This window comes from Cereibacter changlensis JA139 (assembly GCF_003034985.1).
In the GTDB taxonomy this organism is placed as follows: domain Bacteria; phylum Pseudomonadota; class Alphaproteobacteria; order Rhodobacterales; family Rhodobacteraceae; genus Cereibacter; species Cereibacter changlensis.
Map to the genome: position 1 here is coordinate 1 of NZ_PZKG01000004.1, position 57,671 is coordinate 57,671.

The 57,671-nt window shown below is 68.0% G+C and carries 39 protein-coding genes, 2 pseudogenes and 1 other annotated feature (1 of these 42 running past the window's edge); of the genes and pseudogenes, 17 read left to right on the plus strand and 24 right to left on the minus strand.

Going from position 1 to position 57,671, the window contains the following annotated elements; translation table 11 throughout:
- The 9 genes and pseudogenes from C5F48_RS01680 to C5F48_RS01720 form a co-directional block, all read right to left on the minus strand.
- Window positions 1-219, minus strand: a pseudogene (locus tag C5F48_RS01680) (acetylornithine deacetylase); the annotation flags it as partial.
- Window positions 220-306: 87 nt separating this feature from the next.
- Window positions 307-1,410 carry a BamA/TamA family outer membrane protein gene (locus C5F48_RS01685; protein WP_107662175.1) on the minus strand — a complete coding sequence of 368 codons (1,104 nt, stop codon included), beginning with the start codon at window positions 1,408-1,410 and terminating at the stop codon, window positions 307-309.
- A gap of 1 nt (window position 1,411) precedes the next feature.
- A complete protein-coding gene (locus tag C5F48_RS01690; RefSeq protein ID WP_107662176.1) occupies window positions 1,412-2,272 on the minus strand; it encodes an efflux RND transporter periplasmic adaptor subunit in 861 nt (286 codons plus the stop codon).
- Window positions 2,259-3,722 (minus strand): TolC family protein, encoded by a 1,464-nt coding sequence (locus C5F48_RS01695; protein WP_170139652.1) that lies wholly within the window; start codon window positions 3,720-3,722, stop codon window positions 2,259-2,261. Before C5F48_RS01695 ends, C5F48_RS01690 begins: the two co-directional genes overlap by 14 nt.
- A 50-nt stretch (window positions 3,723-3,772) precedes the next feature.
- Entirely contained in the window at window positions 3,773-5,770 is a 1,998-nt protein-coding gene (locus C5F48_RS01700; protein WP_107662178.1) for a M50 family metallopeptidase, read from the minus strand.
- The gene (locus C5F48_RS01705; RefSeq protein ID WP_107662179.1) at window positions 5,743-7,242 is read right to left on the minus strand and encodes an efflux RND transporter periplasmic adaptor subunit; all 1,500 of its coding nucleotides are present in this window, start codon (window positions 7,240-7,242) and stop codon (window positions 5,743-5,745) included. The genes C5F48_RS01700 and C5F48_RS01705 overlap by 28 nt, the downstream gene beginning before the upstream one ends.
- A 112-nt stretch (window positions 7,243-7,354) precedes the next feature.
- Window positions 7,355-7,663 (minus strand): DUF3467 domain-containing protein, encoded by a 309-nt coding sequence (locus C5F48_RS01710; protein ID WP_211246086.1) that lies wholly within the window; start codon window positions 7,661-7,663, stop codon window positions 7,355-7,357.
- A gap of 21 nt (window positions 7,664-7,684) precedes the next feature.
- On the minus strand, window positions 7,685-19,732 hold the full coding sequence (locus C5F48_RS01715) for a calcium-binding protein (protein WP_107662180.1): 12,048 nt from the start codon (window positions 19,730-19,732) through the stop codon (window positions 7,685-7,687).
- Window positions 19,733-20,016: 284 nt separating this feature from the next.
- Entirely contained in the window at window positions 20,017-22,053 is a 2,037-nt protein-coding gene (locus tag C5F48_RS01720; protein ID WP_107662181.1) for a sensor histidine kinase, read from the minus strand.
- Between the two features lie 142 nt (window positions 22,054-22,195).
- On the opposite strand from C5F48_RS01720, the gene C5F48_RS01725 reads away from it, so the two are divergent.
- The 7 genes from C5F48_RS01725 (at window position 22,196) to C5F48_RS01755 (ending at window position 29,660) form a co-directional block, all read left to right on the plus strand.
- On the plus strand, window positions 22,196-23,044 hold the full coding sequence (locus C5F48_RS01725) for a response regulator transcription factor (RefSeq protein WP_107662182.1): 849 nt from the start codon (window positions 22,196-22,198) through the stop codon (window positions 23,042-23,044).
- A gap of 585 nt (window positions 23,045-23,629) precedes the next feature.
- Window positions 23,630-23,685: a sequence feature (sul1 is cis-regulatory element that is thought to sense ions involved in sulfur or methionine metabolism; They are found in Alphaproteobacteria), on the plus strand.
- Window positions 23,686-23,981: 296 nt separating this feature from the next.
- Entirely contained in the window at window positions 23,982-24,557 is a 576-nt protein-coding gene (locus C5F48_RS01730; RefSeq protein ID WP_107662183.1) for a serine O-acetyltransferase, read from the plus strand.
- A gap of 26 nt (window positions 24,558-24,583) precedes the next feature.
- Window positions 24,584-24,895: a hypothetical protein gene (locus C5F48_RS01735; RefSeq protein ID WP_107662184.1), complete on the plus strand. Its 312-nt coding sequence runs from the start codon at window positions 24,584-24,586 to the stop codon at window positions 24,893-24,895.
- Window positions 24,892-25,584: an SDR family NAD(P)-dependent oxidoreductase gene (locus tag C5F48_RS01740; protein ID WP_107662185.1), complete on the plus strand. Its 693-nt coding sequence runs from the start codon at window positions 24,892-24,894 to the stop codon at window positions 25,582-25,584. The genes C5F48_RS01735 and C5F48_RS01740 overlap by 4 nt, the downstream gene beginning before the upstream one ends.
- A 1-nt stretch (window position 25,585) precedes the next feature.
- On the plus strand, window positions 25,586-26,926 hold the full coding sequence (locus tag C5F48_RS01745) for an ANL family adenylate-forming protein (RefSeq protein ID WP_107662186.1): 1,341 nt from the start codon (window positions 25,586-25,588) through the stop codon (window positions 26,924-26,926).
- A gap of 90 nt (window positions 26,927-27,016) precedes the next feature.
- A complete protein-coding gene (locus C5F48_RS01750; RefSeq protein ID WP_107662187.1) occupies window positions 27,017-28,108 on the plus strand; it encodes a transglutaminase-like domain-containing protein in 1,092 nt (363 codons plus the stop codon).
- 259 nt (window positions 28,109-28,367) lie between these two features.
- On the plus strand, window positions 28,368-29,660 hold the full coding sequence (locus tag C5F48_RS01755) for a GGDEF domain-containing protein (protein WP_107662188.1): 1,293 nt from the start codon (window positions 28,368-28,370) through the stop codon (window positions 29,658-29,660).
- Between the two features lie 7 nt (window positions 29,661-29,667).
- Here C5F48_RS01755 and C5F48_RS01760 read toward each other — a convergent pair whose 3' ends face one another.
- Both C5F48_RS01760 and C5F48_RS01765 read right to left on the minus strand, forming a co-directional pair.
- Window positions 29,668-29,958, minus strand: coding sequence for a hypothetical protein (locus tag C5F48_RS01760; protein ID WP_107662189.1), 291 nt, complete (start codon window positions 29,956-29,958; stop codon window positions 29,668-29,670).
- A 28-nt stretch (window positions 29,959-29,986) separates the two neighbouring features.
- Window positions 29,987-30,967: a DUF808 domain-containing protein gene (locus C5F48_RS01765; RefSeq protein ID WP_107662190.1), complete on the minus strand. Its 981-nt coding sequence runs from the start codon at window positions 30,965-30,967 to the stop codon at window positions 29,987-29,989.
- A gap of 203 nt (window positions 30,968-31,170) precedes the next feature.
- Between C5F48_RS01765 and C5F48_RS25000 the strand changes: the two genes are divergently transcribed.
- The 3 genes from C5F48_RS25000 (at window position 31,171) to C5F48_RS25005 (ending at window position 32,761) form a co-directional block, all read left to right on the plus strand.
- The gene (locus tag C5F48_RS25000) at window positions 31,171-31,314 is read left to right on the plus strand and encodes a hypothetical protein (protein ID WP_169310835.1); all 144 of its coding nucleotides are present in this window, start codon (window positions 31,171-31,173) and stop codon (window positions 31,312-31,314) included.
- A gap of 107 nt (window positions 31,315-31,421) precedes the next feature.
- The gene (gap, locus tag C5F48_RS01775; protein WP_107662192.1) at window positions 31,422-32,423 is read left to right on the plus strand and encodes a type I glyceraldehyde-3-phosphate dehydrogenase; all 1,002 of its coding nucleotides are present in this window, start codon (window positions 31,422-31,424) and stop codon (window positions 32,421-32,423) included.
- Between the two features lie 182 nt (window positions 32,424-32,605).
- A complete protein-coding gene (locus C5F48_RS25005) occupies window positions 32,606-32,761 on the plus strand; it encodes a hypothetical protein (RefSeq protein ID WP_169310836.1) in 156 nt (51 codons plus the stop codon).
- A gap of 3 nt (window positions 32,762-32,764) precedes the next feature.
- On the opposite strand, the gene coaD is transcribed toward C5F48_RS25005, so the two are convergent.
- The 3 genes from coaD to C5F48_RS01790 form a co-directional block, all read right to left on the minus strand.
- The gene (gene coaD, locus C5F48_RS01780) at window positions 32,765-33,262 is read right to left on the minus strand and encodes a pantetheine-phosphate adenylyltransferase (protein ID WP_107662193.1); all 498 of its coding nucleotides are present in this window, start codon (window positions 33,260-33,262) and stop codon (window positions 32,765-32,767) included.
- 70 nt (window positions 33,263-33,332) lie between these two features.
- Entirely contained in the window at window positions 33,333-33,767 is a 435-nt protein-coding gene (locus C5F48_RS01785) for a CBS domain-containing protein (protein ID WP_107662222.1), read from the minus strand.
- 52 nt (window positions 33,768-33,819) lie between these two features.
- Window positions 33,820-34,707, minus strand: a complete 888-nt coding sequence (locus C5F48_RS01790) for a LysR family transcriptional regulator (RefSeq protein ID WP_107662194.1) — start codon at window positions 34,705-34,707, stop codon at window positions 33,820-33,822.
- A gap of 99 nt (window positions 34,708-34,806) precedes the next feature.
- Here C5F48_RS01790 and C5F48_RS01795 point away from each other — a divergent pair, with 99 nt between their 5' ends.
- The 3 genes from C5F48_RS01795 (at window position 34,807) to C5F48_RS01805 (ending at window position 37,361) form a co-directional block, all read left to right on the plus strand.
- Window positions 34,807-36,306 (plus strand): CoA-acylating methylmalonate-semialdehyde dehydrogenase, encoded by a 1,500-nt coding sequence (locus C5F48_RS01795; protein ID WP_107662195.1) that lies wholly within the window; start codon window positions 34,807-34,809, stop codon window positions 36,304-36,306.
- A gap of 102 nt (window positions 36,307-36,408) precedes the next feature.
- Window positions 36,409-37,062, plus strand: coding sequence for a Crp/Fnr family transcriptional regulator (locus C5F48_RS01800; RefSeq protein ID WP_107662196.1), 654 nt, complete (start codon window positions 36,409-36,411; stop codon window positions 37,060-37,062).
- 95 nt (window positions 37,063-37,157) lie between these two features.
- Window positions 37,158-37,361: a YgaP family membrane protein gene (locus C5F48_RS01805; RefSeq protein ID WP_107662197.1), complete on the plus strand. Its 204-nt coding sequence runs from the start codon at window positions 37,158-37,160 to the stop codon at window positions 37,359-37,361.
- A gap of 341 nt (window positions 37,362-37,702) precedes the next feature.
- On the opposite strand, the gene uvrA is transcribed toward C5F48_RS01805, so the two are convergent.
- The 7 genes from uvrA to C5F48_RS01840 form a co-directional block, all read right to left on the minus strand.
- Window positions 37,703-40,567: an excinuclease ABC subunit UvrA gene (gene uvrA, locus C5F48_RS01810; protein ID WP_107662198.1), complete on the minus strand. Its 2,865-nt coding sequence runs from the start codon at window positions 40,565-40,567 to the stop codon at window positions 37,703-37,705.
- Between the two features lie 107 nt (window positions 40,568-40,674).
- Window positions 40,675-41,850 (minus strand): MFS transporter, encoded by a 1,176-nt coding sequence (locus C5F48_RS01815; protein ID WP_107662199.1) that lies wholly within the window; start codon window positions 41,848-41,850, stop codon window positions 40,675-40,677.
- A 39-nt stretch (window positions 41,851-41,889) separates the two neighbouring features.
- Window positions 41,890-43,284 carry a dihydrolipoyl dehydrogenase gene (gene lpdA / locus C5F48_RS01820; RefSeq protein ID WP_107662200.1) on the minus strand — a complete coding sequence of 465 codons (1,395 nt, stop codon included), beginning with the start codon at window positions 43,282-43,284 and terminating at the stop codon, window positions 41,890-41,892.
- A gap of 94 nt (window positions 43,285-43,378) precedes the next feature.
- Window positions 43,379-43,954, minus strand: coding sequence for a DUF924 family protein (locus C5F48_RS01825; RefSeq protein ID WP_107662201.1), 576 nt, complete (start codon window positions 43,952-43,954; stop codon window positions 43,379-43,381).
- A gap of 58 nt (window positions 43,955-44,012) precedes the next feature.
- Window positions 44,013-45,263 carry an MFS transporter gene (locus C5F48_RS01830; RefSeq protein ID WP_107662202.1) on the minus strand — a complete coding sequence of 417 codons (1,251 nt, stop codon included), beginning with the start codon at window positions 45,261-45,263 and terminating at the stop codon, window positions 44,013-44,015.
- An 87-nt stretch (window positions 45,264-45,350) separates the two neighbouring features.
- Entirely contained in the window at window positions 45,351-46,382 is a 1,032-nt protein-coding gene (queA, locus tag C5F48_RS01835; RefSeq protein WP_107662203.1) for a tRNA preQ1(34) S-adenosylmethionine ribosyltransferase-isomerase QueA, read from the minus strand.
- The gene (locus C5F48_RS01840) at window positions 46,379-49,624 is read right to left on the minus strand and encodes a YhdP family protein (RefSeq protein ID WP_107662204.1); all 3,246 of its coding nucleotides are present in this window, start codon (window positions 49,622-49,624) and stop codon (window positions 46,379-46,381) included. The genes queA and C5F48_RS01840 overlap by 4 nt, the downstream gene beginning before the upstream one ends.
- Before the next feature lie 182 nt (window positions 49,625-49,806).
- Here C5F48_RS01840 and C5F48_RS01845 point away from each other — a divergent pair, with 182 nt between their 5' ends.
- The 4 genes from C5F48_RS01845 (at window position 49,807) to C5F48_RS01860 (ending at window position 53,112) form a co-directional block, all read left to right on the plus strand.
- On the plus strand, window positions 49,807-50,268 hold the full coding sequence (locus C5F48_RS01845) for a peroxiredoxin (protein ID WP_107662205.1): 462 nt from the start codon (window positions 49,807-49,809) through the stop codon (window positions 50,266-50,268).
- A gap of 14 nt (window positions 50,269-50,282) precedes the next feature.
- Window positions 50,283-51,092, plus strand: coding sequence for a ferritin-like domain-containing protein (locus tag C5F48_RS01850; RefSeq protein ID WP_107662223.1), 810 nt, complete (start codon window positions 50,283-50,285; stop codon window positions 51,090-51,092).
- A gap of 168 nt (window positions 51,093-51,260) precedes the next feature.
- A complete protein-coding gene (locus C5F48_RS01855) occupies window positions 51,261-52,601 on the plus strand; it encodes a M23 family metallopeptidase (protein ID WP_107662206.1) in 1,341 nt (446 codons plus the stop codon).
- Window positions 52,591-53,112, plus strand: coding sequence for a bactofilin family protein (locus C5F48_RS01860; RefSeq protein WP_107662207.1), 522 nt, complete (start codon window positions 52,591-52,593; stop codon window positions 53,110-53,112). The genes C5F48_RS01855 and C5F48_RS01860 overlap by 11 nt, the downstream gene beginning before the upstream one ends.
- Window positions 53,113-53,173: 61 nt before the next feature.
- Here the strand turns inward: C5F48_RS01860 and C5F48_RS01865 are convergent, their stop codons facing one another.
- The 3 genes and pseudogenes from C5F48_RS01865 to C5F48_RS01875 form a co-directional block, all read right to left on the minus strand.
- Window positions 53,174-53,950 carry a DUF2189 domain-containing protein gene (locus C5F48_RS01865; protein ID WP_107662208.1) on the minus strand — a complete coding sequence of 259 codons (777 nt, stop codon included), beginning with the start codon at window positions 53,948-53,950 and terminating at the stop codon, window positions 53,174-53,176.
- Between the two features lie 77 nt (window positions 53,951-54,027).
- Complete coding sequence (gene prfB / locus C5F48_RS01870) at window positions 54,028-55,155, minus strand: peptide chain release factor 2 (protein WP_107662209.1); 1,128 nt, start codon at window positions 55,153-55,155, stop codon at window positions 54,028-54,030.
- 97 nt (window positions 55,156-55,252) lie between these two features.
- A pseudogene (locus C5F48_RS01875) lies at window positions 55,253-57,671 on the minus strand (penicillin-binding protein 1A); it runs 132 nt beyond the window's last position.

The following is a 57,671-nucleotide window of genomic DNA, read 5'->3' on the forward strand; positions in this document are numbered from 1 at the left end:
GTGGCCCGACAGGATCACCCCGCCCGCGACCTCGGGCCCGACATGGGCGTAGAGCGCGGCCTTGGTCCGCTCGGCGTTCCAGACCCTATGGGCGGTGATGCCGAAACCCTCGAGATATTCCTCCACCCAGTCGACCAGCGCGAGGTTGCTGTCGCGGCTGACGGTCGGGAAGGCCACCAGACGGTCGAGGATCTGCCGGGGCGTGAGGACGGTGGGCATGTGCGGTCTCCTGATGCAGCCCGCAGCGTGGCCGGGGCGTCCGGGAAGGTCAAGGGCCGGGGGTCGCCTTCCCCCGGCCTCGCCCGGTCAGAAGCTGGACAGCAGGTTCAGCGAGATGCGGCTGAGGTCGTCATGCTCGCGGTGGTCGATCGGCGCCGCCACGTTCAGGTTCAGCGTGCCGAGCGGGCTGGTCCAGTAGAGCGCGAGCCCCGCGGCGCTGCGCAGGTCGTAGCTGTCGTCGATCACCCCGCTGCCGCCGACCGGCGGGCCGTCGAGCTTCCAGACCGAGCCCGCGTCGACGAAGGCCCCGACCGAGAATTGCGGCGCGATGTCCCGGCGCAGCTCGACGCTGCCGAGGGCATAGCGCTGGCCGCCGAGCGCGGTGTCGTAGCTGTCCTCGACATAGTCGCGCGGCCCGACGCCGCCGATGCCGTAGCCGCGCGGGGCGCGGCCGCCGAGGAAAGCGCGGTCGTGGATCGACAGCGGCCCGTCGCCCTTGGCCTCGATGGCCCCTGCCCCGAAGCCGGCGCTGATCACCCAGCCCGCCGCCGGGCTGCGCGCCCAGAGACCGCTGACCTCGAGTCCCTGGAAGCGCCGGTCGCCGCCGAGGCTGGCGGTATAGGTCAGGTCCAGCACCTCGCCATGCGTCGGCAGCTGGCGGCGGTCGATCTGGCCGAAACGGGCCGAAAGCTCGATCCCCGCCGCGTCGCTGCTGCCCTGCTCGTCGAGGATCAGCGGCGAGGTTTCCTCGCGGATGTCGTCGATCTCGTCATGCTGCCAGAACAGCCCGCCCTGCAGCGAGAGCCGCGGCGCGACATCGGCAGCCAGCGCCGCCGAGAGCCGGCTGCGCGAGGAGGAGAAGCTGTCGTCGTCCCAGTCGCTTTCGCTGTGGCTCGCCGAGAAGATCAGCCGGGTGTCCGAGCCGAGCCGGGTGTCGCCGAGCTCGTGGGTGTAGCGCAGCCGCAGCCGGGCGTCCTTGCCCTCGTCGCCCTGGCGGAACTCCAGGCCGAGGTCGACGCCGCTGTTCAGGATGTTGGTCCCCTCCAGCCCGATGCTGCCGATGGCGCCGCGGGTCGAGGAATAGGCGGCCCCGGCGGTGAGCTCGGTCTGGCCGCCCTGCTGCGCCTCGGCGGCGCCGGCGAGGGACAGCATCGCGGCGGCGAGAACCAGCGGATGGGAAACGGCGGTCATGTCATTCTCCTGTAACGCGCGAGGGCGCGACGATCACGCAGTCGAGGCCGGGCAGCAGGCCGGGCGCTTGAAGCGTGAAGAAAACCGAGATCGTGCTGGACGAGACATCGGCCAGCGGGGCGGCATAGTCGAAATCGAGCCCATGCTCGGCGCCGCCGATCCGGGCGCGGAAATCGCTGGCCGCGATGAAGGCCGGCACCTCGGCGGCGGGCACATAGGCCTCGACCCGCAAGGGATCGGTGACGGTGATGGTGGCGATCGGCTGCTGGGCGTCGGGCGCCTCGCCCGGGTCGATCAGCGCCTCGGCCACGGTGCCGGCCACCGGGCTGCGCACGACCGAGCGCTCCACCCCCAGCCGCACCCGATCGGCCTCCAGCGCCGCCAGATGCAGTTCCGCCTCGGCCCGGGCCAGATCGCCGCGCGCGCTGTCCAGATCGAGCCGCGCGGTCTCCACCTCGGATTCCGAGATGGCCCGGCTCTTCAGCGCCCGCTCCAGCCGCGCCAGCCGCACCTGCAGCGCGGCGACGCGGGTCGCGGCCGAGTCGCGCGCCGAGGCATCGGCGGCGCGGGCCTCGGCCAACGCCAGCTCGGCCCGGCCGAGCGCCGCGTCGAAACGCACCAGAACGTCGCCCGCCGCCACCTGCTGGCCCGGCCGCACCTCCACCGTCTCGATCACGCCGCTGACCGGCGGCGCGACCTTCACCTCGCGCGAGGCGCGCACGGCGCAGGAGACCGGCATCTCGGCCCCTGCCCAAGGCTGCTGGGCATAGGGGGACGGCGCATAAGGCGTCGGGGCCTGCTGCGCCAGGGCGCAGGCAGGCCAGAGCAGCACCAGCGGCAGGGCGCAGTCAGCCCAGGACATTCTTGCTCATCGCCCCGGTCAGGAATTGCAGCCGGACCCAGGCGCGCAGGTATTCGATGCGCTGGACCTCCAGCTCCATCTTGAACTCGCCCGCCTGCCGCTCGCGCGCGGCGAGGATCAGGTTGTTCGACTCGCCGGTTTCCAGCCGGTCACGCTCGGTTCTGACGTTGGCATTGGCCGAGTTGTAGGCCTGCGACAGCCGCCCGATGGCGCTGGAGAGCTGTTTCATCCGCTCCAGCGTCATCAGCGTCTCGGTGTCGACCTGGCGGCGGGTGGCGTGGAAATCGACGATCGAGGCGCGCAGGTCGACGTTGGCGTCCAGCGTCCGAAGACCGTCGCCGCGGGCGTTGAAGATCGGCAGCGTCAGCCGCACGCCGGTCGTCGTCTCCTCGGTCTCGGAGCCGCCGCCGAAGCGGCTGCCCTCGCGGGTCTCGGTCTCCATCCGCATGAAGAGGTCGACCACCGGGGCGAAGTCGGCGGCGATGGCCTGCTTGCGGGTCAGGTCGGCCTGAACCACCGACATGGCGATGGTGAGGAGTTCGGCGTTGTTGCGCCGCGCCGCCTCCTTGGCGGCCTCCGGGCTCAGCCGCTGCTCGGTGCCGAGCACGCCGTTCGGCACGGCGACCGGCTGCACGTCGGAGATGGCGGTGCCGGTCAGATAGGCGAGCCGGCTCAGCGCCTCGACATAGCGGGTGGTCTCGATCGCCCGGTCGCTCTCGGCCTGGGCCTGTTCCGACAGGATGGAGCGGCGCGAGGTCTCGTTGGCGAGACCCGACTCCGAGAGCGAGGCCTCGGCGCCGGCCTGGGCGCGCAGGCTGGCGCTGCGACGGCCGAGCTCGTCCATCTTCATCTTGCTCTGGCTGGCCAGCAGATAGGCGTCGAAGGTCTCGTAGAGCGCCTTCTGCACCGAGGCGATGTAGCGCGCCTCCGAGGCGGTCCGCGCCGTCCGGCCGAGCTGGATGCCGTAGACCCGGCTCATGTCGATCAGCGGCTGCTTCAGCTCCAGCGTCAGGGTCGTCACCGGATAGGTGGCGGTACCTTTCTCGAAGACGCCGTTGTCGGAGGCGACCACCGTGGTCTCTACGGTGCTGGAGACATAGTTGGCGCTGATCTGCGGCAGGTAGCCGAAGATCGCCCGCATCCGCTGGGCGTCAGCGCGGTTGATGTCCTGCGCGGCGCGGCCGATGTCGGGGTTGTGCTCCAGCGCGGCGCGCAGCAGTTCGCCCAGCGGCCGCGGCGCGGCGTTGCCGACGGCGTCGCCGCCGAGCGCCTCGTTCAGCCCGGCGATCGAATTGGCGCGCGACATGGTCTTGTCGAAACGCTCGTCGGCCTTGGCGCGGGTGTCTTCCGGCAGGCCGTTGTCGACCAGCTTGCCCAGCCGCTCCGGCGTCGCCTTGTTCGACATGCCGTCGCAGCCGGCAAGACCAAGGCAGGCGCCGACCGCGAGCAAGGATATCGTCCTTCTGTACATCTTCCGTCCCTCTCCGTGGGGCTTTTGCCCTAGGTGTTTTCCAGCCGTTGCTGCCGTTCGGCGATCTCGGCGTCTCTGAATTGCGCGATCTTGGCGGCGACCCAGCCGGCGGCATGCCGCCAGACCGGGATCGGCGCGAAGGCGATGCGGGCCTGCGCCCCGCCCGGCCCGAAGCCGGCGGGCGAGGCGTCGAAGGCGAGCCGCAGGGTGAAGCTGCGCTGCGCCGTCGCCGCCTCGGCGTCGGTGCGGACCTCCTCGGCCAGCCGCGCGCGGTCGGTAGCTACCGGCAGGTAGCGCCCGCCGACCCGCAGGGTGATGTCGCTCAGACCGCGGTCGAAATGCTGCACCCGGCTTTCGGGGAAGGCCCCGACCAGCACCGTCTGCTCCGCCTCGGGCAGGAACTGGCCGATCACCGCCCCGGCGGCGAGGTACTCGCCCGGATGCAGCACCCGGGTCAGGGTGAAGCGGCCAGCGGCGGACGCCGCGATCTGCAGCGCCGCGGCGTCGGCCCGGGCCAGCGCCAGCTGCGCCTCGGCGGTGGCGACCTGCTCGGCCCCGCGCTGCGCGCCGGCGGCGCCGACGGCGGTGTCGATCCGGCGGGCGAGATCGGCCTCGGCCCGGCGCAGCTCGGCCAGGGCGAGGCGCGAGGCGATATCGGCGTTCTCCAGCGCCAGCAGCGGCTGCCCGGCCTCGACCCGCGCATCGGGCGCGGCGGCGCGCAGCACGGCGCCCGGCCGGTCGACGGTGACGGAATAGGTGGCCAGCGTGTCGGGGGCCATGTCGATCACCGTCACCGGCGACAGCGGCACGAAGGCCAGCCCGACCAGCGCCAGCCCGGCCAGCGCGGCAAAGGCCCGGCGGCGCGGCTTGCCCTCGACCGGCGCGGCCTCGGGCCCCGGCGGCGGCACGGCGCGGACCTTCTGCAACAGCGGCCCGACGAACATCAGCCAGCCGCCCCAGGCACCGACGATCAGCCCGACGCCGAGATAACGCGGCAGGAGGTTCCAGACCAGCGTCGCCAGGATGAACCAGCGGTAGATCATCGAGGCGAGGCCGTAGAGCGCCAGCACCATCTCGGTGCGGAGCCGGAAGCGCGGCGGCTGCGCGGTCAGCCCCAGCCCCGAGCGCCAGAGCCGGCGCAGCGAAGCGGTGGCGTCGGTGCCGAGGTTGCGGTGGCCCAGCACGTCGGCGAGGATGAAATAGCCGTCCATCCGCATCAGCGGGTTGGCGTTGAACACGATAGAGCTGAACACCGAGAAGACGAAGGCCCGGCCCAGCACCTGGCGCAGTTCGGCCCCGTCGGTCAGGTGCCAGCAGATGAACAGCGTGAGCCCGACGGCGATGTCGGTGAGGATGCCCGCCGCCGAGATCAGGATGCGCTGGCCGCGCGTCGCCACCAGATCGGCCTCGGAACAGTCGACATAGGGGATCGGGTAGAGCCCGATCAGGTTCAGCCCGGCCTTGCGCAGCCGCACGCCGCAGCGGGTCGCGGCCAGCAGGTGCCCGGTCTCGTGGATCAGCTTCAGGAAAGGCGAGACGAGGCCGAAGGTCAGCAGCGCCTCGACCGAGAAGACATCGCGGAACTCGACCATGATGGCCCAGTCGTTGCGGATGCCGAGCACCAGCACCACCAGCGCCAGCAGCACCAGCGTCGCCGCCCCGGGCCAGCCGAAGCAGCGCCGGGCGAGGCCTTCGAGCGGCGGCTGCAGCCGGCTGGCGTCGAGCAGCGGGATCTGCATCTGCAGCGGGTTGAAGCGCTTTTTCGTGAAGCGCGCCCCGTCGCGCATCTGCCGCAGCCAGGCCAGGGCGGTGAAGCCGCGCTTGGCGTCCTCCTGGCTCAGCCGGTCGCGCGCCGCGGCGTCGCCCAGCGCCGCGCCGGCGAAACCGCGATAGGCCAGCGCCGCCTGCCGGCTGAGCCGCAGGATCTGGCCGCTGACGCGGTCGCAAAGCAGATAGCTGAACCCTCGACCCTCGACCGAAAGGTGCAGCTCGATCTGCTTCACCAGCGCAGGCCGAGGTAGGTCCATGCCGTGATCCTTGCGTATTCGATGAGGTAGTGGGTCAGGCCCAGTATCCGGGGCGTCGTCTCTCCTTGCATGCGGGCGTAGCCGGTGAGTCCGGCCATCAGCCGGTCGTCGGCGTCGAGGATGCGGGCGGTGGCCTCCAGCCGTTCGTCGCCACTCTGCGGGTCGCGGACGAGGACCGGCGGGGTGAGGATCTCCACCGGGTAGTCGGCGTCAGTCAGGCCGCGAAACAGCGCCTCGCCCTTCGCGCCCTCGACGAGGCGGCGGGCGTCGACGCGGGACAGGGTCAGCACCATGAGGAAGTCATGGTCGGTCTGCACCGTCACCACGTCGCGCCCGGCGGTGAAGCCGGCGCCGATGGTGTTCTGCGCGATGGCCGAGATGACGCGGCCGGTCGCCGGGGCGGCGAGGAACAGCTTTTCCAGCCGGCGGCGCAGCTCGGCGGCGCGGGCCTCGGCGATCTGGCGGCGGCTCTGGTGCAGCTGCACCGCGCCATAGTCGTTCTCCGCCATCGCCGCCTGTGCGTTCAGCTCTTCCACCACCACGGTCAGCTGTTCCTGCGCCAGCTGCTCGGATAGGGATTGCGAGCGGAAGCGGGCGACCGGCTGGCCCTCTGTGACCTGATCGCCGACCCGGACCAGCATCGCCTCCAGCGTCGCATCGGTGCCGAGCGCCGCCACCACGGAATGCGCCGGGACCGCGACGCCCGAGAGGGTGATGCGCTGCGGCACCGGCCAGAGCAGGAAGATCGCCAGCGCCAGCCCCGCCACCGCGGCGGCGGGCCGCCACCAGCGGGCCACCGGAGCCTCGCCCGCCTGACGCAGCGGGCGCATGAGCTGCATCAGAGCCGGCAGGTCGGCGGCGAGACCCTCCGGTGGCTCCGGCGCGTCGAACAGGATCGCGCCATAGGCGCCGGGCGTGGCGGGCCATTGCAGCGTCAGCGACGCGGCGCCGAACCGCTCGAGGATCAGGCTGGCCTCGAGCTGCGCCGGATCGGCCTCCGCCGCGGCGGGGTCACGCTCGAAGCGCTTTGGCATGCCGCTGGCGGCAGCGAGCCGCAGGAAGCCGCGCAAGAGGTCGGCGTGCCGGCGCAGCCGCGCATCAGAGCTCCAGAGCTTGCCGGGCTTCGCGCCCTTCAGGGTGAAGACCGCCAGCCCGCTGGCCTGCCCGGTCTCGACCAGCTGCTCGCCCAGGAACTGCACCAGCGGCTCGGGCCGCTTCAGCGGGGCCTTCAGCCGCGCGGCCAGCCCGGCCAGCCGCGCCGCCGCATCGGGCGCCGTCTTGCGGCTGCCGCCGGCCGCGGCCAGCCCGGCGGAGAGCGCCTGCGCCCGCCCGAGCAGCGGCGCGAGGTCGGTCAGCGAGGGCACCGCCGGCAGCAGCCACAGGCACCAGCGGCCCGGCGGCAGCGGCACCGACAGCACCATGCCGCCGCCGAAACGCCGGGCGGCAGGCCTGTCCTGCAAGAGATCGGCCATGGCTGCGCGATCGGCGGGCGACGGGGGGTCGCCCAACACGCGCAGGACTGTCTGTCCCGCATCTGTCACGAAGACGGATGTGGCCTGATCGAGCAAGGACGGCGCTTCCGGCTCAGATTTCGATCTTGCCGAACTGGTCTTCGTAGGCCTTCAGCGAGCTGGCGAGGATCGCCGCGAAACGCTTGGCTGCGAAGGGGTTCAGCACGAGGCGGGTCGACAGGTTCACGTCGACCTCCTTGTTCTCGGCCGCCGAGCCGCGCCAGTTCTGGTGCGTGCCGAACAGCAGGTAGAACTCTTCGCGGTTGGCCGTGGCGGTGCCGATGTTGGCGTAGACGCTCTCCATCTTGTCGTCATGCCAGTTGATGGTCATGCCGTTCATGGTGCTGGTCTGCTTAGACTTGGCGGCGGGGGTATCGGACATGGGTCAGCCTTCCTTCAAGTTTCATTCTGCCGCGAGGGGCCGTTCGCCCATCGCCGCGTCGTTCTGGGCGCGCTGGTGCAGCACCTTCGCCAGCCGCTCGATCAGCAGCTCCAGCATCACCGGATCGGTGTCGCCCGACAGCAGCCCGGCCTCGATCAGCGAGGACAGCATGCTGTCGGCCAGCAGTTCGGAATCCGCGCCCATGGCGATCATCTGCGCCATGGCGCGCAGCATGCGCGGCTCGTCCAGCATGTCGATGGTGCGCCGCCAGAGATCGGGGTCCAGCGCGTTGCGACCGGGGAAGGTCAGCACCTTGCCGAGCGAGCCGTCCTCCACCGCGTCCAGCGGGTTGCCGATGGCGGCGTTCTGCTGGGCGTTCGACACCACGTCGACCGCGCCGGCCCCGGCGAAGTTCGATGTGTAGAGATAGCGCTGGTCGTTCTCGGCCCGGCCCTCGAAGCCCTGCGGCAGCCAGGCGCGGAACAGGCCCGCGTAGCCGTCGGAGAAGATCGCATCCTCGGCGGTGTCGCCGTAGAACATGTCGGGGCCGAGGTTGCCGACCATTACGTCATGGTCGCCCTCGCCGTGGATGTGGTCGTAGCCGCCCTGGATGAAGGCGAAGTTGGTGTCGATGGTCAGCCATTCGGTCAGGCCGCCCTTGGCCTCGTCGACCCAGCGGCGGGTGATGATGGCGGTGTCGCCGATCAGGATGTCCTGGCCGTCGCCGCCATACATCAGGTCGGCGCCGAAGCCCGCCACCGCGATGTCATTGCCGATCCCGCCATAGATCAGGTCGTCGCCGCCGATGTCGATCCGGGTGGCTTCGAGTCGCAGCATCCGGTCCGCCGCCGACTGGCCGGGAAGCCGGTCATGCGGGTGCAGGAAGGTGAAGAGCGCGATGTCGCCGAGGATCACGTCATCGCCGCCGCCGGCGCGGATCGTGTCATTACCCGCCTGGCCCATCAGGATGTCGTCGCCGAGATCCTCCGCATCGGCGTAGATCAGGTCGTCGCCGCCGCGTTCGATGTCGGTCATTTCCAGCGTGACGATGTCGGTAGCGTTGACGAAGGTGACCTCGCCGGAGTCGCCGAAGACCACGTCCTCGCCGCTGCACGCGTCCACCGTGTCGTCGCCCTGGCCGGCCAGCACGATGTCGTTGCCCGAACCGGCCTCGATCCAGTCGTCGCCGGCAAGCTCGCCAACCAGCGAGGTGACGCGGCCCACCGCGCCGTCCAGCGGGGCCACGTAGCGCCCGTTATCGCCGAGGATCACGTCGTCGCCGGCGGTGGCCAGCAACGTGTCGGTGCCCGTGCCGCCGAAGATCACGTCATCGCCGGAGCCGGTGGTGATGTGGTCCTCGCCGCCCTCCTCCGGGGTCAGGGTCTCGATGACCTCGCCCTCGAAGGCGGTGAGCCCGGTCCAGGAGATGAAGCCGGCGTCGCCGGTCACCCGGTTGCCGCCGCCGCCCAGCACCGCGACATCGTCGCCGCCGCTGAGGATCACCCGGTTGCGGCCGTTCCCGCCGGTGACGCTGTCATTGCCGTCGGTCGCCCGCCAGACGCCGGTGGCCTCGTTCGCCCCGATCTCGCCGAGATCGGCGAGGATGACGTTCTCGCCGTCGCCGACGGTCACCGCATCGTCGCCCAGACCGGCGAGCACGCGGTTGTCGCCATCGCCGAGCAGGATCACGTCATCGCCGCCAGTCGTACCCTCGTCCAGCGCGGTGGCGACCTGCGAGCCGTCGGCCTTGCGGGTCAGATCGATGACGCCATTGTCGCCCAGAAGCGTGTTCCGACCGTCGCCCGAGGTGATGCGGTCATTGCCCAGACCGGCAAGGATCAGGTTGTCACCGTTGAGCGTGGTGATCACGTCATCCCCACCCGTGTCGGCGTTGCCGAGGAGGGTAGCATCGACAGAGCCATCCGCGTTGCGGATCACCTGCATCTCGCCCGCGTCGCCCAACACCGCATTGTCGCCCTCGCCCGAGGTGACCGTGTCGTCGCCGAGGCCGGCGAGGATCAGGTTGTCGCCGTTCCGGGTGGTGATCTCGTCATTGCCGCCGAGCCCGGAGTCATCGCGCAGATCGAACTCCGCAGACCCATCCGCCTCGCGGATCACCTGCATCCTGCCCGCGTCGCCCAGCACCGTGTTATCACCCTCGCCCGAGGTGACCGTGTCGTTGCCGAGGCCGGCGAGGATGAGGTTGTGACCATCGCCCGTGACGATCACATCCTTGCCGCCGCTGACGCCATCGTCGCTCAGTTCGGCGGTCACCGTTCCGTCGTTCTGGAACGTCAGTTCGATGACGCCGTCGTCGCCGAGGATGACGTTGTCGCCCTCGCCGCCCTCGATGCGGTCATCGCCCTGCCCGCCCGCGATCACGTCGCGGACAGCGCCACCGAGCACGGTGTCGTTTCCGGCATTGGCTTCCTTGACGGCCGTGACCCGCATGCCGCCCGACAGGATCTCGATCACCCCGTCATCGCCGAGCACGTAGTTCTCATGCCCGCCGAGCGTGACGTGGTCGTCGCCGCCGCCCATCACGGCGCGCAGCACGCCCGGGCCGGCCACGGCGGTGTCATTGCCGTCGGTCTGCGCATTCACCGCCTCGACCCGCTTGGCGATGCCGTCGATCCTGGCGCGGGTGGCCGCATCCTCTGCCAGTTGCTCCGGCGTCGCGTCCTGCCCCGGCGCGCGGTAGCCGCGCAGCTCCTGCAGCGCCTTGCTGTCCAGCGTCATCGCGCCGTTGTCGCCCAGAAGGATCAGCCCGCCATCGCCGACCGCCGAGATCCGGTCGTTGCCGGAGCCGGCGATCACCAGGGTGGTGACATCGACGCCGTCGCCATTGCCCGTGGTGATGCTGTCGTCGCCCCCGAGCGTGCTTGCCGTGCCGGTGACCGTGGCGTTCACCAAGTCGATGGTCCCGAGGTCGCCCAGCACGATGTCGCCGCCGGTTCCCGAGGTGATGGTGTCCGCCCCCTCGCCCGCCAGGATCAGGTCGTTGCCCGCGCCGGTGGAGATCAGGTCGGCGCCGCCCGCGGCGTTGCTGAAGGTCTCGAGCCTGGTCACCGCCTCGTTCAGCCGCGCGCCGCGCACGCCGCCGAAGTCGCCGATGACGACGTTGCTGCCCTCGAGGTCGGTGATCGTGTCGACCTTGCCGTTGTTGCCGCCGCCGACCATCACGTCGTCGCCCGCCCCGCCGAACAGCGTGTCGCCGCCGGCGTGCGCCGAGCCGTCGAACTCGGTCTCGATATCCTCGGCCACCAGGTTGGCGGAGAGCCGGATGCGGGCGAAATCACCCAAGAGCACGTCGTTGCCGCGGTCGCCGTACAGGGTGTCGTCGCCGCCGCCGCCGATCAGGATGTCGTCGGCATCGCCGCCGCGGATGACGTCGTTGCCGTCGGCCGCGTCGCGCAGGCTGACGTTCACCGCCTGGCCGAAGCCGGTGTTCTTGTCGTAGCTCTCGATCGAGATCGTCTCGCCGGTCTTCACCGAGGTGAAGTCGAAGGTGCCGCCGCCGACGATGTCGATGCCGAGCCCGCCGTAGAGCATGTCATTGCCGGCGCCGCCCTCGATCACGTCATTGCCGAGCTGGCCGAAGATCCGGTCGTCGCCGGCCCCGCCGATGATGATGTCGGCCCCGTCGCGCTGCGCCAGCTGGTTCAGCTTGGCCGCCTGCGGGCTGGATGTGGGGTCGAGCAGACCGCTCTCGCCCGTGGCCTTGCCCCAGCCCCAGACTTCCGAGGACATGGCGCCGGTGCGCAGGATGTCGGCGCCCGCGCCGCCCTCGATGAAGGCCTGCGCCCCGGCCACGGTGACGTCGTCGTCGCCCGCCCCGGCATAGACCTTGACCACGCCGGTGGACCCCGCGCCGGCCTTGATCCTGTCATTGCCCGAGCCGGTCATGATCAGCCCGTTGCCGGCGCCGGTCGTGATGCTGTCGGCGGTGGAGCTCGCCTTGGCCTGGGTCGAACGGGTGTAGTCGTCGAGGAAGCCCGCGAGGGTGACCTTCTGTGCGTTGCCGTCGATGTCGGTGATGGCGTAGCTGGCCTTGGCAGCGCCGCTCGTTTCGACCTGGCCTTCGGTCGTGATGCCGAGCAGCGAACAGATCTCGCTCTTGCTCAGGTCCTTGTCGGCGAAGGTCGCGACGAAGAGGTCGCGCATGCCGTAATCGCCGTCGCCGAAGAAGACGACATTGCCGCCGGGGATGTCCACCGTGTCGGCGCCGGAACCGCCGAAGATCACATAGGTGCCCTTGGCCCCGGGATTGGCGGTGACGGTGTTCACGCCGTCGCCGAGGAACAGCACCACCAACCCGTCGTCGGGCAGCTTGATCGTGTCGTTGCCGTCCTCGGTATAGACCACGATCGGGATGTCGGTGGTGAGTTCGGACATGTCGACGGTGTTGTTGCCCTTGCCCGCCGGGATGATGATCCCGCCGACATTCTGGTTCATGTCGCCGGCCAGCTTGCCCTGCTCGTTCGAGAGGTTGATCTGGATCGGCGAGTTCGGGCCGTCCAGGGTGATGACGTCGTTGCCGTCCTTGTCCATGGTGGACATGGAGTTGCCGATGTTCGAGCCGACGGCCAGCACCGCGGTTTCGCCGTTGTCCACCTCGGGTGACAGCCGCGGCGGCAGGGGAAGACCGCCGAAGGGGATCTTCACGTCAAGATCGACGATGTCGATGTCGAAGGTCAGGTTGATGAAGCCGAGCTTGATGCCGGCCCAGACCGACAGGTAGAAGTTGATCCCGAATTCGCCCTCGAAGAGGTAGCCGAGCAGCTTGCTCGGATCCTCGGCCCCCGCGTCGAGGATCGCCAGCAGTTCCGGGAAGCGCAGCTTGCCGTCGTCGTTCGGGTCGTTGAAGCCCATCCAGACATTGGCCCCGCCGCCGATGTTCAGACCGGCGATGCCGAGGTTCAGCGCGGCGTCGACCTGGAAGCCGACGTCGATGAAGGGCTTGGTGTCGAGGAAGACGCCGTCCAGCAGCCGCTCGGGGTCCAGCGTGTTGACGAAGTTCACGATGCCCGACAGGTCATAGCCCGCCGATAGCCCGGCATAGGCATGGGCGCCCAGCTCGAACTTCAGCGCGCGCGAGATGGCGCCGCTGACCCAGCCCGGCGCACCGATCTCGTCCATGATCAGGTCGACGAAATCGGTCTTGGGCAGGTTCAGGTTGAACAGGGTGAAGTGGACCTTCACCAGATCGACCTGATCGTATTTGCCCAAGAGGATGTTCATCGCCGAGAAGGGATCGGTCAAGAGCGGCAGTTCCAGCGCGAAGCCGTTCGCCAGGCTGCCGAAGACCCCGAAGGTCGAGCCGGTGGAGCTGGAGGCGAGCACCGCGCTGGAGGAGTTGCTGGAATCCATCACGACGCTGGAGCTGTCGAGCTTGCCGGTCGCCTCGTCGCCCGCGAAGGAGTTGGAGAAGTCGAAGGTGCCGAAGACGAACTGGCCGCCGGTGGCGTTCAGCTTGGAGACGAAGTTGGCGATGTCGGTCACCGTCTTCAGCACCGAACTGACCACGCCGAAGATCGGGAAGGCCTTGGATAGCGCGTCGACGACGAAGCTGAACGGCACCTCGTTCATCCAGGCGAAGATGTCGACCAGCGGCTCGATGAAGGACATGATCGGGTCGAGCACCGGGGCGATGATCGCGTCGTAGATCACGCTGGCGTCGATCCGGACATCCTCGAAGGCCACCTTGGTGAAGGTGAAACCCGCGTCATCCGCCGAGGTGTAGCCGCCGAGGATGATCAGCTCGGTCTTCACCGAAGGGATGATCTGCTTGCCGCCGATCAGCAGCGGGGTGTTGCCGTCCTTGGTCGGGTCGATGATGTTGGCGGTCAGGCCGAGCTGGATGTCGACGCTGGCGTTGAAGGTGAAGGCCACGAGGCCGGTGGCCGACATCCGGGTCAGGTAGACCAGCTTCTCGTAGGACAGCTCCAGCCCGGTCCCGGTCACCGGGGTGATGTCGCCCAGATCGATGGCGATCTCCTCGCCGTTCGCGGTGCCGTCGCGGTCGATGATGGCGAGGCCTTGGTCGCCGAAGAGATCGACGCCCAGCGAGGCGGTCACCACGGCCGTGCCCTCGCCCGTGCCGTCGCCGATGTAGCTGCCCTCGACCTTGGTGATCGCGTCGACGTCGATGCCCAGCACGCCCATCAGCTTGGCCGAGCCCTGGAAGGTGCCGGCGTCGGCGGTGATGCCGATGCGGATCTCCTCCACATCGGTGTCGTTCAAGAGGAAGAAGCCAGTCTTGTTCAGGCCGAAGCCGATGTTCACGCTGTAGTCGAGGGTGATGCGGATGCCGGAGCCTTCCTTCACCGCCAGGTCGAAGCCCGGCAGGCCGAGGTCGAAGGCGATGTCGAGGAACTCGTCGAAGATCACCGCGCTGAAGTTGATCGCGCCGTAGAGGTAGCTGTCGCTCAGCCCGCCCTCGGTGTCGAGCGCTGCCTGGATGAACTGGATCGGCTCATTGCCCGGGTTGAACACCTCGTTCAACTTGTCGTTGAACCAGCCGGTCAGCAGGTCGACCGTGGTCGGCAGGGTGCCGTCGGCCTTGGGGGTGTTGGCGATCTCGCGCGCGTCGGCCAGCACGCCGTAGCGGAAATCGGTGAAGAAGGTGACGGCCGAGCCGATGGCGTCGCCCACCACCGGCAGGTCGATGGTCTTGAGATACTCGTCGAACAGCTGCTGCATCCGGTCGAGGATCATGTCGAGCCCGTTGAGCACCGCCGCCGGATCGTTCAGGAAGGCCAGGATGTTGAAGTCCGACAGGAAGTCGGTGAGATCGGAGATCGAGGGCAGCTCCAGCGCGAATTCGCCCTTGAGGCCCGTGCCGTTCCAGAGGTTGATCAGGTCGCCCGAGAAGCTGTCGAGAACCTCGCCGCTCAGCTTGACCTCGCCGCCGGTGGTCAGCAGGTCGGATCTGAAGGTCAGTCCGTGCTCGTCGGGGTTCAGGAAGCCGAGGCTGTCCTGGAAGGCCAGATCGACGACGACGCCGATCGCCACGTCGAGGTTGAACAGGTCGAGCACCGAACGGCCGGTGTCGGTGACCAGCGAGACGAGGTCGGCGAAGTCGTACTGCCCCTCGTGCTCGTCGCCGTCGATGTCGTTGAAGCCGAGCGCCAGATGCGCCGGATCGGTGGAATCGGCGCCAGCGCTCAGCATTGCCGTGCCGTTCACCACGTTGATCGAGATCGGCCCGAAGCCGAGCTTCAGGTTCAGACCATCCGGCGCGCCGGCGGTGAACTCCAGCTTCAGCCCGGATTTCTCGGTGTCGAGATAGACCCGCGGCGCGCCGATCTCCTGCGACTCGCGCAGGATGGAGGAGCTGGCCGAGCCGTTCAGCACCGTTCCGAGCGTCTCGAAGCCAAGCAGGCGCGCGGCGTTGGAGCCGCCGAGCTCGAAGATCTCGAAGGTGACGGCATGGCCGCCGTCGGTGCCCGAGACGCCGAAGACCACCGGGTCGGCGCCGATGCTCTCGGCGAAGTTGCTGCCGACGAGACGGATCACGCCATCGACCAGCTCGGCCGTGATCAGCTGGCCGACGGCCATGGTCCAGCCGGTGACGGCGCGGCTGGAGATCTCGCTGCGGTCGATGTCGGCGGCCTTGAGGGCGGCGTTCAGCGCCTCGACGAAACCTTCGGCGGTGCGGCCTTCCTCGGCGGGGATGGTGATGTCGACGCCGGCGCCGAGGCTCTCGCCATCCAGCCCGAAGGCGAGGTGGAAGCTGTAGCCCGCCGCAAAATCCTCGAAGCCCTCGGCCAGGGTCAGGACGGTCTCGCCCTCGACCACCTCGGCCACCGCCGCCTCGGCGCCGAACAGCGCCTCGACATCGTCGCTCAGGATCAGCCCGGTGTTGCTGTCGGCCAGGGTGATCTGCCCGGTCTCGGCGTCGAAGCCGAAGCTGACATGGTCGCCGATGGCGGTCTGCAGCTGGTCGTTGATCTTGGTGACCAGCTCTTCCAGCGTGGTCGCGCCGGCGATGTCGATGTTCACCGTCTGGCTTTCGCCGGTGTCGGCGTCCTTCCAGCGGATGCGCAGGTCATGCGCGCCTTCGGCCGATTCCACCAGCGAGGCCACGGTGGCGAGATCGGTCAGCGCGGTTTCGCCGCTGGCCAGCTCGGGCGCGTCGAGCAGGGTCTTCGACAGGTCGATGCCGAAGACGAAGTTCATGGTCAGGTCGGGATCGAAGACCAGCGTGCCGTCGCCCTTCACGTCGGCGAGATTGGTCAGGATCGAGGCCGCATCCTCGCCGACGATCGCCGCCAGCTGGTCGCCGATCAGCGAGGCCAGATCGAAGTTGAACGGCAGCTGCTCGGCGTAATCCTCGAGGAAGGTGAAGCGCAGGCCGAAGCCGAGGGTCTTGCTGTCGGCGTCCCAATCCAGATCGACGGTATCCTGGCCGAAGACGCCTTCCAGCATGGTCTCCAGCTTGGCCAGACCCGATTGCGGATCGGCGCGCAGGGCCTTCATCTCCTCGCTGAGGTCCTTGGCGAAATCAACCGCGTCGAGCAGCGAGAAGTTCAGCAGCGGGATGTTCTGGTCGAGGAAGGGCAGCTTTTCCTTCAGCGTCTCGCCGGCGAGGCTGACGAGGTTCAGGATGGTCTCGAAACTGTCGAGGATGTCGCCGTCACCGAGGCTGGCCAGCGCCTCGATCTCGTCGACGCCCTCGCCCAGCAGGCGGTAGTTGGCGGAGTCGAGCGGCCGGGCCAGATCGTCGATCGTCAAAGCGACGCCGTCGATGATGCCCTCGTTCAGACCCTCGATGCCGACGACGTTCAGCTTCACGTCGCCAAGCTGCAGGTAGAGCTGCGACAGGATCTCGCCTTCCGACGGCTCGTAGCCGTCGGCGTCGACATGGCGCAGGTCGTCACGCTCGGTGGTCGCTTCCCCGTCGGTGTCGAGCAGCGCGCCCTTGCCGTCGGTGACGATGCCGCCCTGCAGGTCGGCGCGACCGACCAGAGTGTTCAGCCCGCGGGTCACGTCGAGATTGCCCTCGGCGTCCTCGTAGAGGAAGGCGTCGATGATGTTCTGCAGCGTCGCCCGTTCCGAGAAGGCCCCGTCGCCGTCGCGGCCGATGATGCTGAAGTCGAACTGGGTGTCGATCTCGAGGAAGTTCAGCGCCGCATTGTCGGCGCCGAAGCTCAGCGACATCAGGCCCAGATTGGCGCTGCCGGTGATGTTGGTGGCGCTGCCGGTAATCTGCGCCTCGAGCGCCAGATCGGCGAAGAAGATGTTGTCGAGCAGCGCCTGACCCAGCGCGATCTCGGTCTCCTCGCTGTCCCCCGCCTCGTCCAGCTCGCGCCGGGCGTCGATTGCGTTGTCGGCGTCGGAACCCGCGGTCAGCGCCGCGGCGAAGCCGACGAGGTCGATGCCCACGGCGGCGTCGAACTTCGCCGACAGCGCCGCCTGAACCCGCACCGAGAGCGACAGGTTGGACAGCGCGTCCAGCCCCAGGTCGGACAGGCCGAAGTTGCCCTCGATCTCGCCCTCGACCGACACCTCGGGGAAGGAGAAGACCAGCGCGCCATCCTCGGTCAGCTGCAGCGAGGCGCCGGCCAGCGTCTCGGTCTCGGCCAGGCGCACGTTCACCCATTCCATCAGCGACTCGAGGTCGAAGGCGCGGGTCAGCTTCTCCGGATCGGCGCCGAAGGTCAGACTCGTGCCGGACGGCCCAACCGCCGAGAAGGTGAAGCTGCCGTCGTCCAGCTTCACCTCGACCGGCACGCCGCTCTCTTCCAGAGCCGTCTCGAAGGCGGCGAGGATGCCCTCGAGGTTCGGCTCGTTATCCGACCCGTACCAGCCGTCCTCGGGCTTCAGCACGGTGACCGGGATCGTCTCGCCATCCACCACCGCGGTGAAGATCATCTGCTCGACGCCGATCATCGCGTCGGCGAAGTCGTCGCCCGGGGTGAAGCTGAGGGTCTGGGCCGAGGTCATGCTGAGAGCGGCGATCTCGTCCTCGCCCTCCGAGAAGACGCCGGTGGTGACGGTCAGCTGGTCCTCGTCGAAGCCGAGCGTGGCGAAATCGAAATCCGCCACCGCCGTATCGTTCTCGCGCCGGGCCCCGACCAGGGCCAGCGCGTTCTGCGGCGCGCTGCTGCCGCCGGAGCCGATGCGCAGCGTCTGGCCCGAGGCGGTGACGGCGAAGCCGTAGGCGGCCAGCGCCGCGTTCATCAGCCCGGCCAGCGCCTCGGTCTTCTCGGCGTCCGTGGCGGTGGAGCTGGAGAGCACGGAGTTGCCGGTGAGGGTGACAGTGACTGTCTCGCGACCGCTGTCAGTGACCACGACGAAATCGAGCTTGGCGACGCCTTCCAGCGCGTCCAGATCGATCTGGGTCGCCAGTTCGGTCACATCGGTGGTGAGCTCGGTCATCGAGCCCGACTCGGCCGAGAAGCCGAGCGCCGTGGTGTCGATGTGGAACAGGTCGCCCAGCGAGGTGAAGACCGAGGAAATCTCGCCCAGGATCGAGGAGAGCTCGGCATCGGTGAAGGGGATCGAGACGTTGAACAGCGAGCTGGACAGCACGCCCCCCAGCACGTCGCCGATATCGGCGAGGAACTGGCTGATCTGGTCCATGCCCATCGCGGCCAGACCCTCGATGGCGCTCTCCATCCGGTCGCGCAGCGCCTCGTCCTCGATCGACTCGGAAAGATCGACATCGAAGCCCAGCGAGGCGTCGGACAGGAAGCGGGAGATCCGTTCGGCATGGGTTGCACCCGAGGGCAGATCGGCCAGCAGCACCGAGGACAGCGCGAGGTTCACCCCGTAAGCCATCCCTGCCCCGCCGGGCCCGCTGATCGCGCCGAAGAGATCGAGCGTGCCGGAGAGTTGCAGCGCCGCCAGCTGATAGGCCTCGCCGGTCGCGATCTGGATGAACTCGTCGCCGCCGACCTCCTGGATCTGGGTGCTGATGCCGAGCTCGCCACTGGCAAGCGACTGCACGTCCAGCGAATTGCCGATGATCATCGAGACGCCGAGATCCTCATCCGCCGCGTGGCTGATCACGACCCGGAACTCCGCCAGCGTCACCGCGTCGAGGCCGAGCGACAGCAGGCCGAGGTTCACCGGGCCGTCGAGCGCGCCGGTGTCGAACTGGCCGCCGAATTGCAGCAGCGGGTCGAAGTCGAGATTGTCGACATGCAGCCGGATCTCGGTGCCGGCATCGGTCTGGGCGATCTCGCCGCCCAGCTGGAAGCGGAACTGCGTCGCATCAGAGCTGACCGACAGGTCGAAGGGGGCCACGCCGGTGCCGCTGGCCCATTCGAGCAGCGAGTCGAGGTTGAAACCGAAGGTCGGCAGGTTCACCGCCACGTCGACGCGGCTCCCGTTCTCCGCGTTCTGGGTGAAGCTGACCAGCGTCTGCCCGCCGAGCGTGATGTCCTCCAAGAGGACCCCGAACTGGCCGTTCAGCACCTCGGCGTAATGCGTGTCGGAGCCGGTGGTGATGGCGGTCCGCACCGCTTCGGCATCGAGGGAAGAATTGCCCGCGACGATCTTGTCCACCAGAGTGTCGATGCTGGTCTGCAGCGTGTTGTTGGTGAAGACGGACAGACTGAAGGTCTCGGCCATATCCGCCGCGCCGACAATGTCGCTGCCGAAGGCCTCGTTGATCTTCGCCGCCAGGTCGACCGCCGCCGCATCATCCGCCGTGTCGATGCCCAGCAGCTCCATCGCCAGGGTCGAGCTGTCGCGCAGCGCCGCCATCGTGTTGCGCAGCCGGTCAGCGATCTCCTCGATTTCCTCGAAGCCGGGCAGCGCCGCGGCGTCGGTCGCATCGGTCAGCACGTCCAGCACCCCGAGCGCCGCCGTCGCGAGATCATCGAACTGCTCGAGGAAGTCGTCGAAACCTTCGACCTGCGCCTCGATCAGGTCATGCACCCCCGCCAGCAGTGAGGCGATATCGTCGGCCCCGCCAAGATCCCAGCCCAGCGTCGCGTCCATCAGCAGCCGCGGCTCGAGCGGAACGAAATCCGGCTCTGCAGTGCTGCCAGCGAGAGGCGTCACCGGCTTGGAGGCTGCCGAGAGGTCGGAAAAGGACGAGGTGAGTCCGCTGGTCATCGAGGTGCTCTCCAGAGCCGATGGAAGGGGAAATTCCGCAGCCAGGGCGGGCAAGTCACTCGCAAGCGCCGTGTGAACGGAGTTCCTGCAACTTCGCAAAAAGAGAGACTCTACCGCAAGTGGACTGATGCAACCGGAGTGCTTGCTGCGTAACGCGGGGTAACAGAAGCCGTGCCGTCAGGGCAACAAAACGGAAAGCGCTGCCGTTGAGACGTTCCGTAATGGGAACCCGCGTCTGCCGATCGCGTCTCGCGCCACCGGCAGGCGGAGTGACTCGGGCCGGGCTACGCCGGCGAGGCCTGCGCCAGGCGGATGCGGACCTGGGTGCCGACGCCCAGCGCGCTCTCGATCTGCAACTCCCCCGCATGGGCCTCGACGATCTGCGACACCATGTAGAGCCCGAGGCCGGAGCCCTCGGCATGGCGCGCATTCTCGCCGCGGTAACCATTCTCCATGACCCAGTTTATCGCATCGGGTGGAATGCCGATGCCATTGTCCACCACCTCGATCACGACAAATCCCGGCTCCTGCGCAAGCCGCAACAGGACGCGGTCGGAATTTTCAGCCATAGCAATGCCGGAGGAGTATTTCATCGCATTTTCCAGCAGATTTACGATGGCCAATTCCAGCATCTCGCTATCGGCCTCGATCAATGCGCCCACCGCCTGCGGATCGCATTCAAAACAGATCTGGTTGCCGAGAAGATCCTCCGCCCGGCGCAATGCGGCCTCGGCGACGGATTGCACTTCGACAACCGCCATCACCGGCTGGAAGGTATTTCCCTGATACTGGCTGCGCGACAGGTTGATCTCCACCACCTCCACCAGGCGCGCAACCGCCCGCCGCACCCTTTTTATCCTGTCCTGGTTTTTTGTGTCCGCCGCCGGAAGAGTCAAGCCGATACTGTCGACATTGGAACGGATCACCGCGAGCGGGGTCCGGTATTGATGTGAGACCGCCTCGAAAAATTGGATCTGGCGTGATTGGGATTCAAGCTCCGCCCTCAGCCTGTCTTCCGCCACGTGACGTGCCCGGACAAGTTCCTCCGTCCGTTCCTCGACAATGCGCGCCGCGCGCTTTTCGGCATTGAGCGCGGTGAAAAGCGCGGTGGCTTGCATGCTCTTGTTCAATGCCTCCGAGTCCCGCAGGCGCATTGCCAGAGCCCCTGTCAGGATGATCGCCTGCAACAGAGAGGCCGCGCCATAGGCGTGGAGCGTATAAAACGGTAGCCAGTTGACGCCGAGTTTCTGCATCATGGTGAGGGCTGCGCCGATCCCCGTCAAAGAATAGGCCACTGCCCGCAGCTGTCCCGCAGTTCCGTCCTGTCCGGCATAGCGGATCACCACAGCCATATTGAATAGCGCCATGACAAAGGAGACCGATGTGCCGATCGGCGCGAAGGCGAAGTTGCCCCCTGCAAGCGCCACCGGAACGCCGATGATCCCAACTGTCATTGCCGCCATATAGACCCTGTGCAACAGGGCCGATTTCGCTTTGGTCTCGATGATCGCGGATGCCGCAAGAACACTTGCGGCGAGCCCCCACCAGGCATTCACCCCGATGAAGATGTCATTGCCCTCGTTCCATCCGGAAAAGAGGAAGACACGGCTGAAACCGAGATTTCCGACATACATCGCCGCGATGGAAATCGTCGAAAGCGCGAGCAGCGGATATCTTATCTGCCTGTCGAAATAGTAGAAGAAGAGCTGGACAAGCGCCAGGGCGATCATTCCCCCGGCCCAGGCCCCGTAGATCAGCAAATAGGCGAGGCGGCGATAGACGAAGGCGTCGGTCTGGAACAGGCCCAGCGACACTTGCGTCGAGGAGTTTCCGTTGCGGATGTTGACATAGACGACAGTGGTCTCGCCGGCGACGAACTTCAGCGGAACGGCGTCGATCAGGCCGGAAAAACCCTTGTCCGACAAGGACCTATGGTCCCCCATGCTGAATATCTCGAAATCTGCCGCGGTCATTCCATCCCGTTCGGGCGCGACGTAGACGTCGAGGTAATCCATGAAATTCGGCTGGATCACCAGCACGCCGCGCGCATCCTGGATCGCCGGCAGGACGATCCGCAGCCAGACGCCGTCCTTGGTATAGCCGAAATTCTCGCTGAGTCGGGCCGGCTTGAAAGCCTCGGTCATGCCCAGCACCTGCGAAAGATCGAGCGCCCGCTCCGGGTCGCGCAGGGCGGAAACGCGACCCGAGAGCGATGGCGGATCGAGGCGGGATTCGTCGATCGCATCGGCCCCGGCCGGGGAAACAACGAGGAAAAACCCGATGAGCAGCGCAACAAGACTGTCGATTACGGCACGGATCATGCTATGACAGCCCCGCAACGGGGAAAGTTGTCGCTTGCTCCCGTACCGGAAACTGGGGGACCCGCCTGGTCCGACAGGATGTGCCCGTTTCACACTGTTCTCCGGATCGCAAACCGCGCTAGAATTGATGGATTGACCTGCCGTGCAAAGAAGCAACCGAGCCCAGAGACAGAGGCTGATCCTCGTCGAGGATGACGTGGATCTTCGGCAAGGCTTGGCAGATTATCTCCGCCTGTGCAACTTCACTGTCGAGGCGGTGGGATCGGGGTCGGAATTCCACGCCGCGCTGCGCAAGGCCAGCTACGATGTCGCGATCCTGGATATAAATCTTCCCGATGTCAGCGGCTTCGAACTTGCTCAGAGCGTTTCCTCGCGGGGCGGAACCGGGGTTATCCTGCTGACCGCGCGGAACAGCAAGCAGGACCGGGTGCGGGCTTATCAGGACGGAGCCGACATCTATCTGAGCAAGCCGGTGGACAGCGAGGAACTCGCCCTCGCCGCCTGGAATCTCGGATTGCGGGTCCGGCGGGAGCGGCAATCGAGGCTTGGAAATGCCGTCCTCGTTGGTGGTCCTGAAGGCGCGATTGCGGGAATTGCCTTGGATGCCGCGTCGGTTGTTTCCGCCTCTGCGGACGAAGGAACAACGGGCGCGAATGGCGGCGCCGAAGGCGAGATGGCCTCCCCGGGCAATTCGACATGGACGCTGGACCGTATACGGCAGGTGCTCGATTGCCCGAACGGGGTGGTGCTGCCGGTATCGGGCAAGGAAGCGATCATTCTGGAGACGCTGGCGCTGAATGAAGGCACGCGGCTCAGCCGGACCGACATGCTGAAAGCCTATGGCACGAATGAGGATGGCACCGACAGCCGGAAACTCGATGTCGCCCTGGGGCGGCTGCGGGCAAAAGCGAGGGATGCCGGCGTCGAATTGCCGATCCAGATCGTGCGCGGCGCGGGGATCCGGTTGCTAGAGACCATCAAGCTGGTTTGACCTTGGGTTTGCATGCTCCGGCAACCTTATTGGGGCCGGTTGATATCCCGGCATTGCCAATAGCCGCTGAATAAGTCAGGCAGCGTTTTCCAAGACGGTTTTTTGGCTCCACCTTGCGCTATCTGCTTCAGCATGCGCCAACTCCTGGCTGTCGTCGCTGGAGAGGGCACGGCTGCGGCGCCAGCGTCACCTCCATGGCTCCCGTGTTCAACTGTCCGTCCAGCTCGAAAACTCCATTGAGCGGGGCAGACGACAGAGACCGCTCCGGAAGCGCCCCGCCTGCCCCGGAGTGCCCCGAACAACAGGACTGCCGGACGATCAATTATCATTCTGATTTGCTGATGCGGCAACGTGGATCAACCGCGAGTGACGGATTGCGGCATCAACCCTTGGTCGCAACGGCTCCTGCCCAGACGATCCTGATAATTTTATCGAACCAGCCGGGAACAAATCCCGCTTCCCGCGATGGTTGCGCGCTTCGCGCGTCGATACAATTTCCATGCGTCACGACAAGTGCTTAACTCGCCCTTAGCCGCATTATAGCGCTTGTCATGCGGAGGAAACCCGCTACGCTTGACCTATTCACCAGGACCCGGTGCAATTCCGGGTGGCTCTTCCGGCCGCCGATCCGCCGGACCATTTCGATAGCTAGATCTGACAGATCCGAATTCGCTTGTGGCGCGTTCTTGCAGCTATGCAGAAAATGATGATTTCCGATCCTTTGCCCGGCAGCGCCCCGTAGGGGGCCCCTGCCCTCAGAACCAGTGATTGACCAGGCTGCAGACCGTGCGATTTCGCGCCGGATTTTTTCAGACCGAGCTATTTCAATTATTCCAAGGCCCAGATGAACCAGATCATTGAAAGACCGCACCCGCTTGGCGAACCGATCGCGCCCCGCCTTGCACCCCTACCCCCGACCGTCTGCCCAGGGACGCAGATGCTGGACCAGACCTTCGACGGCGACGAGGCGGGGATGATCCGCCGGCTCGGCTTCCGCTTCGTCATTGGCGAGGATTTCCGCCAGCACGAGCGCGATCCGTTCCAGCCCGGGCTGCAGGCGCTCTGGGCGCACCGGATCGGCGTCCACGCCGAGAACAAGCGCGGACCGCTGCGGGCAGTGCTGCGGGCCGTTCACCGGATTGGCCACCTGATCTGCCGCAACCTCTACGGCATCGAACTGGAAAAAAGCGTTCGTGTCGGGCGCCGGCTGCAGATCGGCCACCAGCACGGCATCGTCATCCACCGCCATGCCACCATCGGCCACAACTGCGTCATACGGCAGGGCGTGACCTTCGGCGTCGGCACCGACTGGACCGAGGGCGCGGGGCCGGTGATCGGCAATGGCGTCCGCTTTGGCGTCGGCAGCGTGGTGATGGGCAATGTGAGCATCGGCGACAATGTCACGGTGGGCCCGAACTGCGTGATCTCCAGCGACGTGCCGGCGGATTGCACGCTCTTCGTGCCGCCGCCGCGGGTGCTGCCGAAAGCCGCTCCGGCCCCGCGCAGCGCCTGACCCCCTCGCCTGAAAGGACTTTCCACATGACCGTTTCCCCGGACCGGATGCTTGCATCCCTGCAGAACGCCGTCGCTGAGCTGAACCTGTCGCTGCCGCCCGACCGACAGATCTCCGACGACCCCGATGCGGTGCTCTATGGCGAGGGCAGCCCGCTCGACTCGCTGGGCCTCGTGAATTTCGTGATGACGGCCGAGCAGCATATCGGCGACGACACCGGCGCCGACATCGTGCTCGCCTCGGAATCGGCGATGTCGCGCAAGCGCAGCCCCTACCGCTCGCTGCGCAGCCTCGCCGATTACGCGACCGAGATCGCCGGCCAGAGTTCCGCAGCATGAAGGTCATCGCCATCACCGGCACGCGCAAGGGCATCGGGCGCTTTCTGGCCGAGCAATATCTGGAGCGCGGCTGGACCGTGGTCGGCTGTTCGCGCGACGCAAGCGACCTGAGCCACGAGCATTACAGCCACTACACGCTGGATGTCGCCGACGAGCAGGCCGTCGCTTCGATGATGCAGGACGTGCGGCGCAAGCATGGCCGGCTGGACGCGCTGTTGAACAACGCGGGCATCGCCTCGATGAACCACGTGCTGCTGACCCCGGCCAGCACACTGCAGCGGGTCTTCGCCACCAATGTCATGGGCACCTTCCTGTTCTGCCGCGAGGCGGCCAAGCTGATGGGGCGGCGCAAGTTCGGCCGGATCGTGAACTTCGCCACTGTCGCCACGCCGCTGAAGCTGGAGGGCGAGGCGGTCTATGCCGCGTCCAAGGCCGCCGTGGTCTCGCTGACCGAGGTGCTGGCGCGCGAGCTGGCGCCGATGGGCATCACGGTGAACGCGGTCGGGCCGACGCCGGTGCCGACCGATCTCGTGGGGTCGGTGCCGGAGGTCAAGATGACGGCGCTGATCGCCCGGCAGGCGATCCCGCGCTACGGCACGATGGAGGATGTGCTGAACGTCTGCGACTTCTTCCTGCGCGACGAGTCGGATTTCGTCACCGGCCAGACGCTCTATCTCGGCGGGGTCTGACATGGCGGCGGCGGATTTCCTGCTGGACCGCTTCGCCGCGGCCGGCGACAAGACCGCCTTCGTCGAGGCGGAGGGCGGCAGCACCAGCTATGCAACGCTGCTGACCCGGATCGCGGCGCTGGAGCGGCGGCTCCGGGACGAGGCGGTGCCGCGCGGCGCCTCGGTGCAGCTTTGCGGCGATTTCGGCGCCGAGGCCGCCGCCTGGCTGCTGGCGCTCTGGCGGCACGGGGCCATCGTCGCCCCGGTCGCGCCGAGCAGCCGCGAGAAGCTGGAGGAGTTCGCCCGGATCGCCGACGCCGGCTGGCGCGTCGAGGCGGCGACCGGCGGGTTGCAGCGGCTGGCGGGCGGCTCGGCTCACCCGCTCTTCGACCGGCTGCGGGCGGAAGAGGCCCCCGGTCTCGTCATCTTCTCCTCAGGCACCACAGGCGCCTCGAAGGCGGCGCTGCATGACGTCCGCCGGCTGCTCACGAAGTTCCACCGGCCGGGCAAGGATTTCGTGACCCTCGGCTTCCTGCTCTTCGACCATATCGCCGGGATCGACACGCTGCTCTACAGCCTCGCCAACGGCTCGACGCTGGTCTGCCTGCCGGACCGGTCGGTAGGCTCGGTGCTGGCGCGGATGGCGGAGCACCGGGTCGAGGTGCTGCCCACCGCCCCCTCCTTCCTCAACATGCTGCTGCTGTCGCGCGGCGGCGAGGACCTCGCGCTGCCGGATCTGAAGATCATCACCTACGGGGCCGAGATGATGCCGCAGGGCCTCTTGGAGCGGGTGGCCGACGCCTTCCCCGGCGTGCAGCTGATCCAGAAATACGGCGCCTCCGAACTCGGCGCGCTGCGCTCGCGCTCGGAAGGCGCGCGGTCACGCTGGATCCGGCTGGAGGGTGACGGCGCCGCCTGGCGGGTGGTCGACGGGCTGCTGGAGATCCGCACGGCGACGGCGATGGTCGGCTATCTCAACGCGCCGAGCCCCTTCACCGAGGACGGCTGGTACCGCACCGGCGACCGGGTCGAGGTGGAGGGCGACCAGCTGCGCTTCCTCGGCCGCGACAGCGACATGATCAATGTCGGCGGCCAGAAGGTGTTTCCCGCCGAGGTGGAGAATGCGCTGATGCAGATCCCGGGCGTGGTCGAGGCCTCGGTCTACGGCGCGCCGCATCCGCTGCTCGGGGCGGCGGTCTGCGCCCGCATCCGCATGTCAGACCCGGAGGCCCGCCCGGCCGAGATCCGCAACGCCATCCGCGCCGGGCTGGCCGGGGTGGTCGAGCCCTACAAGATCCCGCAGAAGATCGAGCTCGCCTCCGGCCCGCTCGCAACCGCGCGGTTCAAGCAGCAAAGGGGCTGAGCTGCGGGGCCGGGCAGGGCCCTGCGGTCTTGCGTCACGGGGCGCGGCGTTCTAGAGCCTGCGCATCGGATCAGCGGAAGGGCCAGGGCCATGGACAGACGGACAGCGATGAAGATCGGTGCGGCGGCTTCGGTTGCAGCCTTCCTGCCACGCCCGGCGGCGGCGGCGTTTTCGCCCAAGCCCGCGGGCTGGCGGCAGTTCGAGCTGACGACGCGGATCGAGATCCCCGCCTCCGGCGCGCCGGTCCAGATCTGGGCGCCGGTGCCCTCGGTCACCGAGGCCGGCTGGATGAAGGCCGGCGAGTCGCGCTGGACCAGCAACGCGGCCGAGGCCGGGCTGAAGACCGACCCGGTCTACGGTGCGGCCTTCGTCCACGCGGTCTTCCCCGCCAGCGACGCGCCTGCGGTGCTGGAGATCGTCTCCACCGTCTCGACCCAGGATCGCGCCGCCGACCTGTCCAGCCCCGGCGCTGCCGCACCGCTGACCGAGGCGGAGCGCGCGCTTTACCTCTCCCCCACCCTCCTGATCCCGACCGACGGCATCGTCCGCGAGACCTCGGACCAGATCACCGCCGGCGCTTCGGATGACATGGAGAAGGCGCGGCGGCTCTATGACTGGATCGTCGAGAACACCGCACGCGACCCCGAAGTGCGCGGCTGCGGCCTCGGCGACGTGGCCTCGATGCTGGAGATGGGCGACCTGACCGGCAAATGCGCCGACCTGAACGCGCTCTATGTCGGGCTGGCCCGCGCCGCCGGCATTCCGGCGCGCGATGTCTACGGGCTGCGCGTCGCGCCCTCGGCCTTCGGCTACAAGAGCCTCGGCACCGGGTCGGAGACCGTCACCAAGGCGCAGCACTGCCGCGCCGAGGTCTATCTCGAGGGCTTCGGCTGGGTCGCGGTCGACCCGGCGGATGTGCGCAAGGTGATGCTGGAAGAGCCGCCGAAGAACCTGGCGATCGACGATCCCAAGGTGGCAGACGCCCGCGCCGCGCTGTTCGGTGCCTGGGAAGGCAACTGGATCGCCTACAACTTCGCGCATGACGTGGCCCTGCCCAGCGCCGAACAGGACCCCGTGGAATTCCTGATGTACCCGCAGGCCGAGGTCGACGGCGAGGCGCTGGACCCGCTTGATCCCGATGCCTTCGCCTATGTGATCACCGCCCGCGAGATCACCGCCTGACCACCGGCCCCGGGACCATGCGCTCCGGGCCCGCCTGCTGCCCCGGCCTTCTGGCTGGCGAGCACTGACGACGGTTTCGAGACGCCGCCGGTGATCCCCCGCGGCTTCGGCCTCAACCGCGGGGCCGCCGGCTTGCGGGCGACCTTGCGGCAGATCCAGCGCCCTGCACGGAGAATTGCATGGTCGCAGGGCGTCGCCGGCTATCCGGGCGCACCCCGATGCGCTAGGAGGCCCCAGTTTCGGGGGGGAGACCGACCGCATGACGAAAGCCATCCAGTTCCTGTATCGCCAGTCGCTCCGCAGCTGGATCATCATCGCCATGATCTTCGCCGGGCTGCCGCTGATGGCCAGCGCGGTCTCCGGCTATATCGTCTATCACCGGACCATCGTGCAGCCGTTCCGCGAGGTGCTGTCGACGCAGCAGGACATGCTGATCAGCCTTCAGCGGATCCAGGGCGACTACTGGCTCGTATCAGAGGCCGTGAACGCCTATGTGCTGACCGGCGACCCGGCCCAGGCCAAGCGCTTCTCCACCGCCCGCGACCATGTGGAGACGCAGTTCGACCGCATGGAACGGGCGGTCGCCGACCAGCCGGTGCTGGCCGTCCCGGTGCGGGCGGCGCGGGCGGAATGGGCCCTCGTCGCCGCCACGGCCCAAGCCCTGCTGGACCGGGAGCGGCCCGATCTCGCCGACGCCATCGGCGATCTCGGCCAGGTGCTGGAGGTGGAGCGCCAGCTGCCCGCCGCGGCCCTGAAACTCGAAGAACTGCTCAGGGACGTCCGGCTCATCAACGAAGCCAACCACGCCGAGACGCTACGCGCCTTCCGCGTCATCGAATACGGCGCGCTCGCCGCGCTGGTTTTGTCGATCGGCATGATGGGGCTGGGCGGCTTCATCGTGAACCGGGCCATCGTGCTCAGCGCCGACGAGCTGGTGGCGGGGGCGAAACGCTTCGCCGAGGGGCGGCACAGCAGGCCCGTGCGCGTCACCGTGCCGCCGGAACTGGCCGCGGTGGCCGATGCCTTCAACAGCATGACCCGCACCATCCTGGAACAGCAGGAGCGGCTGGGCGAATATGGAAGGCGCGACAGCCTGACCGGATTGCTGAACCGGCACGAGTTCGACCGCGCCCTGGCGGGCCGGCTGGGCGCCCCGGGCCCGCACCGCTTTGCACTGCTGCTGGCGGATGTGGATTTTTTCAAGCAGATCAATGACCGGCATGGCCATGTGATCGGCGACGCCGTGCTGCGCAGCCTGGCGCTGACCCTGCAGAGCGAGGCGCGCGACAGCGGCGCGGCCTTCCGCTACGGCGGCGAGGAGTTCGCCATCCTGCTCGACGATTCCGGCGAGGCGGAGGCGCTGGCCATGGCCGAGCGGCTGCGCCGGGCCGTGGCGGCGCTGACCCACCTGCCGGAGGCGGAGATCACCTGCAGCTTCGGCTTGGCGCTGCACCCGCCGGTGCGCTCGGCCGAAGCGCTGCTGCGCGCGGCCGACGCCGCGCTCTACGAGGCCAAGGCCAAGGGGCGCAACCGGGTGGTGCTGGCCGCCTGAGGCAGCCTCAGTCCCACTTCGGCCGGTCTTCCCGCTTGGGATAGGCCTGCTCCTCGCCCTGGTCGGTGGTGGTGGGAAACTCGCCCTGGTTCTCCACCGCCAGCAGCGACTCGCCGTCCGGCAGGTGCTCGTCGATCGGATGGGTGCTGGAATGCGGGTTCTCCTCGATCGCCAGCAGCTCGCGCGCCTGGTCGAGATAGGGGATGAAGCCGCCTTCGGGCGAGCCGGCCTCCTGCCAGAGCAGTTCGGCCCGTTGCTCCACCCGCTTGTCCCAGGCGTCGAATTCTTCGCGGTTCATCGGCAGCTCCTCGTGACTTGCTGCCGGGTCAACCCCGGTGCGCGTCGCCGGTTCCTTTGTCGCCGCGGCGGAAAAGCCCCATGAGCGGTGCCACGACATAGGTGGCGAAGGGGATCAGCGCCGTTCCCAACGCCAGACCGAAGACGCCGTCCATCGCCGCCTTCGCCGTCCATTGCACCGCCCCCGGGGCCTGCGGGACCAGAGCCGCCACCGCCGCCGCCCAGTCGTGGATGTGGTGGCCGAGCCAGCCGAAGCCCAGTTCCTCCATCCCGTGGATCACGATGGAGCCGCCGACCCAGAGCATCGCCATGGTGCCCACCGTGCTCAGCGCCGCGAGGAACCCCGGCATGCCCTTGACGATGCCGCGCCCCAGCGCGCGGGTCAGACCGAGCCGGCCGTTCAGGCTCATGTGCAGCCCCACGTCATCGGCCTTCACGATCAGCGCCACGCCGCCGTAGACGAGGATGGTGATGCCGACCCCGACCACCGCCAGCGTCGCCGCCTCCATCACGAAGCTGCCGACCGGTATAGCGGCAAGCGCGATGGTCATGATCTCGGCGGAGAGGATGAAATCGGTCTTGATCGCCCCGGCGACCTTCTGCTCCTCCAGATGCAGCGGGTCGCCGACCTGGTGCTGCTCGTCGGCATGGCTGCCGGGGAAGAACCGGTGCACCACCTTCTCCGCCCCCTCGAAGCAGAGGTATGCCCCGCCGAGCATCAGCAGCGGCGAGATCACCCAGGGCGCGAAGGCCGACAGCGCCAGACCGGCCGGCAGAAGGATCAGCAGCTTGTTCTTCAGCGAGCCCTTGGCGATGCGCCAGACGATCGGCAGCTCGCGCTTGGCCTCGAAGCCATGCACGTATTTCGGCGTCACCGCGGCGTCGTCGATCACCGCGCCCGCCGCCTTGGCCCCGGCCTTGGCCGCCTGCCCGATCACGTCGTCCACCGAGGCCGCCGCCACCTTGGCGATCGCGGCCACGTCATCCAGCAGGGCAAGCAATCCGCTCATCCGGTTTCCTTCGGGTTGGGAGCCGGAGAGCCGGCGGTGGGGCCAATCGGAGCTGTCTTGGCAGGGCACAATGCGGACGGCAAGCCCCGCGTTCCGCGCACCCTTCGCCGGCACGCGCTGCCCCCTGCAGCCGTGGCGCTTGTGTCGCGTTTCCCGGCGCCCCGCCCCTGCCCTAGCCTCGGCGCCAGCGCATGGAGAACCGCATGACCGACCGGCTTGCCCTGACCCTCGCCCTGCTGATCCTCGGGCTTCTGGCGGCCGACCTCGGGCTGTTGCATGGGGGCGGGACCCTGTTCCTATCGCGCAAACTGTCGCAGCTTGTCGAATATCTGGCGGTCTGGCGCTGAAACCTCCAGTCTAAGGGTTGAATTTATCGCATTTCTGAGGAGGTTAGCCTGTAGCGCTTACCGGAGTCGCGCGAGTCGCGGCGATCCGGCATCATTGGGAGAACTCTATGACCGTAAAAGTGGCAATCAACGGCTTTGGCCGTATCGGGCGCAACGTGCTGCGCGCCATCATCGAGTCCGGCCGCACCGATATCGAGGTGGTGGCGATCAACGACCTCGGGCCGGTCGAGACCAACGCCCATCTCCTGCGTTTCGATTCCGTGCACGGCCGCTTCCCCGGCACCGTGACCACCACCGCGACCACCATCGACGCGGGCCGCGGCCCGATCGAGGTCACGGCGATCCGCAACCCCGCCGAACTGCCCTGGGGCCATATCGACATCGTGCTGGAATGCACCGGCATCTTCACCGACAAGGAGAAGGCCAAGATCCACCTCGAGAACGGCGCCTCGCGCGTGCTGGTCTCGGCGCCCTCGACCGGCGCGGACAAGACCATCGTCTATGGCGTGAACCATGACACGCTGACCAAGGACGACCTGATCGTCTCCAACGCCTCCTGCACGACGAACTGCCTCTCGCCGGTGGCGCAGGTGCTGCATCAGGCGATCGGGATCACCAAGGGCTTCATGACCACGATCCACAGCTACACCGGCGACCAGCCGACGCTGGACACGATGCACAAGGATCTCTACCGCGGCCGCGCCGCGGCGCTGTCGATGATCCCGACCTCGACCGGCGCCGCCAAGGCCGTGGGTCTGGTGCTGCCGGAACTGAAGGGCAAGCTCGATGGCGTGGCGATCCGCGTGCCGACGCCGAACGTATCGGTCGTCGATCTGGTGTTCGAAGCCTCGCGGGCGACCTCGGTGGATGAGATCAACAACGCGATCCGCGAAGCCGCCGATGGCCGCCTGAAGGGCATCCTCGGCTATACCGACGTGCCGAACGTGTCGTCCGACTTCAACCACGACCCGCATTCGTCGATCTTCCACATGGACCAGACCAAGGTCATGGACGGCAACATGGTCCGCATCCTGTCCTGGTACGACAACGAGTGGGGCTTCTCCAACCGCATGGCCGACACCGCCGTGGCGATGGGCAAGCTGATCTGATCAACGACTGATCCAAGACTGCCGAAAAACCGGACGGGCCGACGCTTTTTCCAGCGTCGGCCCGTTTTCGTCATGCTGGGGGCGCATGGCGCCACGGTGCAGACGCAAGTGGTTGACGTTACGGAGAGCGGCTATATCGGGGCCGGAGGAGGACGAGTGAGACGACAGTAAAGGATACCACCATGACGACCCTCATCAGCACGCTGCTCGACGCCGCCCGCAAGCAGGCCCGCTACCGCCGGACCCGCGCCGAGCTGGCCCGCCTACCGCTCGACACCAGGCTCGACAACGACATCTACGACATCGACGAGACCGCCCGCCGCGCCATCTGGGGCTGAGGCTCAGCCGCGCGGATAGCGCGCCTCCAGCGCCGCCTGCACCGGCGGGGTGACGAATTGCGAAACGTCGCCGCCCAGCCGGGCAATCTCCTTCACCAGCTTCGACGCGATGGCCTGCCGGCGGGCATCGGCCATCATGAAGACGGTCTCGATGCTGGCATCGAGCGCGCGGTTCATGCCGACCATCTGGAATTCATATTCGAAATCCGCCACCGCCCGCAGCCCGCGGACGATGACCGTGGCCCCCACGTCGCGGGCGCAGTCGATCAGCAGGTTCTCGAAAGGATGCACCACGATCTCGCCGCCGCAGCGCGCGACGATGCCGGCGCATTCGGCCTCGACCATCGAGACCCGCTCCTCCAGGCTGAACAGCGGTCCCTTGTCTCGGTTGATCGCCACGCCGATCACCAGGCGGTCCACCAGCGCCAGCGCGCGCTGGATGATGTCGACATGGCCGAGCGTCACCGGATCGAAGGTGCCGGGATAGAGTCCGATGCGCATGGATGCCCCCCTTTTGCGTCCCGGGAACGCAACAATACTGTGCACCGGGATGCAACCGGAAAAGCTGCGGCTAAAATCCCTTGATCATGCCCTCCAGCGCATCCTTCTGCATCGACAACTCGGAGAGCCGCGCCTTCACCACGTCGCCGATCGAGATCAACCCGACCATCTGATCGGCCTCCATCACCGGCATGTGGCGGAAGCGGCCGTCGGTCATGGTCTGCAGCACCTCGACCGCCCGGTCCGAGCAGGCGCAGCTGATGACATTCGCCGTCATGATCGCGTCGACCCGGTCGCTCAGGCAGCCCGGGCCGCGGCGGCCGAGCTCGCGCACGATGTCGCGCTCCGACAGCATGCCGGCGACCTGCTTGCCGTCGGTCGAGACCACCACCGCGCCGATCCGCCGCGACGACAGCACCTCGACCGCGCTGGCGATGGTGGCGTCGGGCCGGACCGTCACCACCCCGTCATCCGATTTCAGTTTCAGGATCTGTTGGACGATCATCATTTCCTCCCAGAAAGTCTCCGCCTGAAAATCAGCTTAGTGCAGAATCTTCTCAAGTCATGCCTTCCAAACGTATGAGCTCGCGCCGGATGCCGCTCGCCAGCGCGTCGGCGAAGCGGTTCATCCGTTCCACCCGCCGGTCGTCGGCATGGCGGATCAGCCAGAAGGCCCGGGTCAGGCTGACCACCTCGGGCAGGATCTTCACCAGCTCCGGCGCCGAAGGGATGGCGAAGTCATGCACGATGCCGATGCCGCCGCCGGTCCGGAGCCAGTTCAGCTGCACCGAGACCGAGTTCGAGGCCAGAGGCGCCGCCCCTGCCCCGATCTCGGTCAGATAGTCCAGCTCCTTGTCGAAGATCATGTCGGGGATATATCCGACGATCCGGTGCGCCTTCAGATCCTCGAGGCTCTGCGGCGCCCCTGCCCGCTCCAGGTAGGCGCGGCTGGCCGCCAGATGCAGCTTGTAGTCGGTCAGCTTCTGCACCGTCAGCCGCCCCGCCTCGGGGCGCGAGACGCCGATCGCCATGTCGGCCTCGCGCTTCGACAGGTTGAAGACCCGTGGCAGGGCAACGATCTGAACCTCCAGCCCCGGGTTTTCCTCGCAGATCCGAGTGACGACCTGCGGCAGCAGGTAGTTGGCGCAGCCGTCCGGCGCGCCGATCCGGATCTGCCCGGTGAGCCCCGAGGCGCCCTGCACCTCCTCCAGCGCCTCCAGCATCGCCTGCTCGGCCCGCTCGGCATGGGCCAGCATCCGCTGGCCCTGCTCGGTCAGCGCATAGCCCTGCGGGCTCTTCGCGAAGAGCCGCGCCGTCAGCGCCTCCTCCAGCCGTGCCACCCGCCGGCCCACCGTCGCCGGATCGAGCCGCAGCACCTTGCCCGCGCCCGACAGGCTCTCGCTGCGCGCCACCGCCAAAAACACCCGCAGATCGTCCCAGTCCATGCCCCACCCTTGCAAAACTGCAAAACGCTTTTGAAACCTTGCCGCTTTATCCGGCAAAATTGCAAGGCTAAGGTCTGGCCAGCAAATCGGGAGGATTCCATGCAGGAACTGAGCCACTGGATCAACGGCAAGCACGTGAAGGGCACCTCGGGCCGCTTCGCCGATGTCTTCAACCCCGCCACCGGCGAGGTGCAGGCCCGCGTGCCGCTCGCCTCCAAGGCCGAGCTTGACGCCGCGGTCGAGGCCGCCGCCGCCGCCCAGCCGAAATGGGCCGCCACCAACCCGCAGAAGCGTGGCCGGGTGATGATGGCGCTGGTCAACCTGATCAACCGCGACATGGAGAAGCTGGCCGAGGCGCTGAGCCGCGAGCATGGCAAGACCATCCCCGACGCCAAGGGCGACATCCAGCGCGGGCTGGAAGTGATCGAATATTGCATCGGCGCGGCGCAGATGCTGAAGGGCGAGTTCACCGACTCCGCCGGCCCCGGCATCGACATGTATTCCATGCGCCAGCCGGTCGGCGTGGCGGCGGGCATCACCCCCTTCAACTTCCCGGCGATGATCCCGCTGTGGAAGATGGGCCCGGCGCTGGCCTGCGGCAACGCCTTCATCCTCAAGCCCTCCGAGCGCGATCCCTCGGTGCCCCTGATGCTGGCCGAGCTCTGCAAGGAGGCGGGCCTGCCCGACGGCGTCCTGCAGGTGGTGAACGGCGACAAGGAATCGGTCGACGCGATCCTCGACAACCCGACCATCGCCGCGGTGGGCTTCGTCGGTTCCACCCCGATCGCCGAATACATCTACACCCGCGGCTGCGCCAACGGCAAACGGGTGCAGTGCTTCGGCGGCGCCAAGAACCACATGATCATCATGCCGGATGCCGATCTCGATCTGGCCGCCGATGCGCTGGTCGGCGCGGGCTACGGCGCCGCGGGTGAACGCTGCATGGCGATCTCGGTCGCGGTCCCCGTGGGGGACGCCACCGCCGACGCGCTGATCGAAAGGCTGATCCCGCGCATCGAAAAGCTGAAGGTCGGCCCCTATACCGCCGGCAACGATGTCGATTACGGCCCGGTCGTCACCGCCGCCGCCAAGCAGAACATCCTCAAGCTGGTGCAGTCGGGCGTCGATCAGGGCGCGAAGCTGGTGGTCGATGGCCGCAACTTCGCGCTGCAGGGCTACGAGGACGGCTTCTTCGTCGGCCCGCATCTCTTCGACCATGTCACCCCCGACATGGACATCTACAAGAAGGAGATCTTCGGGCCGGTGCTCTCCACCGTGCGCGCCGCCTCCTACGAGGAAGCGCTGGGTCTGGCGATGGACCATGAATACGGCAACGGCACGGCGATCTTCACCCGCGACGGCGATGCCGCCCGCGACTTCGCCAACCGGGTGAACATCGGCATGGTCGGCATCAACGTGCCGATCCCGGTGCCGCTGGCCTATCACACCTTCGGCGGCTGGAAGAAATCCGGCTTCGGCGACCTGAACCAGCACGGCCCCGACGCCTTCCGCTTCTACACCCGCACCAAGACCATCACCACGCGCTGGCCCTCGGGCATCAAGGAAGGCTCGGCCTTCAACTTCAAGGCGATGGATTGATCCTGCCGGGGGGCGGCCAAGTGCCGCCCCCCGCGTTCCGCTTTCGGGCTTGACCGCGGCGGCTTCCTGGCGGACGCAGGATGCGTCGCCACAGGAGCCGCCATGGGCTGGACCGCAACAACCGGCTTTGCCGCCCTCGCCGCCGAGGCCCGCGCCCGGCTCGACGCGCTGCTGCCGCTGCGGCTGCCCAAGGGCACGCTGATGTTCCACCCCGGCGACGCGGCGCAGGGCTTCGTCGTGGTGCTGGAGGGCCGGGTCGAGGTCTTCCTCACCGGCGCCACCGGGCGCGAGATCCTGCTCTACGCGGTCGAGCCCGGCCAGAGCTGCGTGCAGACCACGCTCGGGCTGATGGGCGGCGAGGATTACACCGGCGAGGCGATCACCGCCACCGACTGCCACGTCGTGGTGATCCCGAAACCGCTGTTCCTCACGCTGATGGACGACAGCGCCCCGTTCCGCGCCTTCGTCTTCACCGCCTTCGCCACCAGGATGCAGGACATGATGCTGCTCTTGGAGCGCGTCGCCTTCCAGCGGGTCGAAAGCCGCCTCGCCGGCGCGCTGCTGGCGCTGGCCCGCGACGATCAGGTGAACACCACTCAATCCGACCTCGCCACCCGCATCGGCAGCGCCCGCGAGGTGATCTCGCGCCGGCTCGACCATTTCGCCCGGCGCGGCTGGGTGCGCACCGACCGCGGCCGGGTCACCCTGCTCGACCCCGCCGCCCTGCGCCGGATCGCCGCAGCAACCGAAGGCTGAGCCCGAACGTGACGAGGTCACAGACGCCGCGCGCGCCGCGGCGCAGGATGTCGCCATGCCCCGGCTTCCGGGCGTCCTCATCAAAAGGTGACATCATGCTGAAAACCAATGTCGGCGGCATCGACCGCATCCTGCGCATCGTGATCGGCCTGGCGCTGCTCGCCGCCTTCTTCCTGCTGCCGGGCCACAGCCTGCACTGGGTCTTCCTGATCGGCATCGTGCCGCTGGCCACCGGCCTGCTGTCCAGCTGCCCGCTCTACACGATCTTCGGCATCAGCACCTGCCCCCTGAAACACTGAGCCGGGAAGGCCTGCGGCCTCCCATTTTCTGTCCCTAAATATCCCCGCCGGAGGCTCCCCCGCCTCCGGCGGCGCCCCGCAGCCGATCCCGCCCGAGGCAGCAGCGGCGCGCGGGCGCCCGATTCCCCAAGGCACCGCTCCTGCTCCGCAGCCAACCTGCGCACCTCGACATCGACGCGAGAGCGTACCCGGCAACAGAGCAAACCGGAAGCCACAGCCCCCCATTTTCTGTCCCTAAATATCCCCGCCGGAGGCTCCCCCGCCTCCGGCAGCGCCCCCCTCGCCGATTACACCCGCGGCAGCAGCGGCGCGCGGGGGCTCGATGCCCCCAAGCGGCGCTCCTACTCCGCGGCCAGCCGGCGCGGCTTCAGCATCGGCGCCAGATAGCGCCCGGTGTGCGAGGCCTCCACCTTGGCCACATCCTCCGGCGTGCCCTCGGCGACGATGATCCCGCCGCCATCGCCGCCCTCGGGGCCGATGTCGATGATCCAGTCGGCGGTCTTCACCACGTCGAGGTTGTGCTCGATCACCACCACGGTGTTGCCCTGCTCGACCAGCTCGTGCAGCACCTCCAGGAGCTTCTTCACATCCTCGAAATGCAGACCGGTGGTCGGCTCGTCGAGAATGTAGAGCGTGCGCCCGGTCGCCCGCCGCGCGAGCTCCTTCGACAGCTTCACCCGCTGCGCCTCGCCGCCCGACAGCGTCGTCGCCTGCTGACCGACCTTCACATAGCCGAGGCCGACCCGCACCAGCGCGTCCATCTTCTCGCGGATCGAGGGCACCGCCTGGAAGAAGGCCTGCGCATCCTCCACCGTCATGTCGAGCACGTCGGCGATGCTCTTGTCCTTGAACTTCACCTCCAGCGTCTCGCGGTTGTAGCGCGCGCCCTTGCAGGTCTCGCAGGTGACATAGACGTCGGGCAGGAAGTGCATCTCGATCTTGATGACGCCATCGCCCTGACAGGCCTCGCAACGCCCGCCCTTCACGTTGAAGCTGAAACGCCCGGGCTGGTAGCCGCGCGCCTTGGCCTCGGGAAGGCCCGCAAACCAGTCGCGGATCGGGGTGAAGGCGCCGGTATAGGTCGCCGGGTTCGAGCGCGGGGTGCGGCCGATCGGGCGCTGGTCGATGTCGATCACCTTGTCCAGATGCTCGAAGCCGCGGATCGTCTCGCAGGGCGCGGGGGTCTCGCGCGCGCCGTTCAGCCGGGTGGCGGCGGTCTTGTAGAGCGTCTCGATGGTCAGCGTCGACTTGCCGCCGCCCGAGACCCCGGTGACGCAGACGAATTTGCCCAGCGGGAAATCCACCGTCACGTCATGCAGGTTGTTGCCCGAGGCCTTCACCACCGTCAGCTTCTTGCCGCTGCCCGTCCGCCGGGTCGCGGCGACGGGAATGCTGCGCGCGCCGGACAGATACTGCCCGGTGAGGCTGGCCGGATCGGCGGCGATCTCGGCGGGGGTGCCATGCGCCACCACCTGCCCGCCATGCACCCCGGCGCCGGGGCCGATGTCGAAGACATAATCCGCCTCGCGGATCGCATCCTCGTCATGTTCCACCACCAGCACCGAATTGCCCTGATCGCGCAGGTTCTTCAGCGTGGTCAGCAGCCGGTCGTTGTCGCGCTGGTGCAGCCCGATCGAGGGTTCGTCGAGCACATAGAGCACCCCGGTCAGCCCCGAGCCGATCTGGCTCGCCAGACGGATGCGCTGGCTCTCGCCGCCCGACAGCGTGCCCGCCGCGCGGCTGAGCGACAGGTAGTCGAGCCCGACGTTGACGAGGAAGCCAAGCCGCTCGCGGATCTCCTTCAGGATCGCCCGGGCGATCTCGTTCTTCTGGTTGGTCAGCGCATCGGGCACCGTGCCGACCCAGGCGAAGGCCTCCTTGATCGACATCTGCACCACCTGGCCGATGTGGATGCCGCCGATCTTCACCGCGAGCGCCTCGGGCTTCAGCCGGTAGCCGTGGCAGGCGCCGCAGGGGCGGTTGTTCTGGTAGCGCTCGAATTCCTCGCGCACCCAGGCCGAATCCGTCTCCTTGTAGCGCCGCTCCATGTTGGGGATCACGCCTTCGAAGACGCGGCTGACCTGATAGATCCGCCCGCCCTCGTCATAGCGGAAGCTGATCTCCTCCTCGCCCGAGCCGCGCAGGAAGACCTGATGCACCTTCTCGGGCAGGTCCTTCCATTTCTTCTTCTTGTCGAAGCCGTAATGCTTGGCCAGCGCGTCGATGGTCTGCATGAAATAGGGCGACTTCGATTTGGCCCAAGGCGCCAGCGCCCCCTGCGCCAGCGTCAGCCCTTGGTCAGGCACCACCAGCCGCTCGTCGAAGAACAGCTCCATCCCCAGACCGTCGCAGACCGGGCAGGCGCCGAAGGGCGCGTTGAACGAGAACAGCCGTGGCTCGATCTCGGGGATGGTGAAGCCCGAGACGGGACAGGCGAATTTCTCGGAGAAGGTGGTGCGCACCGGGTCGCCCTCGCCCTCAGCCGGCGCCGTCTCCAGCACGGCGATGCCGTCCGCTAGATTCAGCGCGGTGCGGAACGAATCCGCCAGCCGGGTCTGGATGCCGTCGCGCACCACGATGCGGTCGACCACCACGTCGATGTCATGGCGGAACTTCTTGTCCAGCACCGGGGCGTCCTCCAGCTCGTGGAAGGCGCCGTTCACCTTGACCCGCTGGAAGCCCTGCTTGCGGAGCTCCATGAACTCCTTCTTGTACTCGCCCTTCCGGTCGCGGACGATCGGCGCCAGCAGATAGGCGCGCGTGCCCTCCGGCATGGCCATGACCGCATCGACCATGTCCTGCACCTGCTGCGCGGTGATCGGCAGGCCGGTGGCGGGGGAATAGGGCGTGCCGACCCGCGCCCAGAGGAGACGCATGTAGTCGTAGATCTCGGTCACCGTGCCGACGGTGGAGCGCGGGTTCTTCGAGGTGGTCTTCTGCTCGATGGAGATCGCGGGCGAGAGGCCCGAGATATGATCCACATCGGGCTTGCCCATCATGTCGAGGAACTGCCGCGCATAGGCGCTCAGGCTTTCCACATAGCGGCGCTGGCCTTCGGCATAGATCGTGTCGAAGGCGAGGCTCGACTTGCCCGACCCCGACAGGCCGGTGATCACCACAAGCTGGTCGCGCGGAATGTCCACGTCGATGCCCTTGAGGTTATGCTCGCGCGCCCCGCGCACCGAGATGAACTTCTGTTCGGCCATGCCCACGTCCCTGCTGTCTGAAGCACCAGAGATAGGTGAAGCGGGCTGAGTCTCCAACCCGAAAACGTGAACATTATAAGAACGCAATGCGGCTTTGCGGAAATAGTTCAGCCGGTCGCCCTGCGGCGGGCGGAAAGCCACTGATGCAGGCCGATCCCCGCCGCCGCCGGCAGCAGGCAGAACAGCACCAGCCCGCCGATCCCCTGCCAGGCGATCAGCGCGGCCAGCAGCGGCGTGCCGCTGGTGGTGCCGAGATTGCCCAGCTGCGCCACCGCCCCGGCGGCCCGGCTGCGGCCCTCAAGGTCGGGGTTCAGCTGCGGGATGGCGGCAAAGCTCGCCCCCTGCACCAGCCCCAGCGCCGCGGCGAGGATCAGGCTGGCTGCCGCCAAAGGCAGCGGCGCGCCGCGCTCCAGCCAGATCAGCCCGGCGGCGAGCATGGTGGCGGCGAAGCCGAACTGCACGATCCGGATCGCCGGCAGGCGGCCCAGTAGCCAGACCCCCAGCGTCAGCGAGACGGCGATGCTTGTCAGCGGCATGGCCGAGGCCAGCAGCAGCTGCCATGGCCCGGCCAGCGTCGGCAGCAGGGTCAAGAGCGCGACATAGACCAGTGTATAGCAGAAGAAGCCGATGGCCGGCGCCGCGACCCGCGGCGAGGCATAGATCTCGCCGTGCTGGCGCAGCAGCCGCCCGGGCGACAGCGGCACCGCCGGGCCGCGGATGTCCGGCGGCAGCAGCCGCCACAGCAGCAGGGCGAACCCGGCCATGTAAGCGGCATGGGCGAGGAACAGCGCCGGGATGCCCTGCGCCTCGACCAGCGGCCGTCCCAGCGTGGCGGTGATGGCGAAGGAGACGGCGAAGAAGCTGCTCCACAGCGTCATCGCCAGCCCCTGCAAGCGCAGCGGCGCAAGCTGGGCGATCAGCACCGGCGCGGCGACGACGATGGCGAGATGCGACGCCCCCTCCGCCAGCCGCAGCGCCAGCATCACCGGCAGGGGCGGCAGCAGCGCCTGCAGCGCGGAGAGCGCGGCCCCCAGCGAAAGCGCCGCGACCAGCACCCGCCGATAGCCCAGCCGCTGCACCAGAAGCCCCGCCGTGGTGCCGAAGACAAGCCCGACGAAGCCGACGATGGAGACGGTCAGCCCCAGCGCCACCTCGCTCCGGCCCGGATAGGCCAGCGCGATCTGGTCGAAGATCACGCCCAGCTTGGCGAATTGCGCCGCAGAGCCGAGCCCGGCGCCCCAGAGCGCCAGAACCAGCAGCATCGGAGGCGCGGAACGGGTCATGCCCGCAGGGTTAGCCCAACCCCGCCGCGGGGGCCAGCCTCAGAAATGCAGCGCGCGGCCGTAGGCGTCGAGCACGGATTCGTGCATCATCTCGGACAGCGTCGGATGCGGGAAGACCGTCTCCATCAGCTCGGCCTCCGTCGTCTCCAGCGTGCGGCCGATGACATAGCCCTGGATCAGCTCGGTCACTTCCGCGCCGATCATATGGGCGCCCAGCAGCTCGCCGGTCTTGGCGTCGAACACCGTCTTGATGAAGCCCTCGGCCTCGCCCAGGGCGATCGCCTTGCCGTTGCCGATGAAGGGGAAACGCCCCACCTTCACCTCGAAGCCCGCCTCCTTGGCCTTGGCTTCGGTCATGCCGACCGAGGCCACCTGCGGATGGCAATAGGTGCAGCCGGCGATCGAGCCCGGCTTGATCGGATGCGGATGGCCGCCCGCGACCAGTTCGGCCACCATCACGCCCTCGTGGCTGGCCTTGTGCGCCAGCCAGGGCGCGCCGGCGATGTCGCCGATGGCATAGAGCCCCTCGACCCCGGTGCGGCAGAACTCGTCCGTTACCACATGGGTCCGGTCGATCTTCACGCCCAATGCCTCGAGCCCCAGCCCCTCGACATTGCCGACGATGCCGACGGCAGAGATCACAGTGTCGAACTCCATCGTCTCGGTCTTGCCGCCCGCCTCGATATGCGCGGTGACCTTGCCCGGCGAGCGGTCGAGCTTCTTGACGGTGGATTTCTCGAGGATCTTCATGCCCTGCTTCACGAAAGCCTTCTTCGCGAAGGCCGAAACCTCGGCATCCTCCACCGGCAGCACGCGGTCCATCACCTCGACCACGGTGGTATCGGCGCCCAGCGTGTTGAAGAAGCTGGCGAATTCGATGCCGATGGCGCCCGAGCCGATCACAAGAAGCTTCTTCGGCATGCGCTTCGGCTGCAGCGCGTGGCGGTAGGTCCAGACCAGATCGCCATCGGCCTCCAGCCCCGGCAGCTCGCGCGCCCGCGCGCCGGTGGCGAGGATGATGGTCTTGGCCTCCAGCTCCTCGGTGCCCTTGTCGGTCTTCACCTGCACCCGGCCCTTGGCGGGCAGCGTCGCCGTCCCCATCACCACGGTGATCTTGTTCTTCTTCATCAGATGGCCGATGCCGCCCGACAGCTGCTTGGCCACCCCGCGCGAGCGGGCGACCACGGCGTCGAGGTCATAGCCGATGCCGTCGGCCTTCAGGCCGAATTCCTTGGCGCGGTGCATCAGGTGGAACACCTCGGCCGAGCGCAAGAGCGCCTTGGTCGGGATGCAGCCCCAGTTCAGGCAGATGCCGCCGAGGTTTTCCCGCTCCACGATGGCGACGTTCAGCCCGAGCTGCGCCGCCCGGATCGCGGCGACATAGCCCCCCGGACCGGACCCGGCCACGATCATGTCAAAGCTCTTGGCAGCCATCGTCATCTCCTGGAAAAAGTAGTTTGGCCTTAAACCATATTTGGAAGCCGCGCAACGAAGCCCAAGCCGGGGGGCCATGCAGCCCCTGCATGGCTCAGGCCGACATCGCCTTCACCATCGCGCCGTAAGCCCCGGCCTGCATGAACTCCTCCTCCTCCGGCGTGTTCTCCCGGCCCAGCGCGGCGTTGCGGAACGGGAAGCGGCCGTAGCGGCGGATGATCTCGGCATGGGCCTTGGCATGCAGCAGGTTCTCCGCCCCGGTCTCGGGCATGCGGGTGGAGAACAACTCCACCGACAGCTCCTGGTCGGCCATGTCCTCGGAATGCTCGAAGGGCATGTAGAAGAACTGCCGCTCCGGTTCCGGGGCCTGCATGTCCCAACCCTCCTCCAACGCCCTGCGGGCGCAGTCACGCGCCTGCGGGTCGGTGGCGAAGGCCTCGGCCCGGCCACGGAACATGTTGCGCGCGAACTGGTCGGTGAGGATCAGGAAGGCGAGGCTGCCCACCGTCCCCTCGCACCAATGGTCCAGCCCGCCCTCGCGCGCCGCCTGCCACAGGTCGCCGAAGCGGTCGCGGATCTCGTCGTCCAGCTCCTCGGAGCCGACATACCAGCCTTCGGGGCCAACCTCGCCCAGCCAGTAGTCCAGCACGCCTTCCGGATCGTCCGCCATTTCAGTCTCCTGCATGTGTGCCTTCCGAACCTGACAGGTCCGGCGGCAGGCTGCAACATCAGCGGCCCGAGGTGTCGACGCCCTCCTGCCCCTGCTCCATCATGGTGCCGACCGCCAGAGCCGAGGCGGTGGGCGCCAGCGTGGCGAAGGCCCCGGTATCGGCCACGGCGGGCGCGGCGCGCTGCGTCATCCGCCAGGCGGCGTAGGTCGCCAGCACCCCGAAGAGGATGCCGATGAACAGGAAGAACCCGTCCGGCCCGACCTGCTCCATGATCCAGCCGGTGACCAGCGGCCCGAAGATCGCGCCCAGCCCGTTCATGAAGATCAGACCGGCCGAGGCGCCCGCCATCGACTCCTTGCTGAGGAAGTCGTTGGTATGGGCGATCAGCAGCGAATAGAGCGGGTTGGTGATGCCGCCCAGCAGCAGCGACACGATCAGAAGCCCCCAGAACGGCGGGGTGAAAAGCACCGCCACCGCCATCACCGCGCCGCCGACCACCGCCAGCCCCAGCACCAGCTTGCGTCGGTCCATGCGGTCCGAGAACCAGCCGATCGGATATTGCAGCACCAGACCGCCAACATACATCGTCCCGATGAAGATCGAGATGTCGCGCACGCTCAGCCCTTCCAGCGTGCCCCAGACCGAGGCCATGCCGAACATCGCCGAAAAGATGCCCCCCGTCAGCAGCATGCCGATGACGCCGAGCGGCGAGATCTCGAACAGCTCCTTGAAGGACAAGGGCTTCGTCGTGTCGAAGACCGGCGCTGTGGTGGTGGTCAGCAGGATCGGCATGAAGGCCAAGGAGACCAGCACCGAGGGGATGACGAAGAGCGTGAAGCCCGAGGGCTCCGCCACGTTCAGGAGCGCCTGCGAGCCGATGATGCCGATCATCTGCACGATCATGTAGAGCGACAGCGCCTGCCCGCGGGTCTCGTTGGTGGAGCTGTTGTTCAGCCAGCTCTCGGCGGTGATGTAGACCCCCGAGAAGCAGAAGCCGACCAGCACCCGCATCCCCGCCCAGACCGTCCACTCCGGCAGCACCGGATAGACCACCAGCACCGCCGAGATCAGCGAGCCGAGCGCCGCGAAGACCCGCACATGGCCGACGCGGCGGATCATCTCGGGCGTCACGCGCGAGCCGAAGAGGAAGCCGAGGAAATAGGCCGACATCACCATCGACAGCTGGAAGGTGCTGAATCCCTCGATCCCGCCGCGGATGCCCAGCAGCGAGCCCTGAATGCCGTTTCCGACCATCAGCAGCATGACGCCCAGCAACAGCGGCCAGGTGGAAGCGAGAACCTTGAACATCGACGAACTCCGGGGGGTTTCGGGCACAGTAGCAGCGGCCTCCCGCCCGGGAGGGCGCAAAGGCGACGGTTGGACGGGCGGGCGCGCCTAGGGGATCAGCAGCGAGGCGTCGCCGTAGGAGAAGAAACGGTATTCGGTATCAACCGCATGACGGTAGATCCGCTCGATCCGCTCCTGCCCCATCAGGGCCGAGACCAGCATCAGCAGCGTGGACTTAGGCAGGTGGAAATTTGTCATCAGCGCGTCGGTCACCCGGAAACGGTAACCGGGATAGATGAAGATATCGGTCGTCCCCCGCCAGGGTTCAACCGCACCAGTCGCCGCCGCCGACTCGATCAGCCGCAGCGCGGTGGTGCCGACCGGGATCACCCGCCCGCCCGCCGCCTTGGTGGCGTTCATCTCGGCGGCCGCCGTCTCGGTCACCTCGCCCCATTCGGCATGCATCCGGTGGGTGGTCACATCCTCCACCTTCACCGGCAGGAAGGTGCCGGCGCCGACATGCAGCGTCACCTCGGTGAACTGCACGCCCTTGGCCGCCAGCGCCTCCAGCAGCGGAGCGTCGAAATGCAGCGAGGCGGTCGGGGCGGCGACAGCCCCGGCGTGACGGGCGAAGACGGTCTGATAGTCGGTCTCGTCCTGCGCGTCGGGCTTGCGCTTGGCGGCGATATAGGGCGGCAGCGGCATCGCCCCCGCCTCGGCCAGCGCCGCGTCGAAATCCTCGCCCACAAGGTTGAAGACCAGCCGCAGGTCGGTCTCGCCCTTCTCGGCCACCGTGGCGCTCAGCGCCTCGGAAAAGCGGATCATCTCACCTGGCTGAACCTTGCGCAACGGCTTGGCCAGCGCGCGCCAGCCCTCGGCGGCAGGCTCCATCAGCGTGATCTCCACCTTGGCCACGGCGTCCCCGCGGGTCCGGGTGCCGGTCAGCCGCGCCGGGATCACTTTCGTGTTGTTCAGGATCAGCCGGTCGCCGGGGCGGAAGATCTCCAGCAGATCCGAAACATGCAAGTCGCGGATCGCATCCCCCTCCGCCAGCAGCAGCCGCGCCGATGTGCGCGGCCGCGCGGGTCGGGTGGCGATCAGGGTCTCGGGAAGGTGGAAGTCGAAATCGGATAGTCTCATGGTCCCTCCAGCACCGGCGCCGGCGCGCGGAAAATCTCGCGGAACATGCCCGGCGTCAGGATCGACAGCGGGTTCACCGTGACCGATGGCCGGTCCGAGCTGCCGCCGAGCTTGTAGTTGAAGCCGAACACCCCCTCGCCGCGGCGGGTCAGCACCGCGCCGATGCCGTTCAGCAGATAGATCGGCGAGATGACGCCCTGCATGTCCAGCCGCTTTCCCACCACGTCATAGATCCCCGCCACCGACACCCCGAGCGAGGCGCCGACTGCGGACCCGCGGGTGATCTCGATCGCCGCCGGGGTCAAGCGGAAATCGGCCTCGGCCTGGTTGAAGACCAGCCCGTCGCCGTTCAACTGTTCGAGGATCCCCACCACCGAGATGGCGCTCAAGAGCGCCGCCAGCACCGGCGCATTCTGCACCCGCACGTCGCTGGCCGAGGCATGGCCGTTGTAATGCCCCTTCGCCCCGGTCGGCAGCAGGTTCAGGTCGAGGCTCCCGCCCCGTGCGTCGGGGAAGATGCCGGTCGAGGCCATCACCCCGCCTGCGTCTTCCGACAGGATGCGCACCGCCGTGCCCTGCGCCACCGGGGCCAGCGCGCCGCGCACCACCGCCCCGCCATTCACCCGCGCCGCGAAGTCGCCGCGGAAGCCGCCCTTGGTGTCGAAGACGCCGCCGAGCCCGGTCAGGGCGATCTTCTCGGTCACCAGCAGGCGGTCGAGCTGCACCCGGACCGTCACCGGCGCGCCGCCTCCGCCCCCGCCGCCGCCCGACCCGAGCGACAGCCGGCGCAGATCGACCGAGCCCCCGGTGACCGAGACCTCCGGCGGCATGCCCTTGCCCTGCCCGACCAGCGTCACCGGCGCGTCGAGCCAGCCGTTCAGCCGCACCCGGTCGAGCCGGGCCTGATCCAGCTGGCCATCGGCGCGCAAGGTGACCGAACCCTCGGCCTGCAACCCGCCGCCCTCGACCACCAGCCGCTGCACCGAGGCCGGCTTGCCCAGCACCGCCTGCACCTCCAGCCTGCCGCTGGCCGAGGCCGCCTTGCGGAAGCCCAGTTCCGGCAGGCTCAACCCGATGCCGGTCAGCGCCGAGGTCAGTGTCAGCTTCGGCGGCTGGTCCTTCTCCAGCTCCACCACGATCCGCCCCGGCCCGCTGCCGGAAACCAGACCACGCGGCAGGCCGATGCCGAACTCATCCAGCGGCACCTGCGACAGGGTCGCCGTGCCCTCGATCCGCGAACGGCCCCGCTCCTCCGGCGTCAGGCCCTGGGTGAAGGTCGCGTCAAAGGGCGCCGCCCCCAGCTTACCGGCGCCCGAGACGCTGAACCCCGCCGGATCGGCGGTCAGCACCAGATCGGGCGCGGTCAGCACCCGCCCCGGCACCAGCACATCGGAGCGGAAATCGAAGATCCGCCCCGCCACGCTGAACTCCACCTCATCGGGCCTCAGCCTCGGCTTCAGCGGCAGGCGGATCACGGTCTGCACCTCGGCCCGGCCCGTACCAAGGTCCACCGGGCGCCCGGCCTTGCTGAGAAAGCGGAACGGCGGCTGGTCCAGCAGCGACAGCGCCGCCGTCACGCTGCTCTTCGTGTTCAGCCGCAGCTCGGCATGCACCGGCTTGCGCGTCACATCCGGCACGAGGAACAGCGACTGCGCCACCGCCACCGACCCACCCTCCGGCGCGGTCACCCGGCCGCGGTCCAGCACCATGGTGTAGCGCTTGCCCTCGATCGTGGCGTAACCGCTGCCCGCCTCGATCGGCGGCAGGGTCTTGAGGAAGCGCACATCGGCATCGCGGAACTCGTAGCCCAGCGCCAGCCGCGGCTCGCGCCCCGGCACCAGCCGCACCCCGGCCTTCACGTCGAAGAGCGAGCCCTCCTGCACGTTGTTCACCACCCAGTCGCGGGTGCGCGGCACCAGCGACAAGGGCCAGAGCGCCAGCAGCCCCTGATGCGAGATCTCGTTCAACGTCATGTCGAAGCCGACGCGCCAGCCCTCGGGCTCGGCCGCCACCCTGCCCTTGCCGGTCAGCCGCCGCGTCCCCTCGGCCAGCGAGATCTGGCCGATGTCGATGCTGAACGGGTCGAGCCGCATCCTGAGGTCCAGCGCACCTTCCGAGAAGGTCACCGGCTGCTCGAACAGCCCCGCCGGATCGGCGTTCACCTCGCCGAAGCGGATCTGGGCGAGGAAGGCCTCGGGCATGCCCTGCTGCACCCCCGGCAGATAGGAATGGCCGGTCGCGGTGAAGTTCAGCGACCGGCTCTCCACCTTCAGGTCGGTCAGGCTGATCTTCTCGGCCGCGGGATCATAGCTGAAGGCGAGCCCGGCCTTCTCGAAGGGAATCGGCTTGATGTCGGGCCGCGGCCGCAGCGCGCCCGCGCCGCTGTTCAGCTCGGCCTCCAGCCCGGTCAACCGGCCCTCGGCGTCCAGCGCCGCCGAGACCCGACCGGACAGCTGCGCGTCGAGCACGCCGAGCCAGGTGATCGGCAGCGCCTGCGCCGCGATGTCGGTGGCGGCGACCCGGTCCACCGTGGCCGAGATCCGCGCCTCCGGACTGCCAGGCGTGGTGACGAAGGTCAGCACCGCCTGCGCCGGGGCCTGATCGGCCCGGCCCAGCAGCGTCAGCCCGACCTCCAGCGCCCGCCGTTCCGGCCCGGTGTCCAGCACCAGCCGTCCGTCGCCCACCTGCCAGGTGCGCCGCGCCCGCCGGTCCTCCAGCGTCAGGCTCATGCCCTCGGCCTCGACCCGCCGCAGATCCGCCAGCAGCGGCAGGGCGAAGACCCGGTCCACCGCCCGCATCACATCGGCATAGCTGCCGATCCGCCCACCACCGCCGCCGAAGCCGAGATCGAAGCGCCCGTCCTCCAGCCGCCGCAGCGCGAAGCGGGCGCCGACCAGATCGACGCTGCGCGGATGCAGTCGCAAGCCGGCGAGCGAACTCGCGTCGAAGCCGATCCGCGCCTCGGGCAGGGTCAGCAGCGGGCGGCCGCCGCTCTGCCGCAGCCGCACATCCTCCAGCCGCAGTTGCGGGGCCCAGTCGCGGCCGATGGTCAGGTCGATGCCGGTCAGCGAGACCGACAGCGCCGCCGCGCCCTGCGCCGGGGCCAGCGCGCGGTTCATCCGCTCCTCGATCTCGGCCACCGCCCAGACCGGCAGCGGCAGCGCCCGCCCGGTCAGCACCAGACCGGCGAGCCCGACCGCCCCAGCGATCAGCACGAGGCTCAGAAGCAGCCACAGCGACACCCGTCCCCGCCGCCTGCGACGCGCGGCGCGTGGGGGGGCCGCAGCTGCCGAACCCTCCTCAGACGCTTTGCCGTCGCTCGATGCCATGCCAGCCTTATCCGTTTTCGCGGGCTTGCCTTTATCCGGGGCGGAAGGCAACTAAAACAGCAGTGACCCATCGTCCCCCGCGCAAGGAGCCGCCCATGATCGCCGAAGGCCAGACCGCCCCCGACTTCACCCTGCCGCGCGACGGCGGGCTGAGCGTCTCGCTCGGCTCGTTCCAGCCGAACAAGGTCGTCGTCTATTTCTACCCCAAGGACGACACCACCGGCTGCACCCTCGAAGCGCAGGACTTCACCGCCCGCGCCCCGGCCTTCGCCGCGGTGAACACCACGGTGATCGGCATCTCGAAGGACAGCGTGAAGAGCCACGACCGCTTCTGCAAGAAATACGATCTCGGCATCATCCTCGCCTCCGACGAGGACGGAACCACCTGCGAGGATTACGGCGTCTGGGTCGAGAAGAGCATGTATGGCAAGACCTACATGGGCATCGAACGCTCGACCTTCCTGATCGACGGCGAGGGCAAGGTGGCCAAGGTCTGGCGCAAGGTCTCGGCCAAGGGCCATGCCGAAGAGGTGCTGCTCGCGGCGCAGGGGCTGTGATCTCGCTGGCCGCGATGGCGGTGGAGGTGCTGAGCACCGCCGACGGCCGGGAAAAGACCGCCCTGTCGCGCCGCCACGCCGCCGCCTGGCTCGCCGCGCGCGACCGCGGCGAACCCTTGCCGCTGGGCGAGGCCGCCCCGCCGCCGCGGCCGGCCCGCCCCGCCCTGCCCGAACTGCTGTCGCCGCGCGACATGCCGCGCCGCGGTCCCGGCACGCTGGCCGGGCGGCTGGCGCTGATCCATGCCGTCGCGCATATCGAGCTGAACGCCGTCGACCTGCATTGGGATGTCATCGCCCGCTTCACCGACACCCGCATGCCGCTCGGCTTCTACGACGACTGGGTGCGGGCCGCCGATGACGAATCGCGGCACTTCAACCTGATGTGCGACTGCCTCGAAGCGATGGGCTCGCATTACGGCGCGCTGCCGGCCCATGCCGGCATGTGGCGCGCGGCGGAGGACACCGCCGGCGACCTGCTCGCCCGGCTCGCCGTGGTGCCCATGGTGCTGGAAGCGCGCGGGCTCGACGTGACGCCGGGGATGATCGCGATCTTCGAGAAGACCGGCGAGACACAGGTGACCGAAGCCCTGTCGGTGATCTACGCCGAGGAGGTGAGCCACGTCGCCTATGGCTCGAAATGGTTCAACTTTCTCTGCGGCCGGGCCGACAGCGACCCGAAGGACACCTTCCACGCCCTCGTCCGCCGCTACTTCCCCAGCCCGCTGAAACCGCCCTTCAACGAGGAGAAGCGCGCCGACGCCGGCCTGCCGCCGGATTTCTACTGGCCGCTCTCCGACCAGACGCCCCGATCAACCGGCAGTTGATCGGCGGGATTCTGCCTGTTCCGGCAGGGTTCCGCCCGGCGCAACGACCATACGGTCAAAATTGTTGCGACAGCCCCCCCCGCTGGCTAATCAGTACCGGGGACCAGGACCGGCGCGGGGACGCCATCAAAGGTCGAGTGCCCGCCGAACAACAGACGGGACCTGCCAGTGCTGACGCGACTCTCCTATCGGATCAATTCGACACTTGAACGCTTCCTGCCGGAACGACGGCTGTTCCTGAAATCCGATACCGAGACCCGCTTCGTCCGCCTCCGCCCCGTCACCCAGGCCATCGCCCTCAGCGGCAGCGCCATTCTCGTCGGCTGGACCATCGTCGCCACCTCGATCCTGCTGATGGATTCGATCGCCGCCGGCTCCACCCGCGACCAGACCCAGCGCCAGCAGGCGCTCTACGAATCCCGGCTGAACGCGCTCTCCGCCGACCGCGACCGTCGCGCCGAAGAGGCGGTGCGGGCGCAGGAACGCTTCAACCTCGCGCTGGCCGAGGTGTCGAAGATGCAGGAGGCGCTGCTCGCCACCGAAGACCACCGCAAGGAGCTGGAAACCGGCATCGAGGTGATCCAGGACACGCTGCGCCGCACCATCGCCGAGCGCGACGACGCCCGCGGCCAGGCCGAGCGGGTGACGCTGGCCCTGGCCGAGCAGACCGGCTCCAGCCGCACCGGCGAATCCCGCGCCGCCGACACGCTGGCCACGCTGGAAGTGCTGACCAGCACGCTGGGCGCCACCGCCCGCCAGCGCGACGACCTCGCCAACGCCGCTCTCCTCGCCAAGGAGGAAACCGAGACGGTGTATCAAGAGAAGCTGGAGCTGCAGGCCCGCAACGACGCGATCTTCTCGCGGCTCGAGGACGCGGTTTCGATCTCGATGGAGCCTTTGGACAAGATGTTCCGCGCCGCCGGGCTGAAGCCCGACGACCTGCTGAACAAGGTGCGCAGCGGCTATTCTGGCCAAGGCGGCCCGCTGTCGCCGCTGACCGTCTCGACCAAGGGCGCGTCGCTCACCCCCGAGGAGGTGCGCGCCAACGAGATCCTGCAGGGTCTCGACCGGATGAACCTCTACCGCATGGCCGCCGACAAGGCCCCCTTCGCCATGCCGGTGAAGACCTCGTTCCGCTACACCTCCGGCTTCGGCGGGCGCAACGATCCCTTCGGTCGCGGCAAGCGCCGGCACGAGGGCACCGACCTCGCCGGAGCCTACGGATCGCCGGTCTATTCCACCGCCGATGGCGTCGTGGTCCATGCCGGCTGGTCCAGCGGCTACGGCCGTCTGGTGAAGATCAAGCACGACTTCGGCATCGAGACCCGCTACGCCCACCTGGCGCAAATCCGGGTCGATGTCGGACAAAGGGTATCGCGCGGCGACCGGATCGGTGATATGGGCAACTCAGGCCGGTCCACCGGCACCCATCTTCATTACGAGGTCCGGCTGGGCGGCAATGCCGTCAATCCGATGACCTTTATCAAGGCGGCGAAAGATGTTTTCTAAAAGCAGAATCAACGAGCCAGGCCCGAAACAGGGCGAGGGCGACAAGACCAGAACGCAGGATGCGCCCGTGCAGAAACCGATGAACGAATTCTCCCCCGGCGCGACCAAGCCGAAGCCCTCCGCCTCCGTGCTCTCGTCGGACCTGACCGTGGTCGGCAACCTGAAGACCACCGGCGACATCCAGGTCGAAGGCACGGTCGAAGGCGACATCCGCGCCCATCTGCTGACGGTCGGCGAAAGCGCCACCATCCGCGGCGAGATCGTCGCCGACGACATCGTGGTGAACGGCCGCGTCATCGGCCGCGTGCGCGGCCTGAAGGTGCGCCTGACCTCCACCGCCCGGGTGGAAGGCGACATCATCCACAAGACCATCGCCATCGAATCCGGCGCCCATTTCGAGGGTTCGGTGCAGCGTCAGGAAGACCCGCTGGCCAATGGCAAGCCCGGCGGCAGCACGGCGGCCCCCGCCTCCGCCCCTGCCCCCTCGGCGACCAAGCCCGCCGACGTCTGACGGCCTGCGGTGGACCCGAGACTGCCCGAGGGCGCCCGAGCGGGCGCCCTTTTTCATGGGATCACCCCTGCGCCCGGATGTAGAGATGCCATGTCGCATGGCCCAGCACCGGCAGCACCACGAAGAGCCCGAGAAACCCCGGCAGCATCCCGAGGAACAGCAGCCCGGCGATCCCCAGCCCCCAGACCAGCATCACCGCCGGATTGGCGCGCACCACCTCGACGCTGGTGATCATCGCCGTCACGAAGTCGATCTCGCGGTCCAGGAGCAGCGGCAGGCTGATCACCGTCAGCGAGAACAGCACACTGGCGAAGACCGCCCCCACCAGCGTGCCGACAGCCAGCATGGTCAGCCCGTTCGGGGTGAGGAAGACCTCGATCGAGCTCGAGACATTGGTCATCGCCGAGAGCCCCATGAACAGGGCGAAGATCATGTGGGCGAGGAAATTCCAGAACAGGAAGAAGATCACCACCACCGCCGCCATCGACGGGATCTGGCGATCCTTCTGGCGAAGGATCACACCCAGCACCTGCCCCCAGCCTAGATCCTCGCCGCGGTCCATCCGCCGGCTGACCTCGTAGAGCCCGCAGGCGATGAACGGCCCGAGGATCGGGAAGCCGGCGGCGGCGGGCAGCGTCCACCAGATCTGCCCCGAGGCGGTGAGCGCGAAGAGGATCAGCCAGCCGCCCAGCACATAGACCGCGCTGAAGAACAGGCCGAAGGCCGGGGCGCCGCGGAAATCCCGCCAGCCCGCCGCCAGCGCGGCTTGCAGGTCGCCGATGGTCAGCACCCGCACGGCGGGCACCGCCGGGGCCTGTTCGATGTAATGGTCCGACATGCCGAGTCTCCCCCCTCTGCGAAGGGGAATCTATGCCCGGCGGGGCGGTTCGGCCAAGATGAATCTGCCGAAAACCTTCAGCCTTCGGCGTTGGCCTCGGCGCGGCTCTTGCCGGCCACGTCCTGTGCCAGCGTCGCGGCCATGAACCTGTCCAGATCGCCGTCCAGCACGCCCTGCGTATCCGAGGTCTCGACCCCGGTGCGCAGGTCCTTCACCATCTGGTAGGGCTGCAGCACATAGGACCGGATCTGGTTGCCCCAGCCCGCATCGCCCTTGCTTTCATGCTGCGCGTTGATTGCCGCGTTCCGCTTGTCCAGCTCCAGCTGGTACAGCCGGGCCTTCAGCGCGATCATGCAGGCCTCGCGGTTCTGGTGCTGCGACTTCATCGAGGAGGTCACGACGATATTGGTCGGCAGGTGGGTGATCCGCACCGCCGAGTCGGTGGTGTTCACGTGCTGCCCGCCCGCGCCCGACGACCGGTAGGTGTCGATGCGGATGTCGCGGTCGGGGATCTCGATCTCGATGTTGTCGTCGACCACCGGGTAGACCCAGACCGAGCTGAACGAGGTATGCCGCCGCGCCGCCGAGTCATAGGGCGAGATCCGCACCAGCCGGTGCACGCCGCTTTCCGACTTCAGCCAGCCATAGGCGTTCGGCCCGGAGATCTTGTAGGAGGCCGACTTGATGCCCGCCTCCTCGCCGCCGCTTTCCGACTGCAGCTCGACCTTGTAGCCCTTCTTCTCGGCCCAGCGGACATACATCCGCGCCAGCATCGAGGCCCAGTCGCAGCTTTCCGTGCCGCCCGCGCCGGCGTTGATCTCGAGGAAGGTGTCGTTGCCATCGGCCTCGCCGTCGAGCAGCGCCTCCAGCTCCTTGGCCCGCGCGGTCTCGACCAGGTCGCGCAGCGCAGCCTCGGCCTCGGCGACGATCTCGGCGTCGCCCTCGGCCTCGCCCAGCTCGATCAGCTCGACATTGTCGCGCAGCCCGGTATCGATCAGCTTGTAGGTCGACAGCTGGTCCATCAGCCCCTGACGCTCGCGCATCAGCTTCTGCGCCCGCGCCGGATCGGACCAGAGGTTGCCGTCCTCGATCATCGCGTTCATCTCTTCCAGACGATGCGGCGCGGTCTCCAGATCCATCCGCTGCGCCAGAAGGGCGAGCGAGCGGGTGATGGCGTCCACGTGATACTGGGTTTCGGTCCGCATGGGCTATGCTTCCTCGGGGCTGTTCAGGCGCGGGTGATACCGCTTTGCCGCGGCACGGGCAAGGGCGGGGCAGAACCCGCCCTGCCCCGCCCGCCGCTCAGTAGAGCCCGCCGGAGCTCAAAGTGCCGAAATCGGCCTTCTTCGGGATCACCAGCGTCTCGCCGGTGGCGGTGGTCACCGTCGCCCCCTCCTCGCCGCTTTCGCCATAGGCAAAGAGCGGCAGGTTCGACCCCATCGCGAAGCCGCCGTCGACCAGCGCGCCCAGACCGAAGATCGGGTCCTCGCCCTCGCGGAAGTATTCGGCCACGACATTCTCGCCCGAGGCGTCATCCGGCAGGCGCGCGCCGGTGAAGCGGTCGATCTTGATGAAATAGCCGCCCGGCGGCACGCGGAACTCGGAGCCGCCGTATTTCTTCACCGCCTTCGACATGAACTCCTGGAACACCGGCCCGCAGAAGCCGCCGCCCGAGGCCGAGCCCATGCTGCGCGGCTGGTCGTAGCCGATGTAGCAGCCGGCGACGATGTTCGAGGTGTAGCCGATGAACCACACGTCCTTGGCGTCATTGGTGGTGCCGGTCTTGCCCGCCACCGGCACCGGCAGGTTGATGCCCCGCCCGGTGCCGCGCTGCACCACGCCCTGCATCATCGAGGTCAGCTGATAGGCGGTGATCGCATCCATCACCCGCTCGCGGTTGGTGTCGATCCGCGGCCCGCGGCCCGGCTGCAGCGAGGCCAGCGTGCAATCCTCGCAGACCCGCTGGTCGTGGCGGTAGACGGTCTTGCCGTAGCGGTCCTGCACCCGGTCGACCAGCGTCGGCTCCACCCGTTCGCCGCCATTGGCGAACATGGCGTAGGCCGCCACCATCTTCCACAGCGTCGTCTCCTCGGCCCCCAGCGAGTTGGCGAGGAACTGGCCCATCCGGTCATAGACCCCGAACCGCTCGGCATAGCCGGCGACGGTCTCCATGCCGATCTCCTGCGCGATCCGCACCGTCATCAGGTTGCGCGACTGCTCGATCCCGGTACGCAGCGGGGCCGGGCCGTAGAACTTGTTCGAGGCGTTCTTCGGCGTCCAGAGCCCCTGCGGCGTCATCACCTCGATCGGCGCGTCGATGACGATGGTCGCCGGGGTGAAGCCCGAATCCAGCGCCGCGGCATAGACGAAGGGCTTGAAGCTCGACCCCGGCTGGCGCGTCGCCTGGGTGGCGCGGTTGAACACCGAATCCTGGTAGCTGAACCCGCCCTGCATGGCGAGCACCCTGCCAGAGTTCACATCCATCGCCATGAAGGCGCCCTGCACCTCCGGCACCTGGCGCAGTGACCAGCGGCGGAAGCTGCCGTCGTCATCGCTGGTGACGGCGCGCACCAGCACCACGTCGCCCACCGACACCAGATCGCCGGCGCTGCGCGCCTTCGGCCCCAGCCTTCCGTCGGCCTGCCGCTTGCGCGCCCAGGTCACGTCCTCGGCCGGGATGAAATGGCCGTCCTCATCCTCGGGCACGCCCTCGATGCCGATCCGGGCCGCGCTGTCGCCGACCTCGAGCACCACCGCCGGATGCCAATCGGCCACGTCGCGCGGCACCTTCACCCCCGCCAGCGCCGGGCGCCAGCTGTCCTCGTTCACCAGCGCCTCGGCGGGCAGCACCTGCCGGGTGCCGCGCCAGATGCCCTGGTTGCGGTCGAATTTCTCCAGCCCGTCGCGCAGCGCCTCGGCGGCCTCCAGCTGCAGCTCCGGGTCCACCGTGGCGCGGATGGTCAGACCGCCGCCGAAGAACTCCTCCTCGCCGAAGCTGCCCGACAGCTGGCGGCGGATCTCGTCGGTGAAATAGTCGCGCGGCGGCAGGGCCTGGCGGAAGGCCGGGTAATCGCCGTTCTGCACCGAGCGCAGCGGCTGGTTCAGCGCGGTCTGCAGCGTCGGCTCGTCGATATAGCCGTTGTCGAACATCTCGCGCAGCACGTAGTTGCGCCGCTCGGTGACCCGCTCCTTGGCGCGGACCGGGTGATACTGGCTCGGCGCCTGCGGCATCGCCGCCAGCATCGCCGCCTCGTCCACCGTCAGCTGGCTGAGAGTCTTGTTGAAATAGGTCTGCGCCGCCGCCGCCACCCCGTAGGAGTTCTGGCCGAGGAAGATCTCGTTCAGATAGAGCTCTAGGATCTTGTCCTTCGACAGCGTCTCCTCGATCCTGGTCGCGAGGATGATCTCCTTGATCTTGCGCTCGCCGGTGCGATCGCCCGACAAGAGGAAGTTCTTCATCACCTGCTGGGTGATGGTCGACGGCCCCGCGCACGTTCGACCCGCGCGACCGGATCGCCTCGAAGGCCGCCGCCGCGATGCCGCGGGCGTCATAGCCATGGTGGGTGTAGAAGTTCTTGTCCTCGGCGCTGATGAAGGCGTTTTTCACCTGATCCGGGATATCCTCGATCGGGGTGAACAGCCGCCGCTCATGGGCGAATTCGTCGATCATGTTGCCCTCGCCGGAGTAGATCCGGCTGATCGTCGGCGGGGCGTATTGCGC

Excerpts from the sequence above, each read along its gene's own strand:
- C5F48_RS01685 (WP_107662175.1), bottom strand. The coding sequence starts at position 1,410 with ATGACCGCCGTTTCCCATCCGCTGGTTCTCGCCGCCGCGATGCTGTCC.
- C5F48_RS01690 (WP_107662176.1), bottom strand. The coding sequence starts at position 2,272 with ATGTCCTGGGCTGACTGCGCCCTGCCGCTGGTGCTGCTCTGGCCTGCC.
- C5F48_RS01700 (WP_107662178.1), bottom strand. The coding sequence starts at position 5,770 with ATGGACCTACCTCGGCCTGCGCTGGTGAAGCAGATCGAGCTGCACCTT.
- C5F48_RS01705 (WP_107662179.1), bottom strand. The coding sequence starts at position 7,242 with ATGGCCGATCTCTTGCAGGACAGGCCTGCCGCCCGGCGTTTCGGCGGC.
- C5F48_RS01710 (WP_211246086.1), bottom strand. The coding sequence starts at position 7,663 with ATGTCCGATACCCCCGCCGCCAAGTCTAAGCAGACCAGCACCATGAAC.
- C5F48_RS01715 (WP_107662180.1), bottom strand. The coding sequence starts at position 19,732 with ATGACCAGCGGACTCACCTCGTCCTTTTCCGACCTCTCGGCAGCCTCC.
- C5F48_RS01720 (WP_107662181.1), bottom strand. The coding sequence starts at position 22,053 with ATGATCCGTGCCGTAATCGACAGTCTTGTTGCGCTGCTCATCGGGTTT.
- C5F48_RS01730 (WP_107662183.1), top strand. The coding sequence starts at position 23,982 with ATGCTGGACCAGACCTTCGACGGCGACGAGGCGGGGATGATCCGCCGG.
- C5F48_RS01735 (WP_107662184.1), top strand. The coding sequence starts at position 24,584 with ATGACCGTTTCCCCGGACCGGATGCTTGCATCCCTGCAGAACGCCGTC.
- C5F48_RS01740 (WP_107662185.1), top strand. The coding sequence starts at position 24,892 with ATGAAGGTCATCGCCATCACCGGCACGCGCAAGGGCATCGGGCGCTTT.
- C5F48_RS01745 (WP_107662186.1), top strand. The coding sequence starts at position 25,586 with ATGGCGGCGGCGGATTTCCTGCTGGACCGCTTCGCCGCGGCCGGCGAC.
- C5F48_RS01750 (WP_107662187.1), top strand. The coding sequence starts at position 27,017 with ATGGACAGACGGACAGCGATGAAGATCGGTGCGGCGGCTTCGGTTGCA.
- C5F48_RS01755 (WP_107662188.1), top strand. The coding sequence starts at position 28,368 with ATGACGAAAGCCATCCAGTTCCTGTATCGCCAGTCGCTCCGCAGCTGG.
- C5F48_RS01760 (WP_107662189.1), bottom strand. The coding sequence starts at position 29,958 with ATGAACCGCGAAGAATTCGACGCCTGGGACAAGCGGGTGGAGCAACGG.
- C5F48_RS01765 (WP_107662190.1), bottom strand. The coding sequence starts at position 30,967 with ATGAGCGGATTGCTTGCCCTGCTGGATGACGTGGCCGCGATCGCCAAG.
- C5F48_RS25000 (WP_169310835.1), top strand. The coding sequence starts at position 31,171 with ATGACCGACCGGCTTGCCCTGACCCTCGCCCTGCTGATCCTCGGGCTT.
- gap (WP_107662192.1), top strand. The coding sequence starts at position 31,422 with ATGACCGTAAAAGTGGCAATCAACGGCTTTGGCCGTATCGGGCGCAAC.
- C5F48_RS25005 (WP_169310836.1), top strand. The coding sequence starts at position 32,606 with ATGACGACCCTCATCAGCACGCTGCTCGACGCCGCCCGCAAGCAGGCC.
- coaD (WP_107662193.1), bottom strand. The coding sequence starts at position 33,262 with ATGCGCATCGGACTCTATCCCGGCACCTTCGATCCGGTGACGCTCGGC.
- C5F48_RS01785 (WP_107662222.1), bottom strand. The coding sequence starts at position 33,767 with ATGATCGTCCAACAGATCCTGAAACTGAAATCGGATGACGGGGTGGTG.
- C5F48_RS01790 (WP_107662194.1), bottom strand. The coding sequence starts at position 34,707 with ATGGACTGGGACGATCTGCGGGTGTTTTTGGCGGTGGCGCGCAGCGAG.
- C5F48_RS01795 (WP_107662195.1), top strand. The coding sequence starts at position 34,807 with ATGCAGGAACTGAGCCACTGGATCAACGGCAAGCACGTGAAGGGCACC.
- C5F48_RS01800 (WP_107662196.1), top strand. The coding sequence starts at position 36,409 with ATGGGCTGGACCGCAACAACCGGCTTTGCCGCCCTCGCCGCCGAGGCC.
- C5F48_RS01805 (WP_107662197.1), top strand. The coding sequence starts at position 37,158 with ATGCTGAAAACCAATGTCGGCGGCATCGACCGCATCCTGCGCATCGTG.
- uvrA (WP_107662198.1), bottom strand. The coding sequence starts at position 40,567 with ATGGCCGAACAGAAGTTCATCTCGGTGCGCGGGGCGCGCGAGCATAAC.
- C5F48_RS01815 (WP_107662199.1), bottom strand. The coding sequence starts at position 41,850 with ATGACCCGTTCCGCGCCTCCGATGCTGCTGGTTCTGGCGCTCTGGGGC.
- lpdA (WP_107662200.1), bottom strand. The coding sequence starts at position 43,284 with ATGGCTGCCAAGAGCTTTGACATGATCGTGGCCGGGTCCGGTCCGGGG.
- C5F48_RS01825 (WP_107662201.1), bottom strand. The coding sequence starts at position 43,954 with ATGGCGGACGATCCGGAAGGCGTGCTGGACTACTGGCTGGGCGAGGTT.
- C5F48_RS01830 (WP_107662202.1), bottom strand. The coding sequence starts at position 45,263 with ATGTTCAAGGTTCTCGCTTCCACCTGGCCGCTGTTGCTGGGCGTCATG.
- queA (WP_107662203.1), bottom strand. The coding sequence starts at position 46,382 with ATGAGACTATCCGATTTCGACTTCCACCTTCCCGAGACCCTGATCGCC.
- C5F48_RS01845 (WP_107662205.1), top strand. The coding sequence starts at position 49,807 with ATGATCGCCGAAGGCCAGACCGCCCCCGACTTCACCCTGCCGCGCGAC.
- C5F48_RS01850 (WP_107662223.1), top strand. The coding sequence starts at position 50,283 with ATGGCGGTGGAGGTGCTGAGCACCGCCGACGGCCGGGAAAAGACCGCC.
- C5F48_RS01860 (WP_107662207.1), top strand. The coding sequence starts at position 52,591 with ATGTTTTCTAAAAGCAGAATCAACGAGCCAGGCCCGAAACAGGGCGAG.
- C5F48_RS01865 (WP_107662208.1), bottom strand. The coding sequence starts at position 53,950 with ATGTCGGACCATTACATCGAACAGGCCCCGGCGGTGCCCGCCGTGCGG.
- prfB (WP_107662209.1), bottom strand. The coding sequence starts at position 55,155 with ATGCGGACCGAAACCCAGTATCACGTGGACGCCATCACCCGCTCGCTC.